Genomic DNA, 57,671 nt, shown 5'->3' with positions numbered 1-57,671 from the left:
CCGGCCGAAGCTCGTCGCGCCGGGCGAAGGCCAACAGCAAATCTCGAGCGGCGTGCCGCGTGTCGGGAACCGGATCGTCCAAGGCTTGGGCCAACAACCCGACGCTCCGCCGGTCGGCGGCGGTGCTCAGCGCGGCAACCGTCACGCTGCGCACGTTGGCGTCGCGGTCGGTGATATTCTGGTCGGCTCGGGCCACGACCTGCGCGGGTGCCAAGCGACGCAGCTGCCGCAGCCCTTCGCCGGCTACGGCTCGGTCCGGCAAATCGGCAAAGCGCTCGAGCAACGCCACGGTCTCCGGCGAGTCCTGGCGGCGGAGCAGCCGAATCGCGATCAACTGCTCCGGCCCGTCGTCGCCCGCCGCCTCGAACTGCTGCTGGGCAAGTTCCACCACCGCCGGATCACCGATTCTTCCCAGCGCCGTGGCCGCTTGCAAACGCAGAGCCGGCGAGGCGTGGGGCGCGCCGAGCAAACGCGTTAGGGGCGCGGTCGCCGCGGGAGCCGCAACCTGTCCCAAGGCCTCGATCGCCAGGCGAACCTGCAGGGGATGCGGGGCGTCGCTCGGCTGGGGCGTCGCCGCCGCGGCTTCCACTCGCCGCAGCCAGAGCGGCCGCAGCCGGCCCACGTCCCAGGCGGCAGCGGCCGGTTCCAGGACGGCCGCCAACGCCAGCGGCCAATCCGCTGCCGACGACCAAAAGCCGGCTTCGTCGATCGGCTGATCCATCGCGACCAGGGCCTGCGCCGCGGCCACGCGGCACTCCAGCGGCCGGCCGCCATCGTGGACCAACCGCCGCAGTTCCGCCGCCCAGTCCTCGGCCACGGGCATTCCCAAACCCACCGCCTGCACGATCGCTTCGGCCGCGTCGCGGTTGAGGTCCGCTTCGTCGGCCTGCAAGCACCGTGTCCAGCGGTCGGGCAGGGACGCCAACCACACGAACTCGGTTTCTTTCAAGGGCAGGTGCGGTCGTTCGAGATACCGCCAAGAGATCGCTGGCGAATCTCCGGCGGCTGGGTCCACCGCCGGCGACGACATCTCCGCGGTGCCTGGCCCCTGCGCCCAGCCCGCGGCTGAAATCGACAACCCCAGCACGAGGACGAACAGTACAGGCAGTGGACACAAAACGGTTCCGGTTTTTCTCGACAACATCGGTGCTTACTCGGGTCGGGTCAATTGTTGAACGCGGAGCCGCATCGCCAGGTACAGCACGACGATCGCCACGCCCGATGCATACCAAGCCATCGGCAACAAATCGTATTGCTCGAAACCGGGCAAACGAAACACCGACAACGCGGCCGCCATGGGGTTGATCGACAGAGCCGCCTGGACGGTCGCGAATCCAAACGGGGCGTCGCGAGCCAACCACACCAGCATCGTCCCGCCGAACAGACTCAGCACGCAGATGTAGGCCGTGATCGTGGCGGCTGCGGTACGGCGGAACAGACTGCCCACCGTGGCGCTGATCATCAAAGCGAGCAAACCGGCCAGCAACAAACTCACGAATCCGTACACCACCTGGACCCACACCGTGGGCTGGATGTACAGCATCACCAGGTAACCGGGAATCGTCGACGCGATCAGCAACAACATCGTCCAGAACACACTGAACAATTTGCCGCGGACAATCGCTCCGCCGGACAAGGGCGTGGTCCGCAGCAGCGGCCAAGCACCGTTCTCGCGTTCGCTGCTGATCAAGCCGGCCGCCAGCGACGGCAGGAACATCACCAACAATCCCATCTGCAGCAACACCAGCGGTCCGCCCACCGCTTCCAGTTGCAACCGAATACTGCCGGTGGTGACCGCCAAGGCCAGTAACAAGGACAGCACGGCGCAGATCATCACCAACCGGATCATCCAGTGCGAGCGGCCAAATCGCCGCGTGCGGAACTCCTTGATCATCACGGGATTCGTGCGGTTGCCGATGCCGCGACTGCGGCGGCTCGGGTCCACGACGAAAACCATCCGGCGCACCACTCGCCGCGACAAGGCTTGATCGTCCGTGATCGTTCCCTGGCTGCGAGGCCGATCCATACAGCGGCGATGCAAGCGATACACGGTCCAGGCCAGCATCGCCAAACTGGACAGCCCGGCCAACAACACATACCGTGCGACCGCACCCCAGCCGCTCATGCTCTCCTGCGACCCCAAATCCGCTTGACCGGTAATCGTCATCACCGCCGGAATCGGGGAAACACAGCGCAGCCAAGCCACGGCCGCGGCGACCAGTCCCGCGTCGCCCTGAAACAGAAAGTAAGGTCCCAGCACCAACACCGCCGTCACGAACACATACCCGTAGGTCAAGCGCATGGCCGAATCGGCACTGGTCGCAAAACTGCTGACCAACAACCCCAGGGCCACGTACTGCACCGCCACCAACAGCAGCACCGCGTACAGCACCACCAGCTGTTCCTGTAGCGCGATCCCGCCCATCGCATAACAGGCCGCCGCCGCGGGCAGCGAGAGCACGAGCAACAGGCCCACAAAGGCCAGGACCGCCAACATCTTGCCCGCGTAGATCGAGAGCGCTTTCAAGGGCGAATTCAACAGCAGCGCCAGCGTCCCGCTGCGACGTTCCATCACGATCGATGTCGCCGGAAAGATCGGCGACAGCAACACCACCGAGGCCAACAAGCCATAGGCGAACAAGCCGAACAGGTCCTGCGCATTGGCGCCGGCCAGGTCCGCACGGGCATCGGCCGGCCAGCGGATCAGGATCAGCGCCGCAAAGGCCAGCACCAGCAAGCACTGGATCACCGCGGCCCGGCGAGTCCGAGCGATGGCCATGCATTCACGACGCAGAATGACAAACATCAGCGGTCAACAAACAAGGGAAACGAAACCAATCTCAAATCGCAGATCGCAAATCGCAAATCTTCTGACCTTTACTCCCCTCTCCCCGCCGCTCTTGGGCAAGTGGAGCTTGCCCAAGAGCGGCGGGGAGAGGGGTTGGGGGTGAGGGGCCTCCGGCGCAACTGTCTGACTCCTTGCACTGGATTCATGTGCCGCGTCCGGCATCAAAGTTAGGAAGGATGATGCGGGCAGTACTGCTGTGCTGCCCCCTCACCCCCAACCCCTCTCCCCCCGAAGCCTGACTCGCTTAGGCTCGCCAGGCTTCGGGGGGAGAGGGGAGTAAACGTTTCTATTCGTACACAGAATCCGTTAAAACCCTCAAACCCCAAACCTCAAACCCCAAACCCCAAACCTCAAACCTCAAACCCCAAACCTCAAACCTCAAACCCCAAACCCCAAACCTCAAACCTCAAACCCCAAACCTCAAACCTCCCATCAAACCTCCAGCGGCGCATTCTGCTGGACCACCGACAGGAAGGCATCCTCCAAACTGGCCTGCAGTTCGCGGAACTGAGTGATCCGAATGTCGGCTTGGATCAACGCCGCCAACACCTCGCTCAACTGCGTTTCGTCGCGAGCCGTTTCAAAACGGACCATCGACTCGGCGGCCGAGACCGTGATCGGCTCGTCGTCCTGCAACAACTTTTCCAGCGTCGCCTGGACCGCAGCGGTCGGTTCGCCCGGCGGCAACTGGATCTCGATCATCCGCCGCTGACTCAGGTCGCGCATGATCTGTTCCAGCGATCCGGCCGCCCGCAACCGTCCGTGGGTGATGATCGCGACCTGATCGCAGATCCGCGAAAGCTCCGGCAGGATGTGGCTGGTGACGATCAGGGTCTTGCCGGCGGCGGCCAACTGCAACAACAGATCACGCATCTCGATGCGGGCCTGGGGATCGAGCCCGTTGGCCGGTTCGTCAAAGATCAACACCTCCGGATCGTGCAGCAGCGTGCGAGCGATCCCGATCCGCTGCTGCATGCCGTGGCTGAGGCTTTCCACGTAACGATCCTGCATGTACGTGCTGGAGGTGATCTCCAGCACTTCGGCGATCCGCCGGATCCGTTGGCGGCGAGGCAGGCCGAACGCGGCGCCGAAGAAATCCAAGTACTCGCGGACTCGCATGTTGTCGTAGGAACCAAACCCGTCGGGCATGTAACCGACCAAACGCTTGATCTCGGAGGACTGCTGCGTGCAGTCAACGCCGGCGATCGTCGCGCTGCCGGACGTTGGTTTGGCCAAACCCACCAGGATCTTGATCGTGGTCGTCTTGCCGGCCCCGTTGGGACCGATAAAGCCCAGGATGTGGCCGCGTGCAACCGACAACGTGAGGTCGTCGAGGGCTTGAAAATCGCCGTACCGCTTGCTCAGGTTGCGGATCGCAACGATGGGTTGTTCGTCACTCATCGGTTCGGTTCAGTTTCCGTTCGAAGGAAGGGTGCTGCCGACAACATCCAGACGCGTCTCGCGGATCGACCAACCGCTTTCCCGCGCACCGCCTTCCTCATCGGCCGGACCGCGGACATCACTGACGATAAACTCCAGCGTTAACCCGCCTTCGGGATCGAGCCTCTGCAGGGCTTCGGGTGGCAGCTCGACAGTGAATTTTCCACTGGCGTTGGAACGTTCATAAACGGTGCGCCGCTCGCCCGCGTCGGTCCCACCGATCACGTCGATGGTCAGTGTGCGCGAAGGGATATTGCCGTCGATAAACAGGCTCGCCCGCTTCAGCTGCAAGGGCAGGGCGGAGGATGGCAACTGGAAACGCAAACGCGTTCGCGTGGGGCGGGTGTAGGGATGGTTCCAGCGATGCGTCTGGTTGTCGAACACGATCGAATGTCCGCTGTCGGCCTGCACCGTGACGGCTTCGACCGCCGCGCCCGGAATCTGCACGTCCATCGCCGGCCGTGTTCCCAGGATCTCCAGCGGCAGCACCACCAGCGCGTCTTCATCGCCGGCTGCCGCCGCGGCGCCCCAGGTTACACCGCTCGAGGCCCGTTCGCTCCAGCCGATCAGATACGCGTTGTCGTCGGACCGCCGTCGATAGGCGTCGTACCAAGCCTGGTAGATCGGTCGTCGCTGCCGCTGCAGCGAATCGATGAACGTCGAATTGAAAAACTCGTTCTCCGCCAGGGCGTCTCCGATGCCGGCGACAAAGCGGCCGTCGCCGTCGAGGTTCGCCGCCAAGGGGCGTCCGTAGGGAAACACGATCACGGCGTCCTTCAGTACGGCGGCATCCGCCGGGCCGCGCGGGCTGGCCGCCGCCTCCGCTGCCTCCGCCGCCTCCGCCGCTTGGCGGGGTGCTGGGCTGGTTTGCTCGGCCGCCGTCAGGGCCTGTGCCAGGGTCGACAGGTCCACGCGACCGCTCAATCCGTCGGCGGCGAAGCGGGCTCGAGCCGTGACCGGTACGGTGCCCGTCTGGTACCGTTCGAAGGGAAACACCTGAACGCCGGCCGGCATCACGGCCTGCTCCAATCGCCAGCGATCCCCGTCGCTCCAAACAAAATGCCGGATGCGACCGGCCAGGCGCGGCGAGTGGACTTGCATCCGCGCCCCCTCGGTCGCGTGGACTTGCACCTCCTGCAAATCCTGCTGGTAGGACGCCAGCGATCCGCTGACGCTCCATTCATTCATCTGCGGATGGAACTGCATCACCTGCATCGAAGCGGTCGAGGCGGCCACCCGGGAATGGCGGCCCACACCCACCGCCACCAGAATCAGCGTGGCGAGGACCGCCGCACCGCCGCTGAGCCAAACTAATTGTTCCCTGCGCCCCGCCAGATGCAGCCCCCCGGCGGCCAACAGGACCACCGCACAGAACCCGCCCAGCACCGCGGCCAACGTCGTCCGCGATGGCAGGACGTAGCCGATCTGCTGGGCCGTGACGGCAGCCCGCAAATCGCTCGGCACCGACGGCGGCGGGGCTTCGCCGCGCAACTCCGTCGCCAATTCGCGGAGCGGTTCGCGAGCGATGAAATCCGTATCGTGCAGCTCGTTGCGAGCCGGTCGGTCGCTGGATTGGCGGGGGCGAATCAACGCCCGGCTGTCTACCAGGTTGATCAACACACGCCCCCGCCCCAGGTCGATCCCGATCACCGCCGGCCAGCCATCGATCGTGAACAGCACCTCGGCGCCGTCGACCAGGACACGTTTCAGCTGCACCGGTTCTTCTACGACCACTTGCGTCGGTTCGTTGTCGCCCTTCATGCCGGCGTAGCGGATCGCAAACGAATTCAGCGGCACCCGATCGACCAATTCCAGATGGACGGCCGCGCCCAGTAATCGCTCGATCGTCGCCAGCGACGTCTGATCGCCCTGGATCCACAACCGCCCTCCGCGGACGATCCATTCGCGCAGCGCCTGCCGTGCGGCGGGGTGCTGCTGCAGCCGGTCGCCCGAAAGCACCATCGCGCGGACTGCCGCCCAGCCCTGGAAATGAGCCGGCAGAAATCGGTCACTGTTCAGCACCAGCGAACGGTCCAGCCCGCTGGCCGCACGCACCGCCAGGGCGCTTTCATAGGCGTAATCCGTGCCGGCATCGGCGGAAGCCGGTCGCAGCTGGGGGTCGTCGACAAAGGCCATCGCCGTCGGCTGCAATAGCGGCGCCGGATGCTCCAGTGGCCGCGGCGGGCCGGCCGCGGGACTTTCGACACGGCCGATGAACTCCAGCCGCCGATCGGTCGGAAAATCTTCGGGCACCTGGACCGGGATCGTGGTCTGCCGCAGCGACTTCGCGGGCAACCAGATCTCGCGCGAAAAACGCACCTGCTCGAAGCCCCGCAAATGAACCGTCGCTCGCACCGTATGAGGTTGCTCGTCGCGATTGCCCAGAACCACCGAGACCGTGCCCCAGCGCCCCGGGGCGTAAGCCTTCAAGCCCACCGGACTGCCCACCGTGACCACATACACCGGCGGCGCCGCCTCGTCCGCCTTCAACCCGGTCGGGGCCAGGCCCCAGCGGCAGAGCATCCCCAGCGACAGAAACAGCAAGAACGGAAGCCGCATGGTGGAGCGATCGTCGAATCGAAGACAGGATGGGAACGTGAAGGTCGAGCCCGAGAAGGCTTCCCAGCATATCGCTTCGGTCGACCAGCGGCAAATTCGCCGACGCAAATGGAAAGCGGCGCCGGCAACAAATTACAATAAACGCTCCGGCCGAGCTGATCGGCTCGCCGCCGCTGGTTCATCCGCTCGCCAGATCGATGTGCGAACATGACGCTGCCTGACGCTTCGGACCGCCACCACCCGTTCGTCGAACGGCTCCGAGCCGAACTGCAGCGGCGCCTCGCCAACGGCGAAAATCCGCGTCCCGACGAATACCTGCGAGACTTTCCCGGCGAGGCGACGCGGATCGAAACCGTCTTCGCCGAATGCGGCCTCGGGCCGGTCCCGCAGCGCGTCTCGGAGACAGCCGCCCCCGGCGGCGAGCCGAGTCTGCAGAGCACGCTCGCACCGGCCGGCGATGACGCCGCCTCCGACCACACGATCCTGCCCACCACCGACGCGGCCCTTGAACCGGACTGGCCCCGTGTGCACGGCGGTCGCTACCGCGTCCTGCGGCCGCATGCGCGGGGCGGAATCGGCGAAGTGTTTCTGGCCGAAGACCGCGAACTGACCCGCGAGATCGCGCTGAAGGAATTGCAAGCCGACCAAGCGATCGATCCGCTTTGCCGCCAACGGTTCCTACTCGAAGCCGAGATTACCGGACAACTGGAACACCCGGGGATCGTGCCGGTGTACGGATTGGGACACCACGCCGATGGGCGCCCTTTCTATGCGATGCGTTTCATCAAGGGCGAAAGCTTGCAAGCGGCGATCGCTGCCTTCCATGCGGCCGATTCGCCGCAGACGCCCGGACAACGGCGGTTGGAACTGCGGCGGTTGCTGAACTGCTTTATCGACGTCTGCAACGCCGTCGAATACGCGCACAGCCGAGGCGTGCTGCACCGCGATCTCAAACCCGCCAACATCATGCTGGGCCGCTACGGCGAAACCCTGGTGGTCGACTGGGGCCTGGCTCGCTCCGGCGGCCGTCCGGAAAGCCGCCTGCATCGGCACGAACGCGTGGTGCGAGTGCGCTCCGGTTCCGGCGGTAGTACGGCCACCGAGTGGGGCAGCGTGCTGGGAACGCCGGCCTACATGCCACCGGAACAGGCCAGCGGGCACCTGGAACAAATGGGGCCGGAAAGTGACGTCTACAGTTTGGGCGCGACGCTGTACCAGTTGCTCACCGGCCGGGCCCCCTTCGGCGATCGAGACCTGACGACCCTGCTGGAGAGAATCCGCCGCGGCGATTTCCCCACGCCCCGGTCGGTCGATTCCACGGTCCCTCGTCCGCTCGACGCCGTCTGTCGCAAGGCCATGGCTCGCGACCCCCGCGATCGCTACGCTTCACCGCTGTTGTTGGCCGACGATCTCCAGCACTACTTGGCCGATGAACCGGTCGGCGCCTGGCGAGAACCGTGGCCGATACGGCTGGGGCGTTGGATGCGGCGGCATCGCACCTGGGTCATCAGCGCCGTGGCGGCCACCGTGGTGGCCCTGCTGTGCCTGGCCGTGTCGGTGGTCCTGCTCAGCGCGTCGCGGCAGCGCGAAGCCGACGCGCGGCGGGCCGCACAAGACAATTATGTCGCAGCCGAGAAGCACTTTCGCAGCGCCCGCCGTGCCGTCGACCAGTTCTATACGCAGGTCAGCGAAGAGGTCCTGCTGCACGCGCCGGGAATGCGACCGGTGCGCCAGGAATTGCTCCAGCAAGCCCTGGATTACTACCAGACGTTCCTCACCGAACGCGGCCGCGATTCGGGCCTGCGTCACGACGTTGCGTTGGCGTGGTTTCGCATCGGCGTGATCACCGGCGAACTGCAGTCACCCCAGCAGGCGCTGGAAGCCTACGATCGGGCTTACAACCTGCAGCGGCTGCTGGTGCAGGCCAAACCGCAGGACGCCCAGCGACGACTCGAGCTCAGCGACACCATCAACGCGATCGGGCGAGCCCGACAACAACTGCAACAGTACGACCGGGCCGCGGAGGCGTTCGGCCAGGCGCTGCAGATTCGCCGCGAACTGGCCGCCGCGGCCGCGGAGGACGCGGAGGTCCAGCGGAAGTATGCCAACAGCCTGATGAACGTGGCGATCACAACACGCATCGTGGGAAACAACGACGAAGCCTATCGGTTGCTCGAGCAAGCCCAGGAGGTTCGCCGCCGCTGGCTCGGCGAGGCGGGTCACGTCAAGATGCGTCGCGACTTGGGGATGGGCGCCTACAACCTGGGTGTCTTCGCCCTTCGCGACGGCGACGGCGAAACGGGCGAGCGTCACTTGGCCACCGCCGTCGAGGCGTTCGCGGAGGTTCTCGTCGCCCTGCCCGGCGACTCGGCAACGCGGCAGCGTCTGGCCGAGACGCATCGCCTGCTGGCCGACCGCCTGTTGGCTGTGCCCGACCCCGCGGCCGCTCGCCAGCACTATCGCCACGCGATCACCGCGCTCGAAGCCCTGGTGATTCGCAACCCGGAAGTTCCGGAGTTTTCCGCAGCCCTGGCCTCCACGCACCTGAACCTGGCTCACGCCCTGCAGACACCCGCGCCGGCAAACACCGCGCCGGCAAACACCGCGCCGGCAGAGCCAACCTCCAGCGACAAGGCGCGGGAAGATGCTGGCCGTCAGGACGCCGCACGGGCCAGCTTGCGTACGGCGATCGAGTTGTTCGAGGACTTGCTCCAGCAGGGGGCGGACGTTCCGCGGTATCGCCGCGATCTGGCCGTCACGCGGCTCGCATTGGCCGAGCAACAAATGGAGGCGGAGGAGTTGGAGGCGGGGCTGGACAACCTGCTGCGAGCCCGCCAGTTGCTCGAGGAATTGCTGCAGTCCTTCCCGGAAGACGCCGATTATCGCGAACACTTGCAGCGAGTCGAAAGGTTGCTAGCGGGGTAGGCGGTGGCCAGCCCACGCAGGCCAATCCCTGGCTTTCGCCTTGACCGGCTGCGGGTCCCTGCTATTTTGAATCACGTGCCAGGTGACGCATGTTGTTTTCCTTCCATGCGTGAACAGGGAACTCCGGTGAAAATCCGGGACGGTCCGGCCGCTGTATGCCGCTTGTGACGCCGAAGACGCGTCACGTCTAACGCTCCTTCTTTGGAAGTGCCATTGTCCGCCACGAAGGTGGACGAGAAGGCGATCGAGCGTTGGAAAAGGGTGGTGAGTCAGAAGACCTACCTCGCGCAAGATGACATCGTGCTCTCTCGGGTTAGAGCGGTCATTGCAATCGGCCGGTCAGCGGAAATGCCGACGGTCGGTTGAAATCCGTTTTCGGTTGTCTCGCTGCAGGGTGCTTCGTTCGGCAGAACGATCGTGACGTACCTTGTCCTGCGATTTCTGCATGGGTAATTCCTATGACTCCCTTCCGCACCTGTATTTCCCCGTCCCGGCAGGGAAAATCACTGTCCCCACTAGGGCGTTCGTTCCCACCGGCGCGTTCGGCGGGCCGCTACGCTGGCTGCCGGGCGGCGTTCACCCTGGTCGAGCTGTTGGTCGTGATCGCCATCATCGGCGTGCTTGTTGGGCTGCTGCTGCCCGCGGTCCAAGCCGCTCGCGAAGCCGCTCGGCGGATGCAGTGCAGCAACAATCTGAAACAGATCGGGCTGTCCCTGCACAATTACGAATCCAGCTTCGGCGTCTTCCCGGCCCAATCGACCGCCCCCGGCCCCGGTGCGAACTACTCGGTCCGCCGCGGCAGCTGGTTCACGGCCGTCTTGCCTTTCTATGAACAGAACGGCTTGTACCAATCCTTCGACGACAACTACCACTGGCACGACGCGGTCAACGAGTCGGCGGTCAAAACCAACGTGCCCACGCTGCTGTGCCCCTCGGCCCCGCAGCGCGAAGGCTTCGAGTGGACCGTCCTGGTCGATTACCCCAGCCCCACCGCTCCCTACACACTGACCCCGCGGGACTTCTACCCCGGCGCCGTCACCGACTATGCCAACGTCGGCGGCGTGGGCACTCAGTTAAACGCGGTGTTGCCGCCGGCCTTCCAGTTGTCGGATCCGCGCAACTGCGGCGTGCTGAAACGAACTCCGGTGCGGCTGGCTGAGATCACCGATGGCCTGTCGAATACCGCCCTGGTTGTCGAATGCGCGGGCCGCCCCAACCTGTACCAGATGGGCCGGCAGGTGGCCGACGGTTCGCCCAAGACATGGAGCGGTTCGAGCAGCGTGACGCGGCCCTTTCCCACCGGGGGCGTGTGGGCCAGCCATAACAAAGGTTTCGTCGTCGACGGCGCACAGAGCGACGGCAACACGGCGATCCGCCCGGGTCTCTGCGGCGTCAACTGCAGCAACGACAACGAGGTCTACGCGTTTCATCCCGGCGGTGGCATGATGCTGGTGGCCGATGGTTCGGTTCGCTTTCTGAATGAAACCATTCCCATCGAACAATTGACCGCGTTGGTCAGCCGCAATGGCCACGAAGTCGTTTCCATCAAATAGCAACCACCTGCGGACCGGACGCGAAACATGACAGCCAAGACCCTGATGGTGATGGGCACCAGTTCCTCGGCAGGTAAAAGCCTGTTGACGACCGCGCTGTGCCGCTGCTTGGCTCGAACCGGCCTTCGCGTCGCTCCGTTCAAAGCCCAGAACATGTCCAACAACGCGGCGGTGTGTGCCGACGGCGCCGAAATCGGTCGCTCGCAAGCCCTGCAGGCCATCGCCGCGGGCATCGCCCCACAGGCGGACATGAACCCGATCCTGCTGAAACCCGAAGGCGACACGCGGTCCCAAGTGATCGTCGATGGCCGTCCGCACCAGACATCTGACGCGACCGACTACTACGCCCGCCGCGAGCAATTGTGGCCTCACGTCACCGCCGCCCTGGATCGTCTCCGCCGGCAGGTCGACGTCGTGGTCATCGAAGGGGCGGGCAGTCCAGCAGAATTAAATTTGGCGGATGTCGAAATGGTCAATATGTCGGTCGCTCGCTACAGCCGCGCCGCCGTCTTGCTGGTCGGAGACATCGAACGCGGCGGCGTGTTCGCCCAACTGCTCGGTACGCTGTGGTTGCTGCCGCCGGAGGACCGCGAGCTGGTCCGCGGTTTGATCGTCAACAAGTTTCGCGGCGACCTGTCGCTGTTCGATTCCGGCATCGACATCCTCCGCCGGCGAGGCGGGGTGCCGGTCCTGGGCGTGCTGCCCTGGATCGATGCGCTGCGGTTGCCCGAAGAGGACGCCGTGGCGCTCGATACGCCAGCCGGCAAAGACCTTCTGCCGTCCGGTGACGACCCCGCGCACTCTGCGGACCACCGGCTGGACATCGCGGTGGTCCGCCTGCCGCACATCGCCAACTTTGACGATTTCGATCCGCTGGCCAGTGAACCCTCGGTCCGCCTGCGTTACGTTCGCCACGCCGACCAACTCGGCCGCCCCGATGTGCTGATCCTGCCGGGCACGAAGAACACCCTGGGCGACCTGGACTGGCTTCGTCGCTGTGGATTGGCCCAGTCGATTCGGGACGCGGCTCAGACCGGCACCCACGTCGTCGGGATCTGCGGCGGTTACCAGATGCTGGGCCGGCGGATCGACAACCCATTGCGACTGGAAGCGAATATCGACCACGCCGAAGCCCTGGGACTGCTGGACATCACCACGACGTTCGGCCCGGCCAAGCTGACGCGGCAAGCTCGCTTCCGGATCCTGGACGACGCGATCGCCCCGGGCACAAAGAACCAAACGGTCGGCGGTTACGAAATCCACTGCGGCCAAAGCACAACCGCCGCGACTTGGCTGGAAGCCTGTCCCGAAACGTCCTGTTCCGAAACGCCCGTCGCAGCCGACCGCGGTGCCGCGCCGCTGGTCGACGGCTGCTATGCCCGCGAAGGCCGCGTCTGGGGCTGCTACCTGCACGGCCTGTTTCACAACGATGCCTTTCGTCGCGCCTGGCTGGTCCGGCTCGGCGCCGCAAACTCGACACCGGCGTCCTCAAGCAACGACCACCTGCAACAATCCCTGGACCGTCTGGCCGACGCCTTTGCCCAGCACATCTCGATCGACCAAGTCCTACAGATGCTCGACAATCCCTCTCCTATCGCGGAAACACAACATGCCTGAGGACATCAACGACCAGCAGGACATCAACGAACAGCATCGCCGCCGCATGGTGCGCATCAACGAGATCAAAGATCGCCAGTTGGCCAAAGCCGACAAGGAAAAGGGCTTGATCATCGTCCACACCGGAGCGGGCAAGGGCAAATCCACGGCCGCCTTCGGGATGGCCATGCGGGCGCTCGGACAGGGCATGAAGGTGGGAATCGTCCAGTTCATCAAAGGAGCGATCCCGACCGGTGAAGGCCATCTGATCGCACAACTGGCCGAATCCGGGATGCCGATCCAGATGCACACCCTGGGCGAAGGCTTTACCTGGAAGACCCAGGATCGCCAGCGCGATATCGCCGTTGCCATGAAGGCCTGGGACAAAGCCGTGGAACTGATCCGCGACCCCTCGATCGACCTGGTCGTGCTGGACGAAATTAATATCGCCACCAAGTACGATTACATCCCCGCCACGACGGTCGTCGACGAGCTGCTGGACAAGCGTCCGATGCTGCACGTCGTCCTGACCGGCCGCAACGCCAGCGATCAAGTGATCGAGATCGCCGATTTGGTTTCGGAGATGAAAGTCATCAAACACCCCTATGCCCACGGCGTCAGCCCGCAGCGCGGAGTCGAATACTGATGAAGGAGATCGAGGTCGCGGCGGCCGGCACGGGACCAACGTCTGCCGCTCCCGCCGACCGTCACGCGGTGACGTTGATCGTCGGTGGCGTGCGCAGCGGCAAGAGCCGCTTTGGCCAGGCGCTAGCCCAGCAACTGGGCGAGGACCGCGTGCTGATGGTCGCCACGGCCCAGGCCCGCGACGACGAAATGCGCCAGCGGATCAAGCGTCATCAAGCGGACCGCCCCGCCGCCTGGTCGACGCTGGAACAACCGCTGGACGTCGGCCCGGCCGTGCTCCGCCACCTGACCTCCCTGCACAGTGAGACCGAATCCCTGCGCAGTGCTACCGAATCGCTGCGCAGTGATACCGAATCGCTGCGCGGCGAGACCGAATCGCAACACCGTGATACCGACTCCCGGCGTCAAACAAGCTCATCCCGGCAAACCGAAACGCCCCGCGTCGTTTTGCTGGACTGCTTGACGCTGTTGGTCAGCAACCTGCTGTGCGACGAAGCGTCCGCCGGCGCCACCGCGGACCAGCTCCAACAAGCCGTCCTGGCGGAGGTCGAAGCGTTGTTGGCCGTCGCGCGGCGAACGGCTTGTCATCTGATCGTCGTTTCGGGCGAAGTCGGCTGTGGCATCGTGCCGGAACATCCGTTGGGCCGCAGTTTCCGCGACCTGCTGGGGCTGGCCAACCAGCGTCTGGCGGCCGCCGCCCAGGCGACGTACTGGATGGTCGCGGGGATGGCCATTCCGGCCACGCAGTTGGCCATGACGGTCGAGCAAGCCGCGGCGATCGCTTCCGAATCGACAACCTCCAAGGTGCAGTCATGACGCGTTATCGACACGCCGCTCCTCCAGCCGATCGCAGGCCACCGAAGACGCAGCCCCGGCGCTGCCTTTCGCCCCGGCTCTCCGGTGTGCAGTGGTTCTGGCGCCGGCCGGGGAATCTCAGCGTGCTGATCGTGCTGCTGTTGGCGGCCGGCTGTGAACCGCCGGGCGGAGTGGATGTGGCCGAAGCCGAAACGCCGCCCGCGGCCGCTTCGGCGATCACCCCCGCGCCGTCCAGCCAGCCTCAAGCATCCCAGCCCCAAACGTCGGCGTCGCTCGCGGGCTCCGAACCGATCATCGATTGCCTCGACCGCAGCGTCGATGCGGCCGAGCCGGCTCGGCGGATCATCAGCCTGACGCCGGCCATGACCGAACTGCTGTTCGCCCTGGACCTGGGACCGGCCGTCGTCGGCGCCACCACGCACTGCAACTACCCACCGGAGGCGCTCGAGATCCCGCGCGTCGGCGCCGGGACGCTGGAAAGCGTCAGCCGGGAAGCGATCGTGGCGGCCAAACCCGATCTGGTGCTGTGCAAATGGGACTACCACCAACCGCTGATCGAATCGCTGGATCGATTAAACATCCGTGCCCTGGCCGTGGGTCCGCAGAGCTTGGAAGAACTGTTCGAACAGACGCGTTGGCTGGGCCGCATCACCGATCGGCGGCAGCAGGCCGAAGCCTTGATCGACCGCATGACGGCGCGACATCAAGCCCTGCTCGAGGCCGTCGAGCGGGTGAAGCCGTCGCCGCCGCTGACCGTCTTCTACGAGGTCTGGGACGAACCGCTGATGAGCGCGGGCCCCGAATCGTTCATCGCCGACATGCTGCGTTCGGCCGGCCTGAAGAACATCATCGACGATACCGACATCGCCTACCCACGGATCAGTTCCGAAACGGTGCTCCGCGGCAATCCGGACCTGATCCTGGCTCCCACCACGCACTTCGAAACGGTCGCCGTCGCCTCGATCGCCCGGCGTCCGGGTTGGGACCGCATCCCGGCCGTGCGGGACGAGCGAATCTATTTGATCAGCGGCGACGAAGTTTCTCGCTGCGGCCCGCGGATGCTGGACGCCCTGACCGAAATCATCCTGGCGGCCTATCCGGAACTGACGGCCGAACAGCTCGGCGCTGCGGCGAACACGACCAGGGGAGACGCTCGGTGAAATCACCCGTCATCCGGATCGCCGGCGCGGCCGGGCTGTTGATCGTGGTCGCCGCCGCAAGTTCGCTGTGCGGTGCGACCGCGATATCACCGCATACCGCCATCGCCGCGCTGTTCGACCCATCGGCGGCCGATTCGACCGAACGCGTCATCCTGCTGCAACTGCGGCTGCCGCGGATCTTGGCCGGTGCCTTGGTGGGCGGTTGTCTGGCCGCCGCCGGCGTGGGCTTCCAAGGCTTGTTCCGAAATCCGCTGGCCGAACCCTTCGTGATCGGTGCGTCCAGCGGTGCGGCGCTGGGCGTGGCGGTGGTGATCGTTGCCGGTTGGCAGGCGACGCTGTGGTCGCTGGGAGCGACGACGTTGATGGCGATGTTGGGTTCGGTTGCCGTGGTGATGACGGTGCTGGTGATCGGCGCGCTGGCGCGGACGACGTCGACCATTTCGTTGCTGCTGGCCGGCGTGGTGATCAGTTGCATGGTCAACGCCGTGGTTTCCGCCTTGATGTTTCTGTTTGATCAGAAGGCCGTCGTCATCCTGTCCTGGTTGATGGGTTCGTTGGCCAGCACGCACTGGCCGGCGGCACTCATGGTCGGCGTGATTGGTGGCCTGGGGATCCTGGGCATCGCCGCCCTGGCTCGGCCGCTGGACGCTTTTACGCTGGGCGATACGGCGTCGCAGTCGTTGGGGCTGGACCTGCGTCGTTTTCGCTCGCTGGTGATCGCCGCGGCCAGCATGGCGACGGCGGCCGCGGTGGCCGCCTCGGGTGTGATCGGATTCGTCGGTTTGATCTCGCCTCATATCGCCCGCGCTCTGGTGGGCCCGCGGCATGCGGTGTTGATCCCGATGAGCGTTCTGGTGGGGGCGGGCCTGCTGGTACTGGCCGACGTCGTGGCGCGAACGATCATCGCGCCGGCGGAACTGCCCGTCGGCATCGTCACCGCGATTCTGGGCTGCCCGTTCTTTTTGTTCCTGTTGTTGACCGACCGCCGCGGCATGACGCAATCGGGAGCCGCCTCATGACCCGCCTCCGCGCCCAAGGACTGACCTTTTCCTTTGCTTCCGACGCAGTGATCTTTTCGGAACTGGACCTCCAGCCCCAGCCGGGTGAAGTGCTGGTGCTGCTCGGTGCCAACGGAGCCGGCAAGACGACGCTGCTGAAAACCCTGGCCGGTCAACTGCAACCGGACAGCGGTACGGTGTGGCTGGACGACGTTCCGATGCGGCAGTGGTCGCGGCGCGAGATCGCCCAGCGGTTGGCCCTGATGCCTCAAGCCGAACTCCGGGAAACGCCGCTGTCGGTCGTCGACGTGGTGCGACTGGGCCGCGCCGCCCACCGCGGTTGGTACCTGACGCTGGACGGCGAGGACGAACGTTGCGTCCAGCAGGCGATGCAGGCGATGGGCGTGGACTCGCTGGCCGATCGCCCGGTCACGCATCTATCGGGCGGCCAGTGGCGACGCGTCGTGCTGGCCCGCTCGCTGGCCCAGAACGCGGCGGTGTTGCTGCTGGACGAACCGACCGCCGGGCTGGACCTGAAACATCAATACGAGTGCTTGGAAGAGGTCCGACGTGTGGTCAAACAGCAGCGGTTGATCGCCGTGATCTCGCTGCACGACCTGCAACAGACGGCGATGTTTGCCGACCGCATCGCGCTGTTGGCCGACCGCCGAATCCTCGCCCTGGGCGACAGCCACAGCGTGTTGACGGCCGAGCGAATCCGGCAAGCGTATGGCATCGACGTGACCGTCCTGCCGCATCCGGTGCACGGCGGCCCCTTGGTCGTTCCGCTGGGTCCAGAGAAACACGGGCGGGGCGAACACGGGCGGGGCGACGCGCAACCGCCACGGGCAGGAGGCGAGGCGTGATGATGACGATGGCCGTCGTGTCGCTGGCGCTGTTGATCGACTTGCTGTGCGGCGAACCGCCCAACCGCTTTCACCCGGTCGCCTGGATGGGTTTGGCAATCGCCTGGGCGCGCCGACGCGCGCCGGTCGGTCATGCGGCGGCCCTGCTGTGGGGCGCTGCGATCGTCCTGGTCGGTGCGGCGGTGTCGGCGGCCGTCGGCTGGGTCGTGCTGTTGTTTTCGCAGTCCTGGCTCGGGCCTGCCGCCGAATCCGCGGTCGGTTTTTGGGCGGCGGCCGCGGTGCAGGCCGTGGTACTGAAGTCCTGTCTCGGCGTCCGCTCGCTGGCCTCCGCGGCCGGAAAGGTCCAGCGTTGTCTGGCGGATGGCGATCTGGACGCGGCGCGAACCCAGCTGGGTTACCATCTGGTCAGCCGTCCGGTCCAGCGTCTCAGCCCCGCCGAAGTCTCCGCGGCGACGATCGAATCGGTCGCCGAGAACACGTCGGATTCGGTGATCGGACCGCTGTTCTTCTTCCTGCTGGGCGGACTGCCCGCGGCGCTGGCGTACCGCTTTGTGAACACCTCGGACGCGATGCTGGGTTACCGCACGGAGTCGCTGCGGTGGCTGGGTAAAGTGCCCGCCCGAACCGACGACGTGCTGAACCTCATCCCCGCGCGCCTGACCGCCGCGCTGATGACGCTGGCCCTGCTTCCTGCCGGCGAGACGGTGCGCCGAACGATCCGGGTTTGGCGCCGCGATCACGGCCGCACTCCCAGCCCCAACGGCGGGCATCCGATGAGCGTCGCCGCGGGCGCGCTGGGCGTGTGCTTGGCCAAATCCGGCCATTACCTGTTGGGCGAAGGCCTCCGAGTGCCGTCCGCTGCCGACATCCAGGGCATGCAGCGTCTGTATCGTCGCACGATCCTGCTGGCTGTGATGTTGGTGCTGCTGGGCGGCGGGACGATGATCCTGCTGAGACCACACCTGCCGGCGTCAAACGTGCCGACTCCGACCCTGTCGACGTTGGGAGCAGGGCGATGAACGAAGCGATTCGACCGGTGCCGCACGGAGGCATCGACTACGACGAATTGGCACGGCGCGGTGTGGATCCGCAAGACGTCGTCGACCTGAGCAGCAATATCCTCTGGACGCCGCCCGCGCCGGCCGTGCGACAGGCGATCGCCGACGCCGACATCGCCGCCTATCCCGATCGCGACTGCGGCCGCCTCCGCGACGCTTTGACCCGCCACCACGGTATCGCGGCGGAGCGAATCATTGTCGGCAACGGCTGCTGCGAGATTGTTCACCTGCTGGCGGCCAGCCTGCTGCATGCCGGTGACGACGTCTTGGTTGTGGGTCCGACGTTTGGAGAATACGAACGTGCCAGCCGCTTGGCCGGTGCGAACGTGCACGCGGTGACCGCCACCGCAGACGATGGCTTTCGCCCGCCGCGGCAGGCGATCGAGGAATGCCTGTCGGCGCATTCCTACGCGTTGGTTTGGATCTGCAGCCCCAACAATCCCACGGGACAACCGTTCCCGGTCGAACGGCTGCGCGACTGGTCTAGCCGTTACCCGCGCACCGTGTTCGCCGTCGACGAGTCCTATCTGGAATTCTCGCCCGCGTCGACTTCGTTGCTCGGCGCCGCGGCAGAGAACTTGATCGTGCTGCGCTCGATGACCAAGTACTACGCGCTCGCCGGCGTGCGTTTGGGTTACGCCGTCGCGTCGCCATCGCTGCTCCGGCCGATGCGGGACCGGCAACTGCCCTGGTCGGTCAATGCGCTGGCTCAAGCGGCGGGCGTAGCGGCTCTGGCGGCCAAGTCGCATTACGACGCGGCGTGCGAACGGATGCGCACCGAACGGTCGCGATTGTGCGCGGCGCTGCGGTCACGGGGTTACCGGCCCCGCGATACCGACACCGGTTTTCTGCTGTTGCCGGTTTCCGACGCCCAGCGTTTTCGCGACCGACTGCTCAATCACCGCGTCCTGGTCCGTGACGTCGCTTCGATGGGCGTCGAGCGACACGTCCGCATTGCCGTGGGCGATGCACCGGCCACCGACTGGCTGCTCGCCGCCCTGGACGCCAATCCTCCTGAACTCCAACGCCAAGGCTGGGAAAGCAGAAGGATGAAGGGGAAGAATGAAGGGTGAAGGGAATTGGAGCCCTCGATTTCAAATCTCAAATCTCAAATCCCAAATCTCCTGACGCTAACGAAATCCATGAATAAAAAGAATTGTTTTCTTCCCTCTCCCCCGAAGCCTGACTCGCTTGGGCTCGCCAGGCTTCGGGGGAGAGGGGTTGGGGGTGAGGGGGACCAGCAGAGCAGCACCACCAGTGTGGTGTTTCGATACGGTGCGGAAATCGGAAAGGCGTACGCAAACATTCACAGCGTTGCACCCGAGCCCCCTCACCCCCGGCCCCTCTCCCACCCCTGCTTCACTCGCTGACGCTCGCGGCGCAGCGGGGGAGAGGGGAGAAAACTTTGTCTTCTACTGCTCCGAGCCACACATAGAATCCGCCGGAGTCAGCAAATTTCAAATCTCAAATCTCAAATCTCAAATCTCCTGACGCTAACGAAATCCATGAATGAAAAGAACCGTTTTCTCCCCTCTCCCCCGAAGCCTGGCGAGCCCAAGCGAGTCAGGCTTCGGGGGAGAGGGGTTGGGGGTGAGGGGGACCAGCAGAGCAGCACCACCAGTGCGGTGTCTCGATACGGTGCGGGAATCGGAAAGGCGTACGCAAACATTCACAGCGTTGCACCCGAGACCCCTCACCCCCGGCCCCTCTCCCACCCCTGCTTCACTCGCTGACGCTCGCGGCGCAGCGGAGGAGAAGGGAGAAAACTTTGTCTTCTACTGCTCCGAGCCACACATAGAATCCGCCGGAGTCAGCAAATTTCAAATCTCAAATCGAGCACGAGCACGAGCACGAGCACGAGCACGATTCAAACTCGCAACTCCATCCCCAACCAAACTCTGGCGAGTTCAGCTACACCAACCACCAACCACCAACCACCAACCAACAACCAACAACCACCAACCAACAACCAACAACCAACAACCAACAACCAACAACCAACAACCAACAACCAACAGTGTCAAACATTCTCTCTGTCGAAACGTTCCTGCTCGAACTGGCTCAGCTGTTCCAGTGGCCGGTGATCGTGACCGTTTTGTTGGTCTTCGGCTATGCCGTGCTGCAGGCAGGCGGGTTTGTGATCGAAGGCTTCCGCCGGGTGCGTCGCCCCGGCGCCGTGTTGCTGCTGCCTCGCGGCGGTGACCATTCGATCGAAGCCCTGGAACTGGTCGTCCTCCGCGAACTGGAAGGCCTGCGGCTGTGCAGCCGAATCGCTCCGATGCTGGGACTGGTCGCGACGATGATCCCGCTGGGGCCCGCCTTGGTCGCTGTGTCCAATGGTCGCGGCGAAGCGATGGGCGACAGCCTGGCGGCGGCCTTCGCGGCGGTGATCGTCGCCCTGCTGGCCGCCTCGCTGACCTTCGCCATCCACACCGTCCGGCGCCGCTGGCTGCTGCAGGAGCTGAACACCGTGCTGGACCAGCGAACGGCCACGCCGGAGGCCGAGTCGCCGGCCAGAGATCGCGCGCCGGACGCCACTACGACTTCGCAACCCCTCGCTGCCGTGGAGTCGTCCGAATGAGACCCCGACGATTTGGTGTTCTGGAAGAAGACGATAGCGACCCGATGCTGTCGTCGATCAACTTGGTAGACGTGTTCCTCGTCGCCATGGTCATGCTGATGGCGGCGGTTGCCAATCGAACCCTGGCAACCTCTGCCGCGGCTTCGGCGGCCGACACCGCCGAGGCAAACGGCCCGCCGCAGAGAATCGTGGTCGAACAAAGCCAGCGTCTCAGCCGGTTTCGGACCAGCGGTGCGACGGCCGAAGGCAACGGCACCCTGGCCGGAACCGCCTACCGCATGAACGACGGCACGATGGTCTACGTTCCCTCCGAATCCCAACTCCCGTCCGAAACCTCTCTTCCCGTCCACGATCCTGGCCCTTCCGAGCCGACCGAATGATGCTTGAATCTCCGCTGCGACCTTTCGTTACGCTACTGTTCCTCGCCTGCCTCTTGATGCCCACCCAGCGCCACGCCAGCGCCGTACAGGACGCGGCGACCGGCGGCGTGCTGGTGCTGCACACCTACCTGACGCCGCCAGCCCGGATCGGGCGGCTGCGCGAAGCCGCCGAGGACGCGGAACTGGGGCTGCAATTTATTTCGCTCGAGACCCTCGACGCCGAGACGCTCGACGAATGCCTCGCCGACGCCTCGCTCGTCTTGGTGGACTTGCCGCACGCCAGTGTGCTCGAAGGTTTTGTCGATCGTGTTGCCGAACCGCTCGCCGACTCCGCCGCCGCGTTCGTTCTGATCGGCGACATGGCGGCGATCCGCGAAGGCCAGCCCCTGGCGGCGGGCTCGTTGCCGGAGCAGCGTGGTGTGCCGGATGCTTGGGCCGAGCGAATCCGGCGTTACTACCGCTTCGGTGGCCGCCAGAACACGCGCCAGCTGGTCCGTGCCCTGAGCGCCGACACGGCCGCTTCGGCCGACGACCTGCCACCGGCGATCGTGCTGCCCGAGCAAGGTTTGTATCATCCGGACTGGGAGCGGATCGAAACCGACGTCGCCACGGCTCTGCAAAACTTTGCCGACGACCAACGACCGTGCGTGGCGATCGCCATCAACCCCGGCATCCTGGCGGCCGACGACACCGAGTGGCTGGACGCGCTGATCGCGGCCCTCGAGCAGCAACAGCTGAACGCCTACGCCTGCTTCGGCCCCCGTACCAACGAGCACCGCTTTACGCAGCTGACCACGCTTGCCGACGCATCGCATCCGGTTGTGGATGTGATCATCAACGCCGCCTTGGTCTTTCGTCCACAGCAGCGCAAAGCCGAACTCGATCGCCTCGGCGTGCCCGTGCTGCAAACCCTGCCGGCCCTGGACGTCGACCAGGCGACGTGGCGAGCCAGTGACGACGGGTTGCCGCTGGAAAACCTGTCCTATTACTACGCGTCCAGTGAATTGGCCGGCATGATCGATCCGGTGCTCGTCAGCGCCCGCGATACCGAAACCGCTCGACTGCTGCCGATTCCCGAACAGATCGAAGCGGTCGCGGCCAAAGCCGCGGCGCTGAGCCGCCTGCGCCGCAGCCCGCCCGCGGAGCGCCGCGTGGCCATGCTGGTTTACAACTACCCACCGGGCGAGAACAACTTCGGAGCTTCGTTCTTGAACGTCCCCAAGAGTCTCGTCAATCTGCTCGCCACGATGCAGCAGGCCGGCTACGCGACCCGCGTTCCCGACGAAGAGGCTTTGACGGCCGACGTGCAAGCGGCGCTGCGCTGCCTGTACGACCCCCAGCGTTTGCGCGCCGTGGCCGGTGACCACGATGCGGCCTTCCTTTCGCTGGAGGCATACCAGCAGTGGTTCGACCGGTTGCCCGAAGCGACGCGGCAGCGCATCGAAGACTACTGGGGACCGGCTGCGGACGCCGCCATCAACACGAACGAGTTTACCGGGTTTGCGATCCCCGGCGTGCGGCTGGGCAACGTCTTCGTCCTGCCTCAACCGCTGCGGCACGAGCTGACCGCCGCGACCGGGGACGAACTGCGGAAGCAACGCATCGGTCATCGTTCCCAGGTTCCGCTCAGCCACCAGTACTTGGCCTCTTACCTGTACCTCCGCCAGCACTCGGACGCCATCGTGCATTTTGGCACCCACGGCACGCTGGAATGGGCCCCGGGCAAACGGCGGGCGCTGTCGATGCAGGACGATCCGATGCTGGCCCTCGGGTCGCTGCCGAACATCTATCCCTACATCATGGACAATCTGGGCGAAGCCACCACGGCCAAGCGACGCGGCCGTGCGGTGATGATCAGCCACCTGCCGCCACTGTTCCGGCCCGCGGGTTTCCGCCCCGGCCTGCACGCGATGCACGAATGGATGCACGACTGGGAAACCGTCGCCGAAGGACCGGTACGAGCCGAACTGGAACAACAGCTGGTCGAAAGTTTCGTCGAGCACGGTTTGGATCGCGACCTGGGCTGGACGCCGGAGGCAATCGCCGATGATTTCGCAGGCTTCATGGAAGTCCTCCACCCGTTTCTCGACGACATCGCTCAAACGGCTCAGCCCCAGGGTCTGGCGGCCCTGGGTCAAGTGCCTCCGCCCGAGCGCCGCTTTGCGATGGTCATGCAGATCCTTCGCAAACCCTTGATCGAAGCCCTCGGCGAAGACATCGACGAAGTGTTTTTGTTGGACTCCGACAAGGTGATGAACTCGCGGCCGGCCCGCTGGTTGAAGCTGGCTCTGCAGGATGCCGAAGCCGCCAGCCACCTGGACCTTCGCGCCGTCGACGCGTTGGACGAGAGCAAGCAGACGTCGGTGCCCAACCGCGCCGAAGACCAACGGCTCGATCCCCAGCGTTTGCTCGAGTTGGCTCGTCGCGCTCAACAACTCGAACAGGCTCTGTCCCAGAACGAAGAACTCGAAGCCGTGCTCGCTGCGCTCGATGGCCGCCACGTGTCGTCCAGCTACGGTGGCGATCCGGTTCGCAACCCCGACAGCCTGCCCACCGGGCGGAACTTGTACGGTTTTGATCCCACGCGAGTGCCCACCGAACACGCTTGGCAGATCGGCACCGGTGTCCTGGATCGTTGGCTGGAAACCTACCGCGAGCAGAACGACGACGCCTTCCCCGAGAAGCTCGGCTTCACGCTGTGGGCCGGCGAAACGATGCGGCATCACGGCGTGATGGAAGCGCAAATCCTGCACGCCCTGGGCGTGCGACCGGTGTGGAACCAAGCCGGCCGGATCAGCGGACTGGAGATCGTACCGGCGGAACAATTAGGGCGGCCGCGCATCGATGTCCTGCTCAGCGTGACCGGATCGTACCGCGACCAGTTCCCCCAACTGATGCACAACATCGATCGAGCCGTGCAGATGGTCGCCGACTTGCAGGAACCGGGCAATGCCGTCGCCGCCCACGCCGCCGCCCTTCGGGAAGAATTAATTTCCGCCGGTGTGCCGGCCGACAAAGCTCGCCGGCAAGCGACCATCCGCGTGTTCTCGAATCAGTCCGGCGGCTACGGTACCGGCGTGAACCACGCCGCCTACGCCACCGACCTCTGGCAAGAACAAAACCGCGGTGGCGGCGACGCCGAAATGGCGGACCTGTTCGTCCAGCGGATGGGGTTTGCTTATGGCGAAGGTTTGGATGGCCAGGCCGCCGCGGATCTGTTCGCCGCCGGACTGGCCCGCGTTGACGCCGCCTTCCTGTCGCGTTCCTCGCACACCTACGGCGTGCTGACCAGCGACGATGCGTTCGCCTACCTGGGCGGCTTTGCCCTGGCCGCCCGCGCCGCCCAGGCGGCCGAGGACGCTTCGGGAACACCACCCCAGCTGTACGTGCAAAACCTTCGCGACGGCGAGGAAGTCATCATCGACCCGGCCGCCGGCGCGATCGCCAAAGAGCTGCAGACTCGCTACCTGCATCCCCAGTGGATCCGGGCCCAACAGGCCGAAGGCTACAGCGGCACCCTGCAGGTCCTGAAAGCCGCCCAGTTCCTGTGGGGCTGGCAAGCCACCGCGCCCCAGACGGTGCGCGACGACCAGTGGCAAGCCATGATGGACGTGTACATCCGCGACCAATACGACCTGGACACGCAGGACTGGTTCGCCCAGCACAACGAAGCGGCTCTGGCACAGATGCTCGAACGGATGCTCGACGCCGTGCGGCTGGGTTACTGGGATGCCGAACCGCAAGTGCAAACCGAACTGGCGACCGCTTACCGCCGGGCTCGCGATGCCAGCGGCTTGATCGAAAGCAACGCAGCCGTCGCCCGCTTCGCCGCAACACTGGCCGTCGATGACGCAGTCGCCGACGCCGCGGCATCCGTCGACCAACCCGTCGAAATCAGTCCCGCCGAAGCGGCCGCGGCCGTCGCCGCGTCGCAGCCCAGCCAACCGGTACGGGGACAGCGGATGGAAGCCGTTCCACCACCTGCCACCGCCGCGTCTTCGCCGCTGGCCGCTCGCCTTCGCACCACCACGATGCTGCTGGGCGTGCTCGGCTTGTTGTTGATCGGTGGCTGGATCCAACACCGCCGTTTGAAGAGCTCATCATGAACGACCCATGCAAACCCGTCGCACGTCAAGCGACCGATCCTTTCGACCCCGACGCGGTCGATCGCCGGCTGGATCAGCTGTGTAAACCGCCGGGCAGCCTCGGAGCGATCGAGGCGCTGGCTCGGCGGCTGTGCCTGATCCAGCAAACGCTGACCCCGCAGACTCGGCCGCGGCAGGTGACCGTGTTCGCGGCGGACCATGGCGTCGTGGACGAAGGGGTGACCGCGTGGCCCAGCAGCGTCACGGCCGCCGTGGCCGGCGTGATGCAACAGGGACGGACGGCCAGCGGCGTGTGGGCGCGGTCGCTGGAGTGCGATTACGAAGTCGTCGACGTCGGTCTGTTGTCGCCGCCGGCCAGCGCTTCGGGGTTGATCGACGCGGCGGCGCGACGAGGCACCGCGAACCTGATGCGCGAAGCCGCAATGGACGAGGCCGACTTCGATCACGCTTGGCAAACCGGAGCGTCACGAGCTGAAGCGGCTTGTCAAAACGGCCACCGGTTGTTGATCGGCGGCGAGATGGGCATCGGCAATACGACCTCGGCCAGCTGCCTGATCGGGCTGCTCGAGCTGGCCAGTCGGAGCGGGGGCGAAGCGGTGGAGAGCGCGGAAGCGTTGGTCGGCCCGGGTGCGGGAGCCACGCCCGAGCAACTCGACCGTAAACGGCGCGTGGTCGCCACGGCGATCGAGCGCGTCGAGGCGCTTGGTACCCGAGACCCCAAACGCATCGCCTGCGAAGTCGGCGGGCTGGAGATCGTTGCGTTGGCCGGTTTTTTTGCGACCGGTGCCGCCCTGCGAGCGACGCTGCTGGTCGACGGCGTGATCGCCACCGCCGCGGCCTTGATCGCCGAAGCCATCCGGCCCGGAACGCGACACGCCATGATCGCCGGCCATCGTTCCAGCGAACCGGCTCACCGGTGGGCCCTCAGTCGGCTCGGCCTCGAACCGGTCCTGGATCTGGGCATGCGGCTAGGGGAGGGCAGTGGAGCCCTGGCGGCGCTGCCGCTGTTGGACCTGGCCGCCGCGATGATCACCGACATGGCGACGCTGGACGAACTGGGATGAGCGAGCTGCAGTACTTTGTCGCCGCTGTGCAGTTTTTAACGCGGCTGCCCGTGCCCATGCCCGGCGTCACCGTCGACGAGGACCCACAGAAGATCCTTCGCCGGCTGCAGCATGCCGTGGTGTACTTTCCGCTGGTCGGAGGGCTGATCGGTTTGGCGACCGCCGCGATGTTGCTCGCAGCCGTTGGGGCGGGCTTTCCCCCGTGGATCGCCGCGTTGTTGGCTCTGGGTGGCGAAGCGTGGTTGACCGGCGCCTTCCACGAGGACGCGCTTGCCGACAGCTGCGACGCGCTGGGCGGCGGTTGGACGCGCGAGCAGGTGCTGGAGATCATGCGAGACAGTCGGCTGGGCACCTACGGCGTGGTCGGACTCACGATCGGGATCGGGCTGCGCGCCGCTGCGCTGGCGACGATTCTTACTCAGCCGCCGGCCTGGGTTCTGGCGGCCGTCGTCTGTAGTGCCGCGTCCGGTCGCTTGGCGATCCTGGCCTTGATGGTCACGACCGCACCAACCGTGGGGCGCGAAGCCAAAACGGGCGACGTCGCCGGCCGCCAGCCCATCGGTCGAGGCGTCGCAGCGGCCGCGTTCAGCGCCGCGCTGTGGTTGCCGTTCTGGTTTTTCGAACCCGCGATCATGACCGGATCGCTATTGGTGACCGGGGTTTTCTTGTGGGAATTCCGCCGGCGGATCCTTCGCCGGGTGGGCGGTACGACCGGCGACCTGCTGGGCTGCGTCGCCTTTGTCGTGCAGGGCATCGTCCTGCTGGGAGCCACCCTGCGATGATCGAGCGAGTGAGCGAACGGGCGGACCTGATTCTGATCCGGCATGGCGAAGTGGCCGACCAGTGGCAGGGCCGGTGTTACGGAGCCCTCGACGTCCCGCTCAGCGACCGCGGCGAAGCGCAATCGCGGGAGCTCGCCGCCCAGCTCGCCCGGCAGGTGCGCCCGCGAGCGATCTACCACAGCGGTTTGCAGCGCACGCGTTACCTGGCCGAACGACTGGCCGAAGCAGCCGAAGCAAGTTCGTCGGCCGAAGCGAGTTCGTCGGCCGAAGCGAGTTCGCCGGCCGAAGCGAGTTCGCCGGCTCGAGCGGTCACGCCGGCCGGCGCTGCAGCCCTCCCCGTGATCGCGGACGAACGGCTGCAGGAGCGTTACTTTGGGCGGTGGCAGGGGTGGAGCTGGCAGCGAGCGTACGACAGCGACCCTGTGGGCTTTGACGGATTGATCGAGCGACCGGACACGTACCGGCCGCCAGGCGGCGAAACGACCAGCGAGCTGCAGCGGCGCGTGCAGGAGTGGTTCGAGCAGCACGTCGCCGGGGCGCCGAAAGCGGGCCCCGTAATCGCGATCAGCCACAGCGGGCCGATCGCAGCGCTAGCGGGAGCACTCCGCAGGTGTCACGCCCGGGACTGGCACCCCTGGATGCTCCGTCCCCTGCAAAGCCTCCACGTCACGCTCCCCAACCAGGTTTTCAGACAGCCGGGTAGCTGATCTCGCCAGAGATTGGACTGAAGCGGCGAGAAGGTCCAAATCAGGGCGACTTCAGCTACGGCCAGCCTCTGAACTCAACTGTTGACGCAGCGCTAGCGTCTTTCAACCTGTTAAATCCACAAGTGGCAAACCCGGCGGATCGACGAAAAAGAGGCCTTCAACTGGCCGGCGGGGCTTGTTAGAATCCCGCTCGACGCCACGGGGCGTGGCTCAGCCTGGTAGAGCGCTGCGTTCGGGACGCAGAGGTCGCTGGTTCAAATCCAGTCGCCCCGACTTTGAAAAACCCTGCAAAAGCTGGACTCAATCGACGCGAACCCCAACAATGAGTAAAGTGACTTGACCCGCAAGTCACTTTACTCGTCACTAAACGTTGGAGATGGTTCGATGGGACGCCCCCCAAAAGTCTGGTGCCGCAAGCAAACCGGCACGTTCTACTGCACGATCGATGGCCGCCGAATTCCGCTCGGAAAAGACCGGGCAGCAGCGGACAAGAAGTTCCACGAACTGATGGCTCGCCCGATCGATGCGGCGGCCCAGTGCACCACACTCTACGATCTGTGCCAGCTCTATCTGGACTGGGTCGAGGACAATCGCGCCCCGCGGACGTACGATCAGTTACGTCACTACCTGCGATCCTTCATTGGGCACATTGGGAAACGGATGAAGGCCGGCGACCTCAAGGGGCACCATGTTTGCGGATGGTATGAGCAACTGCGTGCAGAACCGACGAAAGCTGAAATCGCCCAGGCACAGAAGGATGGCGCGAAAGCGAAGGGCAGAAAACTCAGCTCGACCTCTCAGAGCGACGCCGCCGGCTCCGTCATGCGAATGCTTAGCTGGGCGGTCGAACGCGGGCACATCGACGCCAATCCGATTGCGACCATGAAGCGACCGGAAAGAAAGCGACGCGACGTCTGCTACAGCCCCGCTGAATGGGAGGCCATCATGAAACATGCCACCGGCCCGCTGGTGGATTTCCTCCAATTCCTCGCCCTGACTGGCTGCCGTCCGACGGAAGCTCGGAAAGTGGAAGCGAGGAACATTCACGGCGACCAAGTCATCTTTGAAATAAAGAACTCGAAGGGGCAGCTCGAGCGACGGGTCATCTATCTAGTTGAAGAAGCAAAGGCGATTCTTGATCGCCTGGCAAGCAAACAGCCAACCGGCCCCCTGTTTCGCAACACAAAAAACCGTCCTTGGACGAAGGATGCCATTGTCTGCCGCATGAAACGCATCCGAACGAAAGCGGCAAAAGAACTTGGCTATGACCTACCAGTCATGGCTTATGGTGCTCGTCACACCTATGCCACCAATGCACTTCAAAACGGCGTGGATTCAACTGCCGTAGCCGGATTAATGGGACATCGTGACACAACTATGGTCGCGAGAACGTACTCGCATCTCCTGAAAAACCCCGAACATCTGCGACTACAAGCGAAACGGGCAATTGGCTGAGCTGGAGACATTTACAATGGTTCGCAAGCGGGTCGTTACGATCGATGGAAATGATGCCCAAGAAATCTGGAAGAACTTCCAGGCCTGCAGAAGCCTACTGCCAGCCTCAGATGAGCTATACAGCATCGACTGGACGACATGGCAAGAGCATCCTCCTATTTGGAAAACAGCGTGCAACCTGTTAACCACAATGCGTCACATCGCATACGGGTTTGAGGAATGCTATGAGGACGGCTTCCTCTCGCCACTGGAGCAACGTCTGCGACGATGCCCCGACTGCTTTGTCGTATCCAGCGACCCAGACCAACGCATGATCTTGAACCTTAACCTTGCACGCGGGCCAAAACAGATCGACTTTGGTCCGATCATTGGATTCAGCTCTGTGAACCCACTCTCCGAGAAGGGCTATGAACGATACTTAAATAGAGAGTTCTCGCTGCTGTCCGTTCCAGCCAACGCGATCGTTAGAAGCCATTACAAACCCCATTCTATCAAGCATCTATTCATCACAGGATGCGTTTGCTTGCCGGAGTTAAGACAACCCTTTACGAACTCACGGCGTAGGCCCAGAGAGCGGCAGGGCCCTAAAGTCCTGCGAGATCTCGCAGAACAAATTGGGATGATGCTACCGCGCATGACCTGGGACGAGGCACTGGATCGACCACGCCTGATCGATAACACTGACTCAGTATTCCCAAAGCTCATGTGTCCATTGTCTAAACGATATACAGGCTGGCCAATGGCAAAGCGAATGGGATTTTCAAGCAGCTCCGCCCACACCCCCCCGTTCATTGACAACGACGGCTTTGAGTTGTTCACACTGGATCTCATAAACGCATATAAACTTGCGCCGCGAAGAAGACGAACATTGCGGCACTTCATAAAATTCCTCTACCAAGGACCAAAACGCTGGAGATAGCGATCGACACTAAAACTAAGAAAGAATGGCTGGCGTCCTTTGGCATTAGCCAAGGGGATGTCAGACGCATCGACAACAGCCTCTGCGATGAGTCTCGACTGACGAACCCTGGCAACCCTGAAGCCATTGGCCCCGTTCATTCTATTTATGGCCAGCATCACATAACCGCAATATTTGACACTAGCTCCCGGGATTATCATGTCGTCTTCAATGAAATAACAAAACAAACTGTTCCACATGTTGTCCGATCGACCGTGCTACGAATAGGCGACATTAAATGGGAGGCGTCTGATCTATATCCTTGGACGAAGCCGCGAGACCTGAAGCTTTTCGAAGGTGAGTTTGAGGACCGCGAAGGTGACTACTACCCTGGACGATTCACGTCTTTACAGGGACGCCATCTATGGATTTTCAAGCAGTCCAAACGGCAGAAAGATCGGTATAGCATCACAGCGAAGCGGCTTCGTCCGTTTGATTACCTGCAACTTAGCGAACGGGTATCGAAAGAGCTTGTCGCTTTGCTTCGGCGCTTTCCTAGTTCGTTTTCGCCGACACCGGTCTGCGATGAACTCGAGCAAGCATTGTTCGGAGTATCACACCTATTGCTCAAGGACCTTGGTAATCTGCAGGAGATCGGCTACTCCTCCGATCGCATGAAGGCCGCCGCGATGTTTACTGCCCGGGGCTACTCCATTATCAGATCCATCAAAAATGACTTTGCAAAGGCCGTCGAAATCGGGCAGAGTGAAAACAAGGGAGGGAGGCCCGAAGAAATATCAAACGGAAAAAAGCGATTACCCAAGCCCACCGCTTCTGCACAACCGACGCAAGAATTGCTTCTCGCGAAAGATTTTGAGCAAGGTCATCGCAGCGGATTCAATAGTTTAACTAAGCGATCTCTCCGCCGTATTCGTGACGCGGCAATCAAGCGACTCAAGGTGGTTGAACAAGATATGGATGTTCGACGACGTGCAATAGCCGAGGATATCTTTCCCACCGCTAGAAAACTGTTTCCTGATTCGATTGCAGCTCCATCTGATGTTGATGGCAACGCTCTTACAAACCTATTCCGAGCCAAAGCAGAGAACCCGACAGAAAATAGCGAACCACTTGAGCAGGAAAAGCTCGAGGCGATTAAGCTGCTAGCCAAGAGATGGCGAAAACACTTCACAAATGTTGTGTTATACGGGCAGCCAGTTACCGTGAGTTCTGCCAAAAAGCACGGCCTAGAGTTCCGTTTCGCCGATGCCAAACGCAAGAATGTCGACACGCTCGACAGATGGCCCAGACTAGAATTCCCGGAAAACAAGCCGGAACCCTGTTGACTTCCGGCATTCTCTGGTAAAATTACGGATGTCGCAGGGGTGACTCGCTTTTACCTCGCGGATACTGCCGCCAGGGAGAGCAATAGGCGACACTGGTAGCGGCCTGTAGCGGACAGCTGGGTTGCTTTCTTCGCTCGATGGCTATGGATTGCCAACTCGAACCTTCACGGGGATTCGAGTCATGCTTTCGCAGAAACCTTCGTTGCCCCTCTGCGGCAACTGCTTGCGTAGCGGACGTTCTGTCGCCCGCGTGCTTTCACAGATCTTACGTTTCGTTGCGCGCACTAACAGTGGCGCCTGCCGCGAGTTGAGTTGCAGCCCGACCGCAGATGATGAAGACGACTTGGGTACGCCATAAGTCTTCGCGCAACGCCAACTTGTCTTGACGCTTGTCGAGCCAGTCGTAGCTCGCCGAATGATTAGCCGGATTTAGACAATTTGTGGCTCCGTCCGCCTCGCTAAATCTCCCGGAATTAGCCAATGCGTTCTTTAATGCCGCCTCGCGATACCTTCGTGCCGCCCCAGCGACGTACCCAATGACACACACGCATCCATTAAGCAATCCAGCAGAACGACTGAGAACGGTCGCGGAGATCGCTGAGATCACCGGTACATCCACTTCCTTTATATACCGGGAAATTCGTGATCGAAAAATTGCTGTATACCGCCTACGCGGGCAGATCCGTATCGATGTGAGTTCCCTCGCTGATTACCTAGAACGCCACCACCAAACGGCCCTAGCAGCCGTTACCCCTCAAAAGAAACATTTCTAACCAGAGCTGAGGTCACGTTGAGATCGAGAAGCGACCATATATCTCACAGCATCTCATACACGAATGGAGCCTAAAGAACATACGAGCGGACCCCGTACTTTGCGGTTGCCGGTATGTCCGAAAAGAATCCGTCCCTTCCACTTCAGGAACGTAATCCGTGACTAATAAAACTATTCAACTTTCATCTACTTGCTGGCGCACTCCCGCCCATGAGCGCAATCGCTCATCGCTGCGGACTAGTTCTCCTGTCTTTCACTACCTGCCTATCGCGACGGTGCTTATGGTCCTCGCGACCTGCGTCGGCTGTGTCACCGAAGAGGAGCTGGCCAAACAGAAGGAAGATGCGCGTTCGGCCGCTGCTCGTGAAGTTCGCTCACAGTTCCTTCCTCAAGTGTCCAGTCTGGAAAGTCAAGCGAACCGACTGGAAGCGGAACTCGACCGGACGAGAGAGGAAGCAGAACGCATCGAACAGCGGGCCCTCGAAACCGGACGCCTGTTGGGCCGGGAAGAAGCAGGGAAGGAGGCAGAAGCCAAGATCGAGGCCCTCCGTCGTGCGAACGAAACCAAACTTGCCAATCTGGAGGCACGATTGGCAAGCGAAAAAGCGAGGGTTGCAGCGGAAGCGGAAGCGCGGGGTGAGCAGGCGGGATATGTCCGCGGCGCAGCCGAGGCCAAAGAGGAATCCCAGGTTGCGCTGGAGGAGAAAACCGAAAAATGGCGTGCGGAAACTGAGCTGAAGGTTGCCCAGACTCGTGAACAAACGGCTGCCGAGACCGCTCGCCGGGTCCGTGTGGAAACCACCCTCGAAAACAACGCCAAGACCTGGATGATCATTGGAACCGCATCGTCCGGGTGCCTGGGGTTCATCGCCATCTGCGCTGTTGTTGTCGGACGGCGGTCCAACGCGCGGCATATCGCCTTGTTCGAAGACATCAACGAGCGGCTTGATAAACGCGACCAGGTCTTCCTGCGATTGTTCACTGAACTTGCCAATCGCGATATGGGGCGGTCGTTGGAAGGTCCCAAATCTGGCGACAACAAGCGAGAAGAGGACAATAACGAAGACGGCTTGGCAGGAGCACTGGCATGAACACCTATCACTCCACTGCCACTGGCCAAGCGTTAATCTGGTGTGCGGCTGTCGTGATTTGCATCACCGTATCCGCTACCGGCACGGTGATGGGACACCCGGGAAAAACTTTCGTTGGTCTGATCTCTGTCATTGGCATTGGCGCGATCAGTTGGGCATTCCGGCTGTGCATGCAAACAGATCGGCAGATCCGCCGCGGCTTGCTCGATTTTGCCACCATCATGTATGGAAACAACGCCGACCTCGATGCCTTGCTTGGGGATCCTAAACGCTCCTGGTTAGCCGATCTCGCGGCTAGCAAACGCTATCAGCTGGCGCAGGGGATGGCCTATGCGGCTGAGGTCGAACTTGCTCCGTATGCGGCGAGATTAGATCACAACGCCATGTTGCTGTCTGCCGCAACAAAGATTCTCCCCGCAACAGGTCTTTTGGGAACGGTGTATGGGATGAGTATCGCGATGGGAAGCATCTCTGAAGGCATGGCGGATACCAGTGATCCCGCCGCAATGATCGCGTCGCTGCGGTCAACGCTGCAGGGAATATCGACTGCGTTTGATACCACGCTGATCGCCTGTTTCGCGGGTGCTTTGATGCTGGCACCGATCAGCACTATCGTCAAGAGTCAGTCGCGCGCTCTGATCAGCCAGACCCAACGACACCTTGCCATGCTGCAGTTTCCAAGCCCGTCTCAAAGCAGCGATTAGAGGAGGAAAATCGACCATGAACGTCTTACCTGATGACGACGGAGATGATCCTATTCAAACCGGGTTTACGGATCTCTTGTTCTCGATGAGTGGCATCCTGATCCTGGTGATTTTCGTCTTGGCGCTGCTCAATCGTGCCAGCGATATGGCCACCGCAGCTCTCAAAGCACAGCGAGACTACGCGGTATCGCAGCGCATCAAAAACGCAGGCGATACCGCCGTCATGGTTTCCGAACTCGAACGTATTAACCGCGAGCAACAAGTCGTCATCTCGCGATCTGAGCAAGAGTTGAAAAAGACTCACGATACCCTCGATGAGACACATCGAAAGGCAGAGCAGTACCAAGCAGAAGCGGAAGAAACGGCTCGTAAGGTTGCAAAAGTGGAGACCGAGCGCGATGCAGCTCAACGCAAAAGCGAATCGCTTAATGCGATCCTGGCCGAAAGTGAGACGCAGCGGGAAGCCTTGGAAGGCGAGATTGAATCGTACAAATCAGCAAAATCCGTCGTGATTGTGGCAGTCGTCGATTGCTCGAAATCAATGGACGAGCTGTCAGACCTGAAAGCCGCAATCTCGGCATTGGTCGACTCCATGCCTAAGGCACTGGAGAGGTTCCAAATCGGAATCGTCGCGTATCGCGGCGGGAAGCAGGCGGTTCTTCCGGTACTCACTGTGAGACCGTACGCCGTGGATTATGGGGCATCCGCTGACCGCGTCCAAAAGTTTGTGAACAGCCTCCAAGCTGTCGGCGGAAACGCAAATGTCGACCAAGCACTTGAGTCGGGCATGGGGATGCTCGCGCGGGCGGGAGAGTCCAAGCGACAGGTGCTGTTCTTGCTTGGTGATCAATCGTGCCAGGAGATGGAACACCACACTCCGCAAACCGATGCGGCAGTCGTAGGCCGTGTCCGAGCATGGGCGAACGCGAGCGGAACCGATCGGCGAACCCTGGCTATTTTCACGGGCGATGGAACGAACCCCAGGGCACATGACTTCTTCAAGCAGATCGGCGACGTCAACCTACCGAGCGAATTCTCGGTCAATTCCGCGGATATGTTTCGAAGTGTCTTCAACGCGGCCTTTTGGGAAACTTAATGACCACTCCAAACCCCAAACCCAAACTTCCTGACGGTCATTTCCTCAATCCGAATACTCGGTTAGATCCAGGCAAGCGGCCACGCAAGACGCAATCACCAACGTCTGCTACCCCAGGCGCCGAACCAACTCAGACGGGTCACAGCGATAGACCGTTCGCGAGTCCGGAGAAAAAAGCGGCCGGAGATTATCGGTCCCCTGGTCTTGCTGCATACGCCAATGGCTTGGCCGCGGACTTGGTCATGGTCGTGATCGTTTGTATTCCCCCGGCCATTTTGTTGGGACTGACGATTTGGCTGTTTTACGCATATCTCTACGCGCCGTTACCAGACCTCTCCCCTGGGCCGTAAAGGTCCATCGCGAGCATTTCAATGAGCAATGGAACCTCGCAGCGTCCTGAGACGTTTCGCCCGCCGAGCCTAAGCCTCGTCTTTTGCGGCTTCTGGACGTTCGTAACTTACCAGTTGCTTTACTACGGAGAACGCGGGGTGGAACTGGCAACCATTGGCGGCGTCTTCACAGGAATCATCGCTCTTGGTCAGGTGGCGAAGGCGTGGACGGATTGGGACAAACTGCGTGATGCCCGGCGCAGCCGCAGGACCTACGCCAAAATCGCGGGCAAGCATGGTAAGTCTCGGTTTGCGACTGCGGCCGATGTTGCAGGCTCCGATCTCTTCTCGGATCACAAGGGCATCTTTCTGGGAACGATGCCGGTAGGGCGAAGGAAAACCCGCGATGTGTTTTACGACGATGATGCCACGATCAGCATCATAGCCCCTCCTGGTGAAAACAAATCGACAGGAATTGTTGTCCCGTCTATGTGTGCTGGTGTCGGTCAAAATCTGATCGTGAATGACGTATCGGGCGAACTGTATTCCATCTGCAAACCGGCTTTAGAAGCGCAAGGCTACGAAGTCGTCGCGATGACCCCGTTTCCCAGCGAGGTTTCGAGCCTGATCGATTCGCCCGTCACCGACGTTGGCCTGGATGTGTTTTCTGCGTTTGATCCATCGATGCCACCAGAGAGCATCCGCTCGCAGCTCCTCAAGACGATGACCTGGGTGATGCCTGGCAAACCGGACATGGATGAGAAGAGCGAGTATTTCTATCGCTACGGTCGCATGATTGGGGGTTGGTTGGGACTTCGCGAAATTGTCCATGGCCGCAAACCAAGTCTGCCGCAAATCCGGTCCCAGTTGTGGACTGGTACGGAAGCTATCAGCGAGCTCTACACCGAGGCCTTTGAATCAACGGACTTCGGGGGCGTCTATGCGGAGATGGCAAGATCCCTGGAAGGCCTTCGGCAAACAGCTGGCCCTCAATACGCCGGTGGTCACGGGATTGCCGAAATGTGCCTGGACCCCTTCGATGCGTTTTCCGACCTGGGACGCCACACATCCCAATCAACGTTCGATCCAAGGTCGCTCAAGGACCCAACGAAGAAAATAGCCCTGTTCTTAATCTACACGCTCGCGAATTTCGAAGCCTACGCCGCCCCAATGTCCATGACCCTGACCTATCTGTTCGACACCATCGCCTCGGACAACCAAAAGGGACGCGTCACCGCATTGGTTGATGAAGTCGGGTCTCTAAACATGCCCAAGCTAGCTTCTAGCTTGCTTTTCTATCGCAAGATGGGATTGCGCTGTGTCCTAATCTGGCAGGACCAGTCGGGACAGGCGGAAAAGAAATATGGCAAAGCCGCAATGCGTGAAATCTTGTCCGCGAGCAAATTGAAAGTCGCAATGGGCATCCAGGAACCGGAGACCCTGGAGATGTTTAGCAAACTCTCCGGTACCGAAGCGATATCGGACATGTCGATCAACAACCGCTCGATCTTGACGGACCCGACTCCGGATCATTCGAGTGGCTACAACAATCGTGGCGTCCCGCTGCTGCGGCCCGAAGACATTCGCATGATGGAAGAGATCCTGGTGGTTGGCGGGCGCATTCCCCCTTTAAAGCTGAACAAAGTTCGCTACTGGGAACGTTCCAAGTGGCTAAAGATGACCGGTACGTCTCCCTACCACAGAGGTTAGGTCCATGAGCGTCTCTGACAACGACCCGATGTCACGTGCCTACCGCGCGTACAAACGCAAGTTCCAACGCTGGTTGTTGATAGCCGTGGTCCTGCTTGTTGTGGTCTCGATCAAAGGCGTCCCGCACATGCAAACCACCTACAGCTACAACGGAGCGAGATCGCATGGCTGGATGCCTGCCGATCGCAAACTCGATGCCTGGTACATCAGCGTTACCGGTTGGAAACACGTTCATAGCGGACAATACGGCAACGACGGTTGTCCATTTGTGCTCTTCATTCCTTTAAGCGAGTGCATCGACTTAACGGCGCTCGCTAAGAGACTCTCCCCCCTCTCCCTTACCAGGATCTAAACAATGGCCGAACCCAAGAGAAATAATCAGTGGAAAGACCTCGCCGCCGCGGGAATGTCGCCGCCTGGAGGCACCCCGCTTGCGATCGATACCGGTTCCAGGAAGCCCGAAACCCTTACGGAAAAATTCAACCGGGCAGCGGATCCACGAGACCAGCTCCCGGCACTTAGGAGGAAAATGTCACAGCCCAAAGCGACGCTCGAACGGACCCCCTTTGGAAGCGTGAGCCGTTCGATCAACACCGAGCGTGATAAACGCATCGCCGAAACCATCAAAGCGATGACGCAAATACTGTCCAAAAAGCGGCAAGCAGAGATGAAAGTGAAACTTGGCGAGAAAAACCAGATTAAGAAGACCTTCAACAAAGCGTCCGGGATGAGCATGTAGGTAGACCGCTTGTCAAATTTGACAACACAATCCGTAACGTGAGACCATAGGGAATGAGCGTGATCAACGAAGAGACGGTACACCGCTACCGCAAAGACAATACCCGGCCCATCGATATTGGCGATGGGTCGACCCGCTTGGTTCGGATGACGCCCCGTCTGTGGGACGATCTCGAGTTCCTCCGCATTATGGAAGGAACCACAACCGCCGAGCTGGCTGCCTACGCCTTTGAAGAAATGCAGTTGTCTCCTGGCGAATCTTTCGACACCTGCTTTCGCGGCATTGTGGCCTATCTCGCTAATCGTTGGGTCGAGATCGCCGAAGAGCTCGCGGAGGAATACCCGCTCGACTTTTCTGCTCTGCATGTCGAAGCCGGAGAGCAGTCCTCATCTGATTGACCCTCTAACGTCTAGTCATCCTCCTAGTAAAGGACATCGCAGTGACCACCCACAACCCGGTCCTGGAAGCGGCATCTGCTGTCGAAGCGGCTCGTGAATCCTTGCTTTCGCAGTTGGAGCCTGTTGAGCGCGAAGCCGCGGCGTTAAAAGAACGCTTAGCGGCAATCGAGCAAACGCGTGACCAATTGGAAGCGGCTATAAAAGCCCTCACTCCCGACCGGAAGCCGAAAAGCAGAGGCAGCCGCAAGCCCAGCAAGCCTTTTGCCAAGAAAGCCGACGTGCACGCGGTATGCTTGGCTTTGGTCGAAGCCAATGCACCCATCGCAAAAGCTGATTTGGAATCGCTGGCAAAGCACAAGCTTAGCGAAGACTTGGATTTCAGTTTGAGCGGGGTCAGCTTGAGACTGTCCGAATGCTTGCGGTCTGAGGACTTCAATATCTCGCCGGAAGGATTGGTTTCCCTGTCCGCCGACACCGCAGCGCCGCACGTCAAAACCGGCTCTTGATCACGTGTCGCCAGCCGCGGTTTTTACCTGTGGATTGAATCGCGTTGAGTGCCATTGACGGTTGCAAAAATGGGCCGACTCGGCTCAGGATGGATCCATCTAAGCCACGCTTAGGAGTCAAGCCTATCTACTTCTAGTTCCCATTACGAGTAACCAGCCAAACGTCATTGCCTCAACGATGGATCGACTATGCTGACCGCCACCCAAGCCAAGAATATCGTCGGAACCAGCCGGTATTTTGACACCGTCCTGACCCAGGGCGACTACTACACCGGGACGGAGATATCGGGAAGCTGGAACGGCAAGGCCACCGCGATCCTCGGTCTCGAACCTGGTAGTCCGGTGATCAGCGAAGAATTCAAGCGGATGCTTTCCGGTCGTCATCCAATCACAGACAAGCAGCTCGCTCAGCGAATGCGCAAAGACCGACGCCCTGGTTTCGACCTGACGTTCAGCGTCCCGAAAAGCGTTTCGGCGGTTTGGGCAATCAACAACGACGAAGCCATCTTAGAAGTTCTTCGTGAAGCCGTTCACGAAACCATGGAACGTGACGTCGAACCACTGATGTGCCGCCGTGTGCGAAACGGTGTCAAAGCGGCGTCCCAGCACCGCGTTAAAACCGGAAACCTGGTTTATGCGGACTTCCTTCACAAGACGTCCCGCCCTGTAGACGGCGTAGCCGATCCTCACCTTCATATCCATGCCTTCGTGATGAATCACACCACGCATGAAGGGAAACACTACGCGGCCGAGCCCGAAGAGATCTTCCGCCAGCGACTTAGCCTCCAAGCCGCCTTTGAAGCAAGATTGGCCAGAAAGCTTGAAAAGAAACTCGGCTATGCGGTCACTCGTACGGCTTTCACCCAGTCCGGTCGGCTTAAGAAAGGCTGGGAGATAGCGGGAATCGAGCGTTCTACGATCGAAAAGTTTTCCCGCAGAACGACACAGGTCGAAAACGAGGCCCAAGCCCGCGGCATTACGGATGCAGAGAAAAAAGGGAAGCTTGGGGCGGTCACCCGAGAGAAGAAAGACAAGGGCGTCAACCTCGCGGACCTTCAGACCTCATGGAATGCCCGTCTCAGCGCTGAAGAAAAGGCCGTCTTTTCCAATCTTAAGAAGCGACCGCTGGGATCGTATAGAAGCGAAACCCAAAGAATTGAAGCGGCAATCCGCTATTCCCTCGACCATCACCTCTTCCGGCAGTCCACGGCCGAGAAACATGCGATTGTCGGCACCGCTTTAGAACACGGCGTGACGCTTCGCCCTGAAGATGTCGAAGCGGCTTTGCAGAAAGACGAGATTCTGCAACGAAGCCGCGATGTTCGCGGAGCGGAGCGAGCGTTCATCACGACCCAGGAGGTCCTTGACGCTGAATCCCGGATGATCGTTTTTGCTCGTGACGGACGCGGCACACGCATGACGATAGCGAGGCGGGAGCACGAATTCGAAAAGACCTGGCTTCATGAAGAACAGAAAGCAGCCGTTCTTCATGTTCTGAACTCCCGAGATACTGTTACAGCGATTACCGGCGGTGCGGGAACGGGCAAGTCTTCTTTGATGGAAGAGGCGGCGCGCGGCATCAAAGCCAATGGCAAAGAGCTATTCGTCTTTGCGCCAAGCACCGGCGCCCGTGAAGTCCTGGAAGAGAAGGGGTTCGCCAATGCTCAAACTGTCGAGCACCTGCTCCGCAATGAAAAACTGCACGCCAGTTTGAAAGACCAAGTCGTCTGGATTGACGAATCCGGCCTGCTCGACGTGCGGTCGATGAATGGCATCTTTGACATCGCCAAAGCCCAGAATTGCCGCGTCGTCCTTTCCGGCGATACCAAGCAGCACTCCTCGCCGCGACGCGGAGAAGCGATGCGGCTTCTCGAAACAGAAGCCGGGATCAACGTCGCACGCGTCCAGGAGGTACAGCGGCAAAAAGGCCGCTACAAACAAGCGGTGGAAGCAGTCAGTCTCGGCGACGAGGTCGTTGACGCCAAAACAGGGATGACCGGAATGCTCGCCGGTTTCGACATGCTGGACCGGATGGGCAAGATCAAAGAGATTGCTTCAGAATCCCGCCACGCCGTGATTGCTAGTCGCTACCTCAAAGCACACAAGCGCAAACGTTCCACACTGATCGTCTCCCCAACCCATGCTGAAGGGCGACTGGTAACGGCCGCAATTCGCGCACGCCTTCGCGCAACCGGGGCAATAGGAAGAGAAGAGCAGGGCTGTTTTCAGCTGCGATCGCTGAACCTCACGGACGCCCAGAAGTCGGAGAACCTGAGCTATGCTGGTGTAGACCTGGTTGTGCAGTTCCATCAAAACGTTGCCGGCGGATTCAAGCGGGGTGAACGCTATCGGGTTTCTCTTGGTGAAGCGAACAAACCGGTGCTCCAGGCGGTAGGTGGCGGACCTCTCAAACCGCTGCCAAAGCAGCATCCGGACCGCTTCGAGGTGTACCGCGAGGAAACCGTCTGCTTCTCCAAAGGGGACAAGATCCGATTCAGCCTTGGCGGCACGGCGATCGATGGCAAGCGCAAACTCACCAATGGTCGCCTCGACACGATCAAAGCGTTCGATGACCGCGGAAACCTGGTGCTTGAAAGTGGGCTGGTCGTTTCCAAAGACTACGGCCATTTCGATCTTGGATACTGCATCACCTCTCACGCCAGCCAGGGTAAAGACCGCGACCTGACGATTGCAGCCATTGGCAGTCAGTCTCTGCCCGCCGTCAACGCGAAACAGTTCTACGTCACGGTATCACGAGGGCGGAAGAACGTCGCCATTTACGTTGACGACAAGGCGGCCGTCCGGCGGGCCATTCAGAATGCGGGCGAACAACAGTCCGCCACCGAACTGCTCGACGGAGGTGGACAAAAACAAGCGGCCTGCCTGCGGCAAAGCCACGAACAACGCTTCTTCTTCGATCGCGTTCGCGACTGGTGGCGTGCTCATGCCTCTCGCTGGCAATCGCAACAATCACGGGCCCCGACGCTGGGAGCTCATTCCTCGCACTATCCCGGACTTGGGAGGACTTAGACAGTGACCCACATGCCGTTCCCGTCCAATGAAAACGTTGCGGCCGTTCCCTCGCAACAAACTGAAGCGGCCAAAGCCCCCTGGAAACGAGTGCGGGCTGGAGAACCGCTCCCGATCATGCTTCAATTGATGTTCTACGACGGGCGCGTCGTCAGCTATGCGTTCTCGGACATTCGCGAGATGCAAAAACGCGATGCGGGCCACATCGAGCTATCGATCTACGGCATGGAGAAGTATCGCCTGACGATCAAGGGTCGGCACCTCAACGAGCTATTCGATCTGCTGCAACTCGGGCGGATCAGGTCGATGACCGAGCTGGGGCCACGAACGTTCGACCATCCCGAAGACAGTCCGGCGATTGACACCATCACGATCGAAACGCTGACCGGTCCATCGAGTTTTTGAGCGAGAACAGCCCGCGGCTCCCGAACACATAAGTGCAAAACAAAGCAAGAAACGCTACAATCCAGGGCTAGCCATCAGAGGGAGGAAGGCTTCAGCATGCAGCAACAAAACACAAAACCTGAATCTCGTCTGCGTGCTACAGTCGCGGCAGTCATCGTAGCCATTGGCCTGATCGCTTCACTGATCGGGATCTGGCAATGGTTACAGCCTCCCGCAGTAATTGACTCTCCAGAGATCCGAGAAGCGATCGAGAGATCGCAGGAGAACCGAAGATGAAGAAGCGTTTTTGGGTAGTGTTGCTCTTTATATGCATCCAGATTCAGCAGACAACTGTGGCTAATGAGCCTCGGATATCCCCAGATCTGCTGCGTTCTGTTGCGACGTGGATCGACGGTGATCGAAAGGATATGAACCGCTTGTTTGACGGCCAGGATGCTCAACGTGTCCGCGATCAGACCATCATCGGGTTGCTTCGCAAGCTATCAGCTCAGCAATTCTCCGTTTGCGAGTTGAACGCAGCCCTCATCGCTCGCAATCCTGAAACCATGAAGAAGCTCGAATATCTGCTGAAAGACTTGGTCGAGCAAAAAAACCGTCAAATCGATGAGACCCAAAAGCTGATTTTGCAGCGAATGCGAGTTACCGAAGCACTAACCCAGGAAGATCGCCTGAGGATTCAACGCCTAGCCGTGGAGACGGCTTCGATGTCTACGTCTCTTAGCGAACTTCGCGAGTCAATCATCCCTAAAATGTTCGATGAGGCGGACGCTAAGCTTCAGAGGGTAGATGATATCGAGATCAAAATTGACCTTTTGGAACTGGAACTAAGAACCAAGATTGATTCGATCTGCGATCGTCTTGCCGCAGTAGAGAGGGAACAGCAGCGGCTTCGCACGTACCGAGCAGCAAAGCCTTCCACAGATAGCTATGGCGGCTCAGTTTTGCAGCCAAGACTTACTGAACCGCGTCACTTCTCGGAGATAATCGCTGCGACCCAATGGAGAAGCGTCAACGGTACACAGTGGGAGCCAGAGAGATATGCGACGTCGGCTCAGCTTTGCGCCAATCCGAGACTGCGGTGGGAAAACGTCATTTTCGACGTCAGGGTCAATGGCTTGCCCCATCGGCGTTACGGAGATATCTGGATTGATTGCTCAGGGGAGATCGTAATGGTCCTCAAGCCTTGGTCAGATCAGGCCAATCAATAAACTGCAACTCGGCACGCCGAACTGCGTCTCCAGGTATCCACCAACTCCAGTCTTGAGCGAACAGTCATCGCCCTAGTTCCAAAGGATTAGGCAGCTGGCCCCGCAATTCCTCTACGTCACCGTCTTCGAGACCGAAGCTTACAAAGCGTTTTGCGATACGGCTTCCCAACCCCTGCTCCGGCTTGACAGATCTCTGGAACAAACCGAGCCCTCGCGCCTCTTGAGCGTCGTCACAATCCACATTCTCCGAGTGATCTTGATCGCTCAACAGATCACCTTACCGCTTCGGGTTGCGCCGATTGCCCAGTGTCGAATTGCGTCAGTCGGATATCTCCCTTAGGCATGTGAACGATCAATTCAAGCTGTCCGCCCATAGCTTGGATCAACCGCGAAAGTGTGCTGATCTCCATGTCGTCTTGATGCTCTTGGCTCGAAAGCGTCGGTTGGCTCACGCCGAGTATGTCGGCAAGCTGCTTTTGCGTCATGCCGCTGTATTTCCGGAGTTCAGCTAAAACCATCTCCGCTTCCATGCGCTCTGCCGCTTCGGCGTTTGCTCGCTGTCGCTCCGCAGACATTTTGCTTTGAAGCGTTGACCAAGGTTTGTGTCCAGCCATCAGATTTCTCCTTCTTGTTTCAATTCTCCCAGGTAGGTTTCGAACAACGCATCAGCCAATGGGATCAACCGGTCATAAAACCGATCGTCGCCTGTCTTGTCTCCCCCGATTAGCAAAATGGCAGTTCGTCTCGGATCGAATGCGAAAAACGTTCGATACGGTCGGCCATGGTGCTGTGTACGAAGCTCTTTCATGTTATCGAACTTCGAGCCCTGCACCGTGTCGGCGTGGGGACGCGATAACTGCGGCCCTCGCGATGCAAGCAATCGAACACTCCTGTCGATGGCATCCTGCTCGTTCGCGTCTAAGCTGTTCCACCAAACCTCGAATTCGTCGGTATACTCGATATCCCAGTTTGCCATCTTACCTCCATCATATAGATGCTGACCTATATTGTCAAGAAAATTCGCTTACCTTTCGCAGACCATAGAAGATCGCGACGCAGACACGCCGGCTGATCTCCAGCCCATGAACGAATCGCCAAGCAGAACTAACTAGAACAGATCCAGTTGCGACACGGCTTGTGAACCGGGGTTCTTGCCAACGGACACTTCCGGCGAAGTATCAGCGGACTTGCCGGCTTTCGTGAACTCCTCATCCAAAATCAAATCGGCTGCTTTCTGAGCTGCACTTGCCGCACCGACAACGAGCCGCTTGTCTCCTTTCAGGACTTCGATCCAGCTCTGCAGATACGATGCGGACTGTTTGATCGTTGGCGGACTGATCCCGCTGGCGGCACAAAGGAACGCAGCTCCCATTTCGGCAACCAGTTCTTCGCGGCTGTAGTCAGGTGAACCGAACGGAGCAAGGTTCGTATCCAGTCCGCGGTTCAATCGATCGCTATGGCCGGTCGAGTGCGTCAGCTCGTGAAACAGCGTCGAATAGTACGTCTCGCGGTTTTCAAAGCGTTCCTGCTTCGGCATGTGAACGCTGTCCGTAGGTGGTCGGTAGAACGCTCGCCGGCCGCCATCATGTCTGATGCCTGGCTTTAACTTGTAGCCGGCAACAATGCGTTCGGCTTCAGCCAATGGCTCAAATGGCGCGGCGTCGGGATCTTCTTTCGGTGCATCCGGAGCGTCGATGCCATCGACCTGCTCCACGTTGAAGGCAGTGAAGTGCTTAAGCATCGGAATCTCGATCGGCTCGCCGGTTTCTTTGTCCGTGGTCGCGTACATCTTGAAGAAAACGACCAGACTTCCTTTTTCGCGTTTGCGCACCTGGCCGCCCTGCTCCTTAGCTTGTTTGAATGTCAGCCAGTAGTCGGATGAGTAGCCGCGTTCCCAGGCGGTTAGGCCCAGCAAGAAAACGTTGATGCCGCGGTAGCGATTGCCGCTATCCAGATTCTTCGGCCATCCGTCACCGGTGCCGCGTTTAATCGGGTTTCGCCACGGTGCGGTTCCCTGTTCCAAGTAGCCGATGATCTTGTCCGTGACTTCCTGATAAACGTCCCGGCGTTTGATTGATTTCTTCCTCGCCATGCCCGCCTACCTTCCAGTGGCGGCGGTCTTCTCCTGAATGCGTGTCATGTGACTGCCCTTTCTTTGTTGGTTTCGATGGGACTCGCGAATGGCCCGCGAATCCCGGATTGTTCTACTGATCACCGCTGCGATCATTTGCTTTGAGCTCGCTGATCTTGTCGGCGACACGAAGATGAAGAACGCCCATCTTCAGATTGTCGAGTTCACTGAGCGAATGCGTGGATTGCCATTGATCGTCCGCGTCCTTGTAGTTGCGGCTGTAGGTCACGCTGTAGCGCACCCCGTCCCCATCTTTCTTCCTATTGCCCCAGATGGCGGCTTCGACGCCGAGATAGCTGACTTTTGCGGCTGGTTGATTGGTTTGTTCTGTCATTTGATCCTCCTTTGGTTGTTGATGACTCTGACCGCGATTCCGCCGCGGTGCGGTGTTCTTCCGCAAGGGGTTTGGTGCGGCACGCAGGCAGAGCCGAGTACACGGCCCCTTGCGGACGAATGCTTCATCGTGGCAGCGTGTCTGGACAGTTATCCATGAACCAAGAGAATCCAAGCGGTAACTAACCGATGCCATGACCGCATGGACAAGTCAAGCGATGAAGCGAGTGGTTCTAACTGGGGCTTCCGGACTAGCTAGACCCCAGATGGCCCAGTAGGTCTTCGACGCTCTATTGAAAGCGGAGCGCATTCGATCACTAGATACACGATTTCGGCCATTCCGCCGATCCCCCCCACCCGGGCGGGCAGTCCTGTGAATACAGAGCCAAGGGAAATATCAGTAAACACAACGCTCCTCGACTTGCGGTAGGTTCGCAGCCTAATCTGGACACGACGACTTTTGCGCAAACTGCCCATTCCCAGCTATTGCCTTAATCCCACGGATAAGTAACAATAGAGTTCCGCCGTTTCCGTCCAGAGGGATTGACACCGGAACTACCATATGCTACACGGAGGAAGCTGGTAGCATAACAACAGCAAGGAAGCTCGATTTAACACACAGGAGAGCGTAATGGCTATCGCTGCAACGGAACCCAAGAACGGAGGCAAGAAAGCCATGGAGAAGGCCCAGGAGTTCATCGAAGACGCAATTGGAGAAGACCGGGACCTGCTAAAGGCCGTGTTCTTGCTAGCCGCCGAGAAACTGGTTCAAAACGGACAGGAAGTCGAGTGGCCATTGCTCGATAGCGATGGAGACATCTTTGCGTTTTTCACGCCCGTAGGGGCGCGGCAAATCTCTGATTGCGAGCGTAGAGAGCTGAACCAGCGAATCGAACAACTCAACCTTTGAACCTTTGACAGCGTACCAATGGGCTAGATTTCAGTAGCATCCCCTCGCTACAAACGGTATACTCCGATTTTCCGGCGATTCTTGGAGGGAGCGGGATGTTTATTGTGATAGAGAGTGAGCCTGCGGAGCAGGACCGGTTTGACTACAGCTCCGAATTGCCCGAAGAATGGATTGATCTGTTCAATTTCACACTGGACTGCATGCATCGCGTGCTGGCTGACAGCCCGCTAGCGAAGGCTGGACCAATTTCCAGCCTAAATTCCATTCTTTTTGAGAGGTATCTACCGGTCTGCGGCTGCCCTCCTGACCGCTTCAGCAGTTACCCGAGGGTTGGTGCTGTCTTCTGTATCCGCGACTCTACTGACCGACCCGAAGTCGTAATTGTTTCGTGGCAATTTCCGCCGGTAGAGTCATTTGTGACCGTCAACCCGGCGTTCAAAACGTCGGGGCAGCCAAAGTAGGAATACCGCAACGCCCCCCAGAAGTCGATACCTCCCTTGTGCCAATACAGAACTCTTACTGTCTGGAAAAGGGCAACTGGGGTGATGCAGCGCTTCAGATCACCGCCCTTTCACTTCGGCCCTGCTGTTGGACGGGGATTTCAGATCGGCACATCATGACTGGCGGAATCCGACGCGGCTCGCCGCCTTTTATCGTAGATCTGCGTCGTGGTCACATGTCGGTGACCAAGAAGCTCTTGGACCTTGCAGATGTCAACACCCGCATCCAGCAGCAGGGTAGCGGTTGTTGCCCGCAGGCTATGCGTCGAGTAGAGACACCGCCGCGACACATTTCCCTCGGCATCTTCCTCGCTGATCATCGCGCCGGGCAGTCTTTCGAGGTAACCGCGGACGATCTTGTGCATCCCAGCTTCACCCAGTCGTCTGTTGCCAAGCTGACTGCTCCGTGGGCCTTTTCGTGGCCGGAACAGGGCACCCCGCTGGATGTCCGCCGCCTCTACGTACTGGGCGATCGCTTCGGCCGCAGCGAAATGCAAGCCTATCGTCCGGTGCTTGTCCCCCTTCTCGCTGATCCGTACCGTCGTTTCTTCTCCATCAACATGGACATCGCCTTTGTTGAGTTTGCAAGCGGTTGAAAGCCGGACACCCGAGTAGATGTACCACTTCAAAATCGCTCGGTCCCGATAGGCCACCAGATCTTCACCTTCCGGTAACCCCATCAACTGGCGAGCCCGCGTAGCGGAAAGGGATTTTGTTTCGTGAATGGGGTCCGTCGAAGCTCGAGAGATGAACTGAGCGTGAGCAGGATTCGGGACGGTGACAGGTAAACGCATCTCGGCTGCCGCGCCCTGAAGATACTTGAAAAAGCTAGACACGGACGACACGCGTCGATTGATCGTCTTGGGAGCTTTTCCTTCGGCAATCATTGCGTTTCGCCATCGCTGGACATCGGCAACCGACAATGCGAGCAAGCGCAGACTATCACGGGGCCATAGGATAGGAATGAACTTCAGCAAACTCTCGATGTCCTGCCTGTAGGCTCTTTGCGTATGCGGACTCTCCCGCCGGGTGATCCATCGCTCCAGCATCTCTTCGAGCGATAGGTAGAACCGTTCCACTTTCTTCTGAACGGTGCGCGTCTGCTGCCCGGCCAGGATCGGGGGCAGCATGTCGGCGGGGACGAGTTCGCCAGATTTGTGTGCAGGTGTGTTCATCAAAGACCTCCTTTGCCTCTCCGATTCAGTCTTTCGCAAACCGCCACTTTAGTCAAGATAAAATCTGTTATCCTTACTTGCATTCGAGTTTGTATCTTCCCACCGACACGGAAAGGCTCGGATTTAGAAACCTGCCGGATTGCCCTACAATTGCCAATCCTTGCTGCACCAATCGGCGAGCGGGGATCAACAGCGAACTGAGGTAGAATTCAACCAACACCATCGTGAAAAATGGAGGCTCGCGCAACAAACTCAATCACGACGGGACCAGGGATCGCAAAACGCAAACCGAATGACTGCCTCTCCTGTCATCCCAGATTGCCTAGAGCAAGCGTCGGCCCTGCCTACCGGCCACCCGCGAGGGCTTCATGCCCGCTACACTATTACGGGATTAAATTGTGTTTTCAAAAAGGGTTTGCGGCTCGGCAGCGCTAGGGTTGCACAGACGGGACCAACACACGACTACGCGAACGTTGCAATATTTTGGATACTTTACTGCATTTAGCTAGAGAACAGCATGCCTGAACCGAGACTGGTATTGACGACTGGTGACCCGCTTTTCTCATCTCTTTTTCAATACAATAAATCGCTAGACGATGGATTCAAAATTCCGATTGAAAGTGGCCGCAGTGTCGGAACGTCGATACTCGTTCATGGCAAAGCGGGAACAGGCAAGACAACATTCGCTTGTCAACTGTGCGTCCATTCAATGCTTCGAAATAAAAGATTCGCGGAAGACAACGATCTCTCAAGTGATCTGTGGCCGTCCAATGCGTCCGCCGTATACTTCACTCTCGATCAGCGTGCGAGCGAAGTAGCCGACCTGATGAGACGCATCGCCCCAAAACATGCTCAAAGCAGCATTCAGGCCTGCCCCGTTTCAATGGAGAGTTTGCTGAAAGAAGAACCTGCGGTGATGGAGACAGTAAGACAGTCCCTCCAACGAAATCTGGTTACAGTTTTCCAATTGCCCTACGACACCGACTTCATGGGTATTCGCTCCTGCCTAGTAATCCTCGACTCAGTAGGAAAGGACTGCGAATCTAATGTTCGGCTTTTGATCGTGGACTCGGTAAACCTCTCACTGCAAATGAAGTTTTTTCAAGATGACAGAGCGAAAGCCGAAATAGAAGACGGCTCAAAAATTGGGGACCCAACCACTCGCCGGGCATACAGATCAGAAGACTTTCGCTACCTTATCGGACACGCCCCGAACGATAGCGATGGTTCAGTGCCACGAAGTTTCTCATCAGTATTTGTCTATGAAGCCGGCGACGACTACGCCTTCCCCGAAGAATTCCTAGTGCAAGGCATTGTCGCCCTTGGATGTGATGGCAATGCATTAGGATCTCGGACCATTCAGATTCGCAAGGCAAGACATCAGCGCCACCACGCCGGAAATCACGACCTGACAATTTCCCACACAGGCCTCTTTGTTTCTCCATCCATTCCAATGTGGGCCCAAACACTCCAGTCAGAGCGTGAGCGATCTCCTGAGGCCGCAACAACAGTAGACTCCTCCCCTTTAACAATTGGAGTACCACCGGTAGACAACGCGATCCAAGCAAACACGGTATCAAAGTTCTACACCGGTAGCACCACCCTTGTTTTTGGCAAGGCTGGAACCGGAAAATCCGATCTTCTTGCTAAGTTTTTCGTAGAGCAATGGCGTCAAGACCCGGTCTCTAGCGTATTATTCGGAACCTGGAAACGCGACCCTAGAAACGTGTTGCGGGATCTAATTGACGAGGCCAGCAAGGACCCGCAACTCAAAAACCAACTTAGCGTCGGCTACAACAACTTATCATCTGCCATCTTGGCTCGTTTAGTTACCGTCGACATGAGGGATCCATATTTTACCATCCCAACAGCAATGACGAAGGTTGTCCGAAGCATTGACCAGTGGACGGACACGCCCAACATACCTCCTGTGAAACGATCAGGTTTCTTCGGGTTGAAAAACCTCAACGAGTCCCCGGCAGCGCGTGATGAGCAGTGGAATTTCCTTCGAGTACTGACTAGATTTCTTGAATCGAGAGAGGTTTCGACGCTTCTTATAGACTGGCCTATGGGCGACGAAGAAAATAGCTCTGCCAGACCATTAGCGGCACGCCTGTGCGCTAACGAGATCTTCTGCGACTACGACCCTGCAAACGAGGAATACCAGCTAATTGTTAAGCGAGCAAACTTCCAGCGACTAACCCACAACGTAAAGATACACAAATCAGATCTCGAAGTCCATTGAAAGAGGTCGGCCTCGCGCGAGATCGAGCATGAGAGCGCAACAATCAAGGTTAGCAGGATCTATTCTAATACTGAATAAATCGGCATCGGCGTTTGCTAATCCGGTAGCATGCACGCACTCAATCATGCTGGCAACCACTGGGATACTGGCACTATGGTGGTCGCACTTGGCCTCAGCAAGGAAGATTAACTCCAGGGCTTCTGAAAGAACAATTGTGCCTCGGCTCAGATACCCCGCCTGAATACCCGTCAAGATTCCCGCCACAACCCGCCCCTTAGCCCGTCCCGCATTTGTATTCAGTGAGAGGGAATCCAATGTGTCGCGGAGGCAGGCCGCTAACGTTGCAGCGTCCATCTTTATTGCTTCACGGCTTCCGGTTTCGCAATCCCCCATACGCCATATATACGCGCGTACACACATCGAGTCAACCGGCATCTTGGTTTTCTGGCCAATAGAGATCATACTTGGACAGAACCCATACGGAGCAAACTGACTTGGATATCTTCTTTAAAGCATCAGTTCTTGCAAAAGGTCCCCTGGCGCAAGGGCTCACCCAGCATGACCCCGCATTACTCAACAAACACTCAATCTATGTGACAGACACATTATGCCCAACAGATTTCCAGCAAATATCTAGATGCAGGGCGGTCATCTGCGGTCAAGGCGAGGCGATCAGCCATCTCGCTATTCTCTGTCGAATCTCCGGCATTCCCGTGGTCTGCTTGCCAAACGCAACGAAAGAAATTGGGGCTCTGGTGGAGCTATCGGTCGATACGTCTTCTGGAACCATTACTTCCACATGCCCCTCTTTACCGGACATGCGAGAGGAACTTGCAAACGAACCTCGACCTGGCTTCGGTGGCAGACAACTACAGATAGGGGTCGTAGCAGTCGATCAGTTATCTGCGGACCAAGGGCCACTGCTACCGTGCGTAAAGCAGGTTTTCGTACGGCATGAATTCTGGTGCGTTGCAAATAATCGAAATCCCTTTGCCTTCATTGAGACTAACGGCATGGACGAAGCCTCATCCATGCTGTCAAACGAGATACTTTCCTTCATTGCCCGCTTGCCGAAGGGCGCAGACTTGAATTTTCGCAGCATTGACTTAAATAGTGACGAATTTTTCGACTACCGAAAAATACAAGCGAGGGAGAAGAATCCCCTACTAGGACAGCGAGGGCTGCAGTACGCGTTGCTCGAGCCAGAGCTTATAACACTCGAACTTCTAGCGCTGAACAAACTTCCTCCGTCTACTAAAGGCAGAGTGGTATACTCTCTTCCCTTTGTTCGCGGCCGCAGGGAGGTCGAGATCTTTTCACGCTACGTCCTGGATGAAGCGAGGGTCTCCCCTAAATTAGAATTGCCGAAGCGACTGGGTGTCTTCATAGAAACGCCGTCGGCAGCGAGATTCCTCCAACGTTATTTCGACTCAGGTGCAACAGAGCTATATATTGGAATCAAGGACTTGTCAGCAATTTTCTTCGGCTGTGATCGAAATGACAACATAATTTCAGACCTGATTGAAATCGACTGCGAAGAATTCCTGTCGTACATTAACGACATTTGCGAGGTGGCGGACACAATCGGCTTTAAGGTATACTGCTTCGTTCTAAACGAATATTACGATCTTTTTAGCCGGTCCCTCCCTAGTTACGTTAGATTTTCAGTGTGTTACGGCGACTATGTAGCTCGAAACCCAAAACAATTGCATCAGGCCTCTAGCTAGAATCGGCGTAATGCGTTCACGCCTGCAGCAGGCAAATTCGTAGTGACTGGCCTCGCTGCAGTTATTGTTCTTCGAGATATCGGTGGATAGCTGAATTGCGACCTACCTTCGTCTTCCGGTTTTGTTGATATCACAGTCTAAAAAACTGGAGTATCGCGAGCGGGATTGGATGAATCGATCCATTGTAGATCACGAGGTGACTGTATGCGATTGGAACCGATCACTTACACAAGAGAAGTCGCTAGCGTGATTCGGGGGAACAGAAACCGGAAGCAACCTCTATCCTCGCGCCAAGTTCGGTTTGGTCATGCGCCGTGTTGCCTGAGCGGATTTGAGATAATCATTCCAGTCTTTGCTGGTATCTGGTGGCGGACAGACCTTTATCTTCTGTGCGTCGTGTACCGCCGTTTCTAGGGCCGCCTTGACCTGCCCCGCGATCGCTTTGCCGCCCTGATCGTTATCAACACACAGCTCGATCGTTGCCCGACAGGGCATCCGAGCAACCGCCGCACGAAGCAACGTGATTTGCAGCGGACTTGGTTGTCCTCCCAGGCTAAAAAACCGTCGTCCTTCGATTCCCTTGAGCGCAGCGACAGACAGCATGTCGATGAATGTTTCCGCAACGACCATCGTGCGGTCCCCATCGGCAGGACGTGAGGCAAACAGTCCCTTTACGCCGCCGGGGCTGAATCCTGTAAAGGTGGTTCCTTCGCGCGTACCATTTTTCATCTCGTATCCGCACAGCCCGGTTTTGTCGTGATGAGCAGCGAGGACGTTGTTGCGAGAATCGATCCGAAACCGACCGTAGAACCGTGGATGGAGATAGGTCGATGAGGCAATCATGCGGCACCGGGAAAGATAGAGGTTTTCTGATTGAAGCGGCAATGCTTTCGCCCATGTTGCTTGGACCTGAACGCGATCGACCGAGCGGGCTACCACGGTAACAGGCTTGGATTGCGCTGTTGTCGCCAGGGCGCTTGCAGGGTCGAAAGCACGGAGCGTTTTGCGCACATCGCCGAGCGATCCTCCGTCGAGCGATTGGACAAGATCAATAATCGTTCCGGCATCGCTGCCCTTGGCGTTGAAGTAGTGGTAGGTGCCGTCGTCTGATTTGCCGATGATCAGTTTGTCACCACGCACGTTTCGAACGGCGACGCTTGAGCGACTGCTGGCTTTTCGGTCGAGTTCGAATCCGCGACTGATTGCAAACGCAACCAGATCGATTCGTTTAAACTGTTGCAACTCTTCCGCACGCGAGACCATTTGAAAGCAGTACCACGGCTTGCTGATTCGCTCAAGTGATGACCTCGCATCCACCTCCGCCGCTGTTATTTTTTCCACTCGCCCGATGAGTGTTAATGAGTGTTAAAGAAGGTGTTAGGCTGTGGACGAATCGATGCATGGCTTTGAATCCATTTGTGTTTTCAAATCGCCCGGTACCTATTACCCCGATTTTAGGTATCCAAAACCCCGAAAACCAGTACCTGAAACCCCGAATGTATGGGACCGCGCGCAACGAAACTTATCCACAGTCACGACACGGCACATGACACGCCAAACTTGACGCGGCACCTAATCCCCCGAACACTGGGACCATGCGAACGGAAGCGATTAGAACGCCAGCACAAACTGCACTCATTCCCGAGCGGCACGATACGGAAGAGCTATTTGTCTGCGACATTGCGGACGCCGTGCTCAAAGACATCATGCCACAGATGGAGCACCCGTTCTATTCTCTCTCGAAGAAGCCCGAGCGGGACGTGCGTGAGTACCGCCATGGTGATCAATGGATACGAATCGTGCCGAGCGCGTTGGGACAAGCGACGATCTACGATAAAGATATCCTGATCTATGCTATTTCTCAACTGATGGGCAAGCAGGTGCGCGGCGAACCGATCGGACGACGCGTGCGGTTGAATAGCCATGATTTTCTACGCTTCACCAATCGCGGGACGGGCGGCAAGGACTACACCGCACTCGTTGACGCCCTCTCCCGCCTCAACGGCACGATGATTCAAACGAATATCGTCACGGGCGACGAAGAGCAATTCGATTCGTTCTCTTTGATCTCCGCTGCGGCGACGCGCCGTAAACACGGACTCGATGGACGGTTGCTTTGGGTAGAGTTGGAACTTTCCGAATGGCTGTTTAACGCCATCCGGCAGCAGGAGGTCCTAACGCTCCACCGTGATTACTTCAGGCTCCGAAAACCGTTGGAGCGTCGAATCTACGAACTTGCGAGAAAGCATTGCGGGCGACAGCGATCGTGGAAATGCTCGATCATCTTGCTGCAAAAGAAGTCCGGCGCAAAAAGCGACGCCAAACGCTTTCGCCAACTCATTAGGGGAATCGTCGCGACCGACCACCTGCCCGACTATCGCCTGTCCTATGACTGGGAATCGGATTCCGTCACGTTTACCAATCGCAAAACGATGACCGACGTTCCGGCAAAAGCCCCTGGGAAGCAGATTTCCGTAACGCTCTCTGAGGATGCCTTTGCTCAGGCGCGGCGAGCCGCACCCGGATGGGACGTATATTACTTGGAACGCGAATGGCGCGACTGGATGAGCGAGTTGCCACGCAATGCAGATGCCGCATTTGTTGGGTTTTGTCGCACTTGGTTCACGAAGCGAGGCCGTCCGTGAGTGTGCGAAACCGGGCAAACCAGAAACCGTCTAAACGCGGAAACAAGAAGGCGTTGAACCGAGGAAGCGGGGGCAAGAGGAAAAGAGGAAACTTGCATACAAGGAACCGTGGAAACGCATTCCCGAAGTTCCTTAATTCCGCGGAAGTGAGGTTGTGGGTAACCGCAATTACGTGCTGCTTGGTGCTTGCGCTTCCGCGATTCCACGTTCACTATGAATCAAGAAACGCATTGAACTAACAAAAGACGGTGGGCATGCAACTTGTATCGATTTGGAACCCGAAAGGCGGGCAGGGTAAAAGCCTGATTGCAATCAATCTGGCGGCAACTGCAGTCAGCTTTGGACTGCGGCCATTGGTCGTCTGTGATGATCCGCAGGGCACAGCAACACTGTTCCACCGCGGCGGACAACTCACGTTTCCCGTCATCGACGCGCTGCCAGAACAAAAACCCGATGCCGACCTGTTGCTAATCGACCACGGTGCCCGTGATTGGCAGATTCCACACGCACCGATCGTCATCATGCCGACCAAGCCGGATCGGTCCGACATCGCTACGTACCAGGACGCACTATCGATGTTGCGACCGACTGGGAAGAAAATTATCCCGGTGATTACGGACGCCCAAGGTCACCGTGCAAGTCATGCACGCGCGGTTGAGGCGATGCGTAAGGTCGGAGCGTTCGAGCTTCGGTCATCCGGCGTGTACGGCCGGGCGGCAGAGAAGTGGCTTACGATCTTCGATCATCGTCTCGATGGTGCATACAAGGTTGGCGAGAGGCGGGCCGAATTCGCATCGATCCTAACGGCCGTGCTCAATCACCAACACCAAGCCACTATGATCGGCGGGGAGGCGGCATGACGAAGAAGAGCGGAACGCCGGACTGGTTCACCGAAGAGGCGGCGCGTGCCAAGCAGCAAGCGTCGCTTGGTACTGCGGTCAACGACACAGCGACCGGTGGTCCGAAGGCGGTCATCAAACGCATTAACAAGGCGTTTCAGGTCGAAGAGGGCAGGGCGGCCAAGTGGCACCTCCTAGTCGCCAAACAGAAGGCGGCGGGACGTGGTCACAAAAGCGGTCCAGAACTGATCGATGAAGCGCTCGACATGCTGTTCGAGAAACATGGAGTCTAGGTCGAGAAACAGCGGTTGCGAGACCGTCCGCCTTCATCCGTTTCTGCATTCCCAACTCATGAAGTCGACGTGGGATACCGAAGCAGATTATTCGCGAATCACGCAAGTTCCCGAACGCTGACACAGCCTTCTCTGGCAAGCACGATGTGATCTAAGACGGTAATGCCGATCATCTTCCCTGCTTCCATCAGGCGATCCGTGACCATATGGTCTTCTCGGCTTGGGGTGGGGTCTCCCGACGGGTGGTTGTGCGCAAGCAAAATTGCGCTGGACGCATCCTTGATCGCGGGGCGGAAGACTTCCCTGGGATGCACCAGAGACGCATCAAGCGTTCCGACCGAGATGCGGTGCGAGTCGATCATCCGGTGCTTCGTATCGAGCGTGACGATGTGAAATTCCTCTTGCAGGCCCTCTGCAATCAGTCTCGCGAAATGCGTGCTGCAAAAATGCGTCGCTAGACTCGTTGACGTGATCTTGACGTTGTAGTTCGCCTTCGGCTCTGAAACTCGCTTCCCAAGTTCAATTCCCGCCATAAGGCGGGCATAGGCGATATCCGTCAATCCTAACTCAGACTTCCCCGCCTGGACAATCTCGCGAAAGCTCCTGCCAGCAACACGGCAGAACTGCTTTCGTAGCACGATAGACAACAGTTCTTGATCGCTCTTTTCTTTCACCACCTCATATTGACACAACCCAAACGGCTCAATCAATCTCACGACCAACGCTTATCCACAAGCCTCAAATTACACTCCCAGAAAGATCGACTTCCACCCGTTAGCGAATCGATGCGAGCCAAGGTAGACCGTGCCAAGCTTCGTGCCGGCGGCCAAGACGCTCACACAAGCGACGCTCGCCATTTCAAATAAACTCCACGGCGCCAGTCCCAACGCGACACCATCACGACTGCTCGACAACACCGGCGTTTGCTTTTGCTCGCGTGCCTCGCCGATCAATTTCATCAGCTTTTGAACTTGAGCCTCCTCGCGAAGTGGTGCCATGCCGTCGGCGAGCGTGCCGATGCCGTTCCTGAGATCGTTTACGTCAGCGATGCGGGCAAGATCGAAACGGCCTACTGGAAGAACACCCTGCGGAAGTTCTTCGT

General features: G+C 59.8%; 50 protein-coding genes, 1 tRNA gene and 1 riboswitch (1 of these 52 running past the window's edge). Of the genes, 38 read left to right on the top strand and 13 right to left on the bottom strand.

The window, feature by feature from the left end:
* The 4 genes from GE027_RS15820 to GE027_RS15805 form a co-directional block, all read right to left on the bottom strand.
* On the bottom strand, positions 1-1,117 hold the 5' portion of the coding sequence (locus GE027_RS15820) for a HEAT repeat domain-containing protein (protein WP_162006759.1). The gene continues 698 nt to the left of window position 1, outside the view; the window shows 1,117 of its 1,815 coding nt (coding positions 1-1,117); its start codon is at positions 1,115-1,117; the stop codon falls past the left edge of the window.
* Between the two features lie 33 nt (positions 1,118-1,150).
* Complete coding sequence (locus tag GE027_RS15815) at positions 1,151-2,806, bottom strand: ABC transporter permease (protein WP_153558182.1); 1,656 nt, start codon at positions 2,804-2,806, stop codon at positions 1,151-1,153.
* A gap of 474 nt (positions 2,807-3,280) precedes the next feature.
* Complete coding sequence (locus tag GE027_RS15810) at positions 3,281-4,249, bottom strand: ABC transporter ATP-binding protein (RefSeq protein WP_153558181.1); 969 nt, start codon at positions 4,247-4,249, stop codon at positions 3,281-3,283.
* Between the two features lie 9 nt (positions 4,250-4,258).
* A complete protein-coding gene (locus tag GE027_RS15805) occupies positions 4,259-6,847 on the bottom strand; it encodes a hypothetical protein (RefSeq protein WP_153558180.1) in 2,589 nt (862 codons plus the stop codon).
* A 207-nt stretch (positions 6,848-7,054) separates the two neighbouring features.
* On the opposite strand from GE027_RS15805, the gene GE027_RS15800 reads away from it, so the two are divergent.
* From GE027_RS15800 to GE027_RS15715, 18 genes are all read left to right on the top strand, one after another.
* Complete coding sequence (locus GE027_RS15800; protein ID WP_153558179.1) at positions 7,055-9,772, top strand: serine/threonine-protein kinase; 2,718 nt, start codon at positions 7,055-7,057, stop codon at positions 9,770-9,772.
* Between the two features lie 63 nt (positions 9,773-9,835).
* A riboswitch (cobalamin riboswitch) is annotated at positions 9,836-10,072 on the top strand.
* Positions 10,073-10,230: 158 nt separating this feature from the next.
* Entirely contained in the window at positions 10,231-11,325 is a 1,095-nt protein-coding gene (locus GE027_RS15795; RefSeq protein ID WP_153558178.1) for a DUF1559 domain-containing protein, read from the top strand.
* 27 nt (positions 11,326-11,352) lie between these two features.
* Complete coding sequence (locus GE027_RS15790) at positions 11,353-12,942, top strand: cobyric acid synthase (protein ID WP_153558177.1); 1,590 nt, start codon at positions 11,353-11,355, stop codon at positions 12,940-12,942.
* On the top strand, positions 12,935-13,567 hold the full coding sequence (cobO, locus tag GE027_RS15785) for a cob(I)yrinic acid a,c-diamide adenosyltransferase (RefSeq protein ID WP_153558176.1): 633 nt from the start codon (positions 12,935-12,937) through the stop codon (positions 13,565-13,567). Before GE027_RS15790 ends, cobO begins: the two co-directional genes overlap by 8 nt.
* Positions 13,567-14,382: a bifunctional adenosylcobinamide kinase/adenosylcobinamide-phosphate guanylyltransferase gene (locus GE027_RS15780; protein ID WP_153558175.1), complete on the top strand. Its 816-nt coding sequence runs from the start codon at positions 13,567-13,569 to the stop codon at positions 14,380-14,382. The genes cobO and GE027_RS15780 overlap by 1 nt, the downstream gene beginning before the upstream one ends.
* The gene (locus GE027_RS15775) at positions 14,379-15,542 is read left to right on the top strand and encodes an ABC transporter substrate-binding protein (protein ID WP_153558174.1); all 1,164 of its coding nucleotides are present in this window, start codon (positions 14,379-14,381) and stop codon (positions 15,540-15,542) included. The genes GE027_RS15780 and GE027_RS15775 overlap by 4 nt, the downstream gene beginning before the upstream one ends.
* Positions 15,539-16,561, top strand: coding sequence for a FecCD family ABC transporter permease (locus GE027_RS15770; RefSeq protein WP_162006758.1), 1,023 nt, complete (start codon positions 15,539-15,541; stop codon positions 16,559-16,561). Before GE027_RS15775 ends, GE027_RS15770 begins: the two co-directional genes overlap by 4 nt.
* Positions 16,558-17,406 carry an ABC transporter ATP-binding protein gene (locus GE027_RS15765; RefSeq protein WP_153558172.1) on the top strand — a complete coding sequence of 283 codons (849 nt, stop codon included), beginning with the start codon at positions 16,558-16,560 and terminating at the stop codon, positions 17,404-17,406. The genes GE027_RS15770 and GE027_RS15765 overlap by 4 nt, the downstream gene beginning before the upstream one ends.
* The gene (cbiB, locus tag GE027_RS15760) at positions 17,406-18,425 is read left to right on the top strand and encodes an adenosylcobinamide-phosphate synthase CbiB (protein ID WP_237607579.1); all 1,020 of its coding nucleotides are present in this window, start codon (positions 17,406-17,408) and stop codon (positions 18,423-18,425) included. The genes GE027_RS15765 and cbiB overlap by 1 nt, the downstream gene beginning before the upstream one ends.
* Positions 18,422-19,537, top strand: coding sequence for a pyridoxal phosphate-dependent aminotransferase (locus GE027_RS15755; RefSeq protein WP_153558171.1), 1,116 nt, complete (start codon positions 18,422-18,424; stop codon positions 19,535-19,537). The genes cbiB and GE027_RS15755 overlap by 4 nt, the downstream gene beginning before the upstream one ends.
* Positions 19,538-20,481: 944 nt before the next feature.
* Complete coding sequence (locus GE027_RS15750; protein WP_202617434.1) at positions 20,482-21,045, top strand: hypothetical protein; 564 nt, start codon at positions 20,482-20,484, stop codon at positions 21,043-21,045.
* On the top strand, positions 21,042-21,425 hold the full coding sequence (locus tag GE027_RS15745) for a DUF2149 domain-containing protein (protein WP_153558170.1): 384 nt from the start codon (positions 21,042-21,044) through the stop codon (positions 21,423-21,425). Before GE027_RS15750 ends, GE027_RS15745 begins: the two co-directional genes overlap by 4 nt.
* On the top strand, positions 21,422-25,531 hold the full coding sequence (gene cobN / locus GE027_RS15740) for a cobaltochelatase subunit CobN (protein WP_153558169.1): 4,110 nt from the start codon (positions 21,422-21,424) through the stop codon (positions 25,529-25,531). Before GE027_RS15745 ends, cobN begins: the two co-directional genes overlap by 4 nt.
* Positions 25,528-26,595, top strand: a complete 1,068-nt coding sequence (gene cobT / locus GE027_RS15735; protein WP_153558168.1) for a nicotinate-nucleotide--dimethylbenzimidazole phosphoribosyltransferase — start codon at positions 25,528-25,530, stop codon at positions 26,593-26,595. Before cobN ends, cobT begins: the two co-directional genes overlap by 4 nt.
* Positions 26,592-27,377, top strand: coding sequence for an adenosylcobinamide-GDP ribazoletransferase (locus GE027_RS15730; RefSeq protein WP_153558167.1), 786 nt, complete (start codon positions 26,592-26,594; stop codon positions 27,375-27,377). Before cobT ends, GE027_RS15730 begins: the two co-directional genes overlap by 4 nt.
* Complete coding sequence (locus GE027_RS15725) at positions 27,374-28,084, top strand: histidine phosphatase family protein (RefSeq protein ID WP_153558166.1); 711 nt, start codon at positions 27,374-27,376, stop codon at positions 28,082-28,084. The genes GE027_RS15730 and GE027_RS15725 overlap by 4 nt, the downstream gene beginning before the upstream one ends.
* Positions 28,085-28,283: 199 nt before the next feature.
* Positions 28,284-28,357, top strand: a tRNA-Pro gene (locus GE027_RS15720).
* 111 nt (positions 28,358-28,468) lie between these two features.
* Entirely contained in the window at positions 28,469-29,539 is a 1,071-nt protein-coding gene (locus tag GE027_RS15715) for a tyrosine-type recombinase/integrase (RefSeq protein ID WP_202617433.1), read from the top strand.
* 891 nt (positions 29,540-30,430) lie between these two features.
* Here GE027_RS15715 and GE027_RS15710 read toward each other — a convergent pair.
* On the bottom strand, positions 30,431-30,697 hold the full coding sequence (locus GE027_RS15710) for a hypothetical protein (protein WP_153558165.1): 267 nt from the start codon (positions 30,695-30,697) through the stop codon (positions 30,431-30,433).
* Positions 30,698-30,712: 15 nt separating this feature from the next.
* On the opposite strand from GE027_RS15710, the gene GE027_RS15705 reads away from it, so the two are divergent.
* The 13 genes from GE027_RS15705 to GE027_RS15645 all read left to right on the top strand — a co-directional run bounded on the left by GE027_RS15705 (position 30,713) and on the right by GE027_RS15645 (position 43,771).
* Complete coding sequence (locus GE027_RS15705; RefSeq protein ID WP_153558164.1) at positions 30,713-31,783, top strand: hypothetical protein; 1,071 nt, start codon at positions 30,713-30,715, stop codon at positions 31,781-31,783.
* 536 nt (positions 31,784-32,319) lie between these two features.
* A complete protein-coding gene (locus GE027_RS23765; protein ID WP_153558163.1) occupies positions 32,320-32,556 on the top strand; it encodes a helix-turn-helix domain-containing protein in 237 nt (78 codons plus the stop codon).
* A gap of 157 nt (positions 32,557-32,713) precedes the next feature.
* Entirely contained in the window at positions 32,714-33,646 is a 933-nt protein-coding gene (locus tag GE027_RS15695) for a hypothetical protein (protein ID WP_153558162.1), read from the top strand.
* Positions 33,643-34,350: a MotA/TolQ/ExbB proton channel family protein gene (locus GE027_RS15690; RefSeq protein ID WP_153558161.1), complete on the top strand. Its 708-nt coding sequence runs from the start codon at positions 33,643-33,645 to the stop codon at positions 34,348-34,350. The genes GE027_RS15695 and GE027_RS15690 overlap by 4 nt, the downstream gene beginning before the upstream one ends.
* A 16-nt stretch (positions 34,351-34,366) precedes the next feature.
* A complete protein-coding gene (locus GE027_RS15685; protein ID WP_153558160.1) occupies positions 34,367-35,446 on the top strand; it encodes a vWA domain-containing protein in 1,080 nt (359 codons plus the stop codon).
* Positions 35,447-35,817: 371 nt separating this feature from the next.
* Complete coding sequence (locus GE027_RS15680; RefSeq protein ID WP_153558159.1) at positions 35,818-37,485, top strand: type IV secretory system conjugative DNA transfer family protein; 1,668 nt, start codon at positions 35,818-35,820, stop codon at positions 37,483-37,485.
* A 4-nt stretch (positions 37,486-37,489) separates the two neighbouring features.
* Entirely contained in the window at positions 37,490-37,837 is a 348-nt protein-coding gene (locus tag GE027_RS15675; RefSeq protein WP_153558158.1) for a hypothetical protein, read from the top strand.
* Positions 37,838-37,840: 3 nt separating this feature from the next.
* Complete coding sequence (locus tag GE027_RS15670; RefSeq protein ID WP_153558157.1) at positions 37,841-38,224, top strand: hypothetical protein; 384 nt, start codon at positions 37,841-37,843, stop codon at positions 38,222-38,224.
* Between the two features lie 59 nt (positions 38,225-38,283).
* Positions 38,284-38,622: a hypothetical protein gene (locus tag GE027_RS15665; RefSeq protein ID WP_153558156.1), complete on the top strand. Its 339-nt coding sequence runs from the start codon at positions 38,284-38,286 to the stop codon at positions 38,620-38,622.
* A gap of 41 nt (positions 38,623-38,663) precedes the next feature.
* Positions 38,664-39,128, top strand: coding sequence for a hypothetical protein (locus tag GE027_RS15660; protein ID WP_153558155.1), 465 nt, complete (start codon positions 38,664-38,666; stop codon positions 39,126-39,128).
* Positions 39,129-39,317: 189 nt separating this feature from the next.
* Positions 39,318-42,158, top strand: coding sequence for a MobF family relaxase (gene mobF, locus GE027_RS15655; RefSeq protein WP_153558154.1), 2,841 nt, complete (start codon positions 39,318-39,320; stop codon positions 42,156-42,158).
* 117 nt (positions 42,159-42,275) lie between these two features.
* Positions 42,276-42,563, top strand: a complete 288-nt coding sequence (locus GE027_RS15650; RefSeq protein ID WP_153558153.1) for a hypothetical protein — start codon at positions 42,276-42,278, stop codon at positions 42,561-42,563.
* A 272-nt stretch (positions 42,564-42,835) separates the two neighbouring features.
* A complete protein-coding gene (locus GE027_RS15645; RefSeq protein ID WP_153558152.1) occupies positions 42,836-43,771 on the top strand; it encodes a hypothetical protein in 936 nt (311 codons plus the stop codon).
* 272 nt (positions 43,772-44,043) lie between these two features.
* Here GE027_RS15645 and GE027_RS15640 read toward each other — a convergent pair whose 3' ends face one another.
* The 4 genes from GE027_RS15640 to GE027_RS15625 form a co-directional block, all read right to left on the bottom strand.
* Positions 44,044-44,385 carry a helix-turn-helix domain-containing protein gene (locus GE027_RS15640; RefSeq protein ID WP_153558151.1) on the bottom strand — a complete coding sequence of 114 codons (342 nt, stop codon included), beginning with the start codon at positions 44,383-44,385 and terminating at the stop codon, positions 44,044-44,046.
* Positions 44,385-44,747, bottom strand: coding sequence for a type II toxin-antitoxin system RelE/ParE family toxin (locus tag GE027_RS15635; protein WP_153558150.1), 363 nt, complete (start codon positions 44,745-44,747; stop codon positions 44,385-44,387). The genes GE027_RS15640 and GE027_RS15635 overlap by 1 nt, the downstream gene beginning before the upstream one ends.
* Before the next feature lie 132 nt (positions 44,748-44,879).
* Positions 44,880-45,863: an ArdC family protein gene (locus GE027_RS15630; RefSeq protein WP_153558149.1), complete on the bottom strand. Its 984-nt coding sequence runs from the start codon at positions 45,861-45,863 to the stop codon at positions 44,880-44,882.
* Positions 45,864-45,975: 112 nt separating this feature from the next.
* Entirely contained in the window at positions 45,976-46,236 is a 261-nt protein-coding gene (locus GE027_RS15625) for a hypothetical protein (protein WP_153558148.1), read from the bottom strand.
* Positions 46,237-46,866: 630 nt separating this feature from the next.
* Here GE027_RS15625 and GE027_RS15620 point away from each other — a divergent pair.
* Together GE027_RS15620 and GE027_RS15615 are read left to right on the top strand one after the other, a co-directional pair.
* Positions 46,867-47,145 (top strand): hypothetical protein, encoded by a 279-nt coding sequence (locus GE027_RS15620; protein WP_153558147.1) that lies wholly within the window; start codon positions 46,867-46,869, stop codon positions 47,143-47,145.
* 95 nt (positions 47,146-47,240) lie between these two features.
* Entirely contained in the window at positions 47,241-47,606 is a 366-nt protein-coding gene (locus GE027_RS15615; RefSeq protein WP_153558146.1) for a hypothetical protein, read from the top strand.
* 140 nt (positions 47,607-47,746) lie between these two features.
* Here the strand turns inward: GE027_RS15615 and GE027_RS15610 are convergent, their stop codons facing one another.
* Positions 47,747-48,820: a tyrosine-type recombinase/integrase gene (locus tag GE027_RS15610; RefSeq protein WP_153558145.1), complete on the bottom strand. Its 1,074-nt coding sequence runs from the start codon at positions 48,818-48,820 to the stop codon at positions 47,747-47,749.
* A 517-nt stretch (positions 48,821-49,337) separates the two neighbouring features.
* On the opposite strand from GE027_RS15610, the gene GE027_RS15605 reads away from it, so the two are divergent.
* Entirely contained in the window at positions 49,338-51,065 is a 1,728-nt protein-coding gene (locus GE027_RS15605; protein WP_153558144.1) for a hypothetical protein, read from the top strand.
* Positions 51,066-51,559: 494 nt separating this feature from the next.
* Positions 51,560-52,792 carry a putative PEP-binding protein gene (locus GE027_RS15600; protein ID WP_162006757.1) on the top strand — a complete coding sequence of 411 codons (1,233 nt, stop codon included), beginning with the start codon at positions 51,560-51,562 and terminating at the stop codon, positions 52,790-52,792.
* A gap of 279 nt (positions 52,793-53,071) precedes the next feature.
* Here the strand turns inward: GE027_RS15600 and GE027_RS15595 are convergent, their stop codons facing one another.
* Positions 53,072-54,133, bottom strand: coding sequence for a toprim domain-containing protein (locus GE027_RS15595; protein WP_237607577.1), 1,062 nt, complete (start codon positions 54,131-54,133; stop codon positions 53,072-53,074).
* A 254-nt stretch (positions 54,134-54,387) separates the two neighbouring features.
* Between GE027_RS15595 and GE027_RS15590 the strand changes: the two genes are divergently transcribed.
* From GE027_RS15590 to GE027_RS15580, 3 genes are all read left to right on the top strand, one after another.
* Positions 54,388-55,437, top strand: a complete 1,050-nt coding sequence (locus GE027_RS15590) for a replication initiator protein A (protein WP_153558141.1) — start codon at positions 54,388-54,390, stop codon at positions 55,435-55,437.
* A 254-nt stretch (positions 55,438-55,691) separates the two neighbouring features.
* Positions 55,692-56,297: a ParA family protein gene (locus tag GE027_RS15585; protein WP_153558140.1), complete on the top strand. Its 606-nt coding sequence runs from the start codon at positions 55,692-55,694 to the stop codon at positions 56,295-56,297.
* The gene (locus tag GE027_RS15580; protein ID WP_153558139.1) at positions 56,294-56,569 is read left to right on the top strand and encodes a hypothetical protein; all 276 of its coding nucleotides are present in this window, start codon (positions 56,294-56,296) and stop codon (positions 56,567-56,569) included. The genes GE027_RS15585 and GE027_RS15580 overlap by 4 nt, the downstream gene beginning before the upstream one ends.
* Before the next feature lie 98 nt (positions 56,570-56,667).
* Here the strand turns inward: GE027_RS15580 and GE027_RS15575 are convergent, their stop codons facing one another.
* Both GE027_RS15575 and GE027_RS22850 read right to left on the bottom strand, forming a co-directional pair.
* A complete protein-coding gene (locus GE027_RS15575) occupies positions 56,668-57,285 on the bottom strand; it encodes a JAB domain-containing protein (RefSeq protein ID WP_390621602.1) in 618 nt (205 codons plus the stop codon).
* 27 nt (positions 57,286-57,312) lie between these two features.
* The coding region (locus GE027_RS22850) for a hypothetical protein (protein WP_162006756.1) at positions 57,313-57,671 on the bottom strand (359 nt) is incomplete at its 5' end.

The organism is Roseimaritima sediminicola (assembly GCF_009618275.1).
Taxonomy (GTDB): domain Bacteria; phylum Planctomycetota; class Planctomycetia; order Pirellulales; family Pirellulaceae; genus Roseimaritima; species Roseimaritima sediminicola.
This window is presented reverse-complemented; position numbering and strand designations above follow the sequence as displayed.

Bases quoted from the DNA above. Each gene is read 5' to 3' on its own strand.
- GE027_RS15815 (WP_153558182.1), bottom strand. From the start codon at position 2,806: ATGTTTGTCATTCTGCGTCGTGAATGCATGGCCATCGCTCGGACTCGC.
- GE027_RS15810 (WP_153558181.1), bottom strand. From the start codon at position 4,249: ATGAGTGACGAACAACCCATCGTTGCGATCCGCAACCTGAGCAAGCGG.
- GE027_RS15805 (WP_153558180.1), bottom strand. From the start codon at position 6,847: ATGCGGCTTCCGTTCTTGCTGTTTCTGTCGCTGGGGATGCTCTGCCGC.
- GE027_RS15800 (WP_153558179.1), top strand. From the start codon at position 7,055: ATGACGCTGCCTGACGCTTCGGACCGCCACCACCCGTTCGTCGAACGG.
- GE027_RS15795 (WP_153558178.1), top strand. From the start codon at position 10,231: ATGACTCCCTTCCGCACCTGTATTTCCCCGTCCCGGCAGGGAAAATCA.
- GE027_RS15790 (WP_153558177.1), top strand. From the start codon at position 11,353: ATGACAGCCAAGACCCTGATGGTGATGGGCACCAGTTCCTCGGCAGGT.
- cobO (WP_153558176.1), top strand. From the start codon at position 12,935: ATGCCTGAGGACATCAACGACCAGCAGGACATCAACGAACAGCATCGC.
- GE027_RS15780 (WP_153558175.1), top strand. From the start codon at position 13,567: ATGAAGGAGATCGAGGTCGCGGCGGCCGGCACGGGACCAACGTCTGCC.
- GE027_RS15775 (WP_153558174.1), top strand. From the start codon at position 14,379: ATGACGCGTTATCGACACGCCGCTCCTCCAGCCGATCGCAGGCCACCG.
- GE027_RS15765 (WP_153558172.1), top strand. From the start codon at position 16,558: ATGACCCGCCTCCGCGCCCAAGGACTGACCTTTTCCTTTGCTTCCGAC.
- cbiB (WP_237607579.1), top strand. From the start codon at position 17,406: ATGATGACGATGGCCGTCGTGTCGCTGGCGCTGTTGATCGACTTGCTG.
- GE027_RS15755 (WP_153558171.1), top strand. From the start codon at position 18,422: ATGAACGAAGCGATTCGACCGGTGCCGCACGGAGGCATCGACTACGAC.
- GE027_RS15745 (WP_153558170.1), top strand. From the start codon at position 21,042: ATGAGACCCCGACGATTTGGTGTTCTGGAAGAAGACGATAGCGACCCG.
- cobN (WP_153558169.1), top strand. From the start codon at position 21,422: ATGATGCTTGAATCTCCGCTGCGACCTTTCGTTACGCTACTGTTCCTC.
- cobT (WP_153558168.1), top strand. From the start codon at position 25,528: ATGAACGACCCATGCAAACCCGTCGCACGTCAAGCGACCGATCCTTTC.
- GE027_RS15730 (WP_153558167.1), top strand. From the start codon at position 26,592: ATGAGCGAGCTGCAGTACTTTGTCGCCGCTGTGCAGTTTTTAACGCGG.
- GE027_RS15725 (WP_153558166.1), top strand. From the start codon at position 27,374: ATGATCGAGCGAGTGAGCGAACGGGCGGACCTGATTCTGATCCGGCAT.
- GE027_RS15715 (WP_202617433.1), top strand. From the start codon at position 28,469: ATGGGACGCCCCCCAAAAGTCTGGTGCCGCAAGCAAACCGGCACGTTC.
- GE027_RS15710 (WP_153558165.1), bottom strand. From the start codon at position 30,697: ATGTGGAACAGTTTGTTTTGTTATTTCATTGAAGACGACATGATAATC.
- GE027_RS23765 (WP_153558163.1), top strand. From the start codon at position 32,320: ATGACACACACGCATCCATTAAGCAATCCAGCAGAACGACTGAGAACG.
- GE027_RS15690 (WP_153558161.1), top strand. From the start codon at position 33,643: ATGAACACCTATCACTCCACTGCCACTGGCCAAGCGTTAATCTGGTGT.
- GE027_RS15685 (WP_153558160.1), top strand. From the start codon at position 34,367: ATGAACGTCTTACCTGATGACGACGGAGATGATCCTATTCAAACCGGG.
- GE027_RS15680 (WP_153558159.1), top strand. From the start codon at position 35,818: ATGAGCAATGGAACCTCGCAGCGTCCTGAGACGTTTCGCCCGCCGAGC.
- GE027_RS15675 (WP_153558158.1), top strand. From the start codon at position 37,490: ATGAGCGTCTCTGACAACGACCCGATGTCACGTGCCTACCGCGCGTAC.
- GE027_RS15670 (WP_153558157.1), top strand. From the start codon at position 37,841: ATGGCCGAACCCAAGAGAAATAATCAGTGGAAAGACCTCGCCGCCGCG.
- mobF (WP_153558154.1), top strand. From the start codon at position 39,318: ATGCTGACCGCCACCCAAGCCAAGAATATCGTCGGAACCAGCCGGTAT.
- GE027_RS15650 (WP_153558153.1), top strand. From the start codon at position 42,276: ATGCTTCAATTGATGTTCTACGACGGGCGCGTCGTCAGCTATGCGTTC.
- GE027_RS15645 (WP_153558152.1), top strand. From the start codon at position 42,836: ATGAAGAAGCGTTTTTGGGTAGTGTTGCTCTTTATATGCATCCAGATT.
- GE027_RS15640 (WP_153558151.1), bottom strand. From the start codon at position 44,385: ATGGCTGGACACAAACCTTGGTCAACGCTTCAAAGCAAAATGTCTGCG.
- GE027_RS15635 (WP_153558150.1), bottom strand. From the start codon at position 44,747: ATGGCAAACTGGGATATCGAGTATACCGACGAATTCGAGGTTTGGTGG.
- GE027_RS15630 (WP_153558149.1), bottom strand. From the start codon at position 45,863: ATGGCGAGGAAGAAATCAATCAAACGCCGGGACGTTTATCAGGAAGTC.
- GE027_RS15625 (WP_153558148.1), bottom strand. From the start codon at position 46,236: ATGACAGAACAAACCAATCAACCAGCCGCAAAAGTCAGCTATCTCGGC.
- GE027_RS15620 (WP_153558147.1), top strand. From the start codon at position 46,867: ATGGCTATCGCTGCAACGGAACCCAAGAACGGAGGCAAGAAAGCCATG.
- GE027_RS15615 (WP_153558146.1), top strand. From the start codon at position 47,241: ATGTTTATTGTGATAGAGAGTGAGCCTGCGGAGCAGGACCGGTTTGAC.
- GE027_RS15610 (WP_153558145.1), bottom strand. From the start codon at position 48,820: ATGAACACACCTGCACACAAATCTGGCGAACTCGTCCCCGCCGACATG.
- GE027_RS15605 (WP_153558144.1), top strand. From the start codon at position 49,338: ATGCCTGAACCGAGACTGGTATTGACGACTGGTGACCCGCTTTTCTCA.
- GE027_RS15590 (WP_153558141.1), top strand. From the start codon at position 54,388: ATGCGAACGGAAGCGATTAGAACGCCAGCACAAACTGCACTCATTCCC.
- GE027_RS15585 (WP_153558140.1), top strand. From the start codon at position 55,692: ATGCAACTTGTATCGATTTGGAACCCGAAAGGCGGGCAGGGTAAAAGC.
- GE027_RS15580 (WP_153558139.1), top strand. From the start codon at position 56,294: ATGACGAAGAAGAGCGGAACGCCGGACTGGTTCACCGAAGAGGCGGCG.